The sequence below is a fragment of the Paenibacillus sp. N3.4 genome (assembly GCF_008017805.1).
Taxonomy (GTDB): domain Bacteria; phylum Bacillota; class Bacilli; order Paenibacillales; family NBRC-103111; genus Paenibacillus_E.
Genome location: NZ_VRTT01000048.1, coordinates 1 through 57,572 on the forward strand (window position 1 = coordinate 1; position 57,572 = coordinate 57,572).

Consider the following 57,572-nt stretch of genomic DNA (forward strand, 5'->3'; position numbering starts at 1 on the left):
AAGTCACTGTGTAAACTAAGGAACCGCCGTATACCGAACGGTACGTACGGTGGTGTGGGAGGTCGGCTACTCAACTAATGAGTAGCCTCCTACCCGATTAAATGGAAGATCCCCAAACTGATTTATAGTAGTCCCCGATGACAGGAATGCCTGAGACGCTAAACGAAGTTGTCGTTATCGTCCCTGGATGTAACCTCTATCTCTATGTTGTATGGACAATGTTACGCAGCCATTTCATTTATGAGTGACGTCCTAGGTGGTCAATTAGAGCATCTTTAAGAGAGCTTCGAATGTCTTGAAGATGCTTTTTACTTTTGGAATCTAAGCATTCCTAAGTGATAACTTTAATAATTCTTGCAAGGAAAATAACTATTTTTGCCGAATATTATATAACGGGAGTCCTTCCTTCACTCATAAGAGTCGCGTGAAAAGCGGCTTTTTTAATATAGCGTTCCAATTTAGTCAAGCAGGGACCAATATGGCTTTGCGGGATCAAGAAAATTTGATAGGGTAGAATTCGAGCTAAGAAGTTGGATGCTCATGCCCAGTCCATGTATGTAAGCAGGGGGTATTTAGATGAACGGTCAACCATTGAAGAAGTTATTCCAGACGAACAAATTATTTTCCAAAATATTGATGTACTTTCTTTCCTTATTGATTCCCATAGTAATCATTGGTCTGACCGTTTATTTCAATGTTAATCAAGTTGTAAAAAAGGATGCTTCGCAGAAACTGATGGATAACTTGAAGTTTTCTTCACAGACCGTTGATATTTATTTGCGCAGTGCGCAATTGAACAATAACAATTTATTTTCGAATCCAATTATCGAACAAAACGTTAAGCCATATATCCAGATGACCAACGAAGAAAAAGTGAATCTGCAATTAATTGTGAAAGCGCTTGCAGGTAATCGGAATGCGATCAGCTCTTTCATTGATCACATTTTTATGTACACAGATTCGGTGAAGATTTATACGAGCCAGGAGATGGCTGACTTCGATATGTTTTTCGATAAGTTTTACCGAATGGAAAGCTATGATAAAGAGTATTGGAAGCAAAAACTGAAAACGAGTGGATTATTTGAGTTGCTGCCCCCCACGAAAGTACAAAGCTACATCGAGAGCGATATTAGCCGGATGGTCATTCCGAGCGTCACTACGCAATATGTCAATGGCAGGTTAGTGACGATGGTGACGAGTCTTTCGCTTCCGGCAATTGCAGCTTCCCTGAAAAATAATGCTATTTTTCCATGTACAGCCTACCTCATTTTGGATAAAAAACATCAGGTAATTTTGAACGAGAGCGGCTTCAGTATGGAGATGATTGAGAAAATCAGCAAACGTTTTACTGAAGTCGAGAACACGGTATTCATGGAAGTCGGCGATGAGCAAGAATTGATCGTTCATATGCCTTCGGAAGCTTTTGGCTGGGACTATTATTCCATCACACCGACAAAAGCATTTGGTAAAGAGCCAGCAAGTATTTTGAGCCTTATATTTTGGATTTGTATCACGTTGATGATTATTGGCGTTTGTTTTTCTTTGATCTTCAGTATCAACTTGTACAATCCGATCAAAAACATCCGAAATATCCTCGTGCAAAGTGAAAAGGAAATTAATTTCACATATGAACAGAGAAGTAGGGATGAACTAAGTCTAATTGGCAGCCGAATTGATCAGTTGATTCAACAAAATCGAGACGCTGTGCTGAAAGTGAGCCTGTATTCCAATGGTCTGCTTGATCATTTTTTTGCCAGCTTATTTCGTGGTCAGCCCTGGGCACATCAGGAAACGCTGGATCAGGTCCTTAACGATATCGGATTTAAAGGTGACAGCTATTTGTGCTGCTGCTTTATGTTTCATTATAAGGAAAGGTTTTACCGGGATATAGAGGAAGCGGACCGACTGTTGATTCAGGAAAAAATGAAAAAGCTCCTATGGGGCATTATGCAGCAGCATGTGAATTGTTACTTGATGGAGTATGAGCACAATTTCTATGTTTGCATGGTTAATTTGAAGCAGGAAGCTGACAATCAACGGCTGGTTCTAGCACTCGATCATATTAAGAAAACCTTTGAGTACGATATGATTTACACAGAGTTGATTATCGGACTGGGCAAAACTTATTCCAAGGTTAGTGATATGGCTAAGTCCTACAGTGATGCGATTACAGCTATGGATCAGAGAAAAGATCATTCCGATATGGCGATTGCCGATGCAGTAGGATTGACCATAGAGCAAAATTATTTCTATTCATTCCTTGATGAAAAGAAAATAGTCAATGGCTTGAAGGCGGGTAATGTAGATGTCATTATAGCGGAAGTGGATAGTCTGATCCAGGCGAACAAGAGCCGTGGTGTATCGTATGCTTATCTTGGAGCTCTGCTTGTTGAATTATGGAATACCGGAATTCGTTACGTGAATGAACGGCAGCTTGATATCCATATTTTGCTTACTGAAGCGGAGTATGCGGTGCTAGCTAATAAAAATATAACACCCAACGAGTTTACGGATAGAGTCCATCGACTGATTAATTTTTATGAACGGATCGTTGCCGAAACCTTAACAAAGGGCGAGCGACGAACGGGTACGGTGACTTCGTTCATTACGACTTTTATTGAAAACAACTATGCCAAGGATATTTATTTGGAAAGCATCGCGAATGAAATCGGACTTTCGGCCAAGTATGTATCCCGATTGTTTAAGGAAACCACAGGGACGAGTATTACCGATTATATCAGTATAATCCGGATGGCTAAGGCTAAAGAGCTGCTGACCGAGACGGAACTGAAAATTAATGAAATCGCAGAGCGGATAGGGATGAACAGCAGGACTACCTTTCTGAGAATGTTTAAGAAGCATGAAGGCATTTCACCGGCTGATTATCGGCATATACACAGAAAAAAAGAATAAAATACTACCTTTTGTATCAGGGTAGAATAACGCATCATGGCCGCCCGAAGCGGAAAAACGTATCGTGGTGCGTTGTACCGGTTGTATTCAAACGAATAAGATAACGCTTACACTAGGGGGGCGTTAAGAGCAACATTACAATTTTACAAGGAGGAGAACGAATGAAATCAAAGGGGTATTTAGCCGCAGGCTGTTCTGTCGCTTTATTAGGTAGTCTCTTAGCTGGCTGCACAGGGGGGACACCAACAAAGAACGAAGGCGTAGGAAGCAAAGTAGTTGATACAGGAACCAAGGCAGCAGATGATACCAAAAAAGCTAATCCTTTAAACGTAACCTGGATGAGGTATGAACATCCGAGCCAACCGTTGGTAGCTAATTCGGTAGTCGTGCAGGAAATTCTGAAAAGAAAGAACATCAAGCTCGAAATTCAGAGCACACCGCAAAGCAATTACGATGATAAAAAGAAAACGTTGATCGCTACGAATACTCTTCCCGACGTGCTGCTAGTCAAACAGGATGATATTTCCAACTTTGCAGATACAGGCGTATTTCTGGATTTGACAAAGTACATGGATAAGATGCCTAACTTCAAAAAAATAATAGCGGATAATCCAGAAATTAATAAAAACAAGATAGACGGAAAACTGTACGGCTTTCCACTTACGCAAAGGTAGGAGCTTCACAATCAGGTCAAGTTCCTGTGATTCGAGTTGATTTGCTGAAAAAATTAAATTTGAAAACGCCTACCACCTTTGAAGAATTGTATCAGGTATTAAAAAAGCTTAAGGAAGCATACCCAGACACTTTTCCATATACAAGTCGCGCAGCCAATGGTCTGACGGGCACGGAAAATCTGATCAATCCAATTGCATTTGGTATGGGTAGCGGTTACACGAATGTAAGTGGAGCTAAAATATATTATGACCCTGCCTTGAAACAGTATAAATTTGGTCCCTTTATGCCGCAATTTAAAGATGCGCTGACCTATCTGAATAAGCTGTATAAAGAAAAACTTTTAGATCCCGACTACACAACAGCTACATCGCAAATTTGGCAGGAAAAATTAAGCTCCGGCAAATCGTTGTTTTACATGGACAATACCGGATTCGGTGTCACATTCAACAAAACACTACAGAAGAAGGACCCAGAGGCCCAATTTGATATGCTGCCGATACTGACAAGTGATAAGGGCGTGAAGCGTGGCCTTCTATATCAGCTTGACCATTTATCTGAATCGTATGTCATTAATGCAAATGTGAAAAATCCAGATAAAATCATTGAATTCATCGATTGGATTTACTCCGAGGAAGGAACTAAGTTGACTTCATGGGGGATTGAAAATGAGCATTATTCGATAGTTAACGGAATTCCAACTAGAAAAGAAGAGTTTTTCAGTAAGTATAAAGACAAAACCGATCCAAGTGCAGCCATGAGTTCGGAGCTTGGAACCGGTTATCTGGGGTGGGCCTTAAATGCGGACGATAGTTTAGGCATTCCGGGTCAAGATAAGTTAATGACGGAGTGGACCAATAAGAACCTAGCATATATTAAGGATGGTTCCGCATTCAGAATGTCGTATGACCCTGCATTTACCAAAGATGAACGTGAGAAATTGAAGCAGCTTCGAACACAGCTGGATGCATACCTGACACTAACGATGGATAAATTCATTATGACAGATGCTCTAACTAAAGATTGGGAATCTTTTATCCAGCAATGTAAAGAGAAGGGCGCAGAAGAAATTGAAAAAATTTACAATACGGCATTAGCCAGAGCTAAATAAGGATAGAGAGGGACCTGATCTGGTCGTGTGATGGATCGGTCCCTCCATTTTCTCCCAAAGGAGCGGGTTATTATATCGACAGTCATTAGCAACTCATCCATGTCGTCCAGCCCTTCGGTTAACAAGAAAACCAAATGGCATCATGTGAGAAAAAAACTGCGCAGAAGTCAATATTTGTACATGATGTTTGTGCTTCCTTTGGTTTATTTTCTTATTTTTCATTATGCTCCGATGTTCGGTAATTTGATGGCTTTTCAAGATTATTCAATTGTTAAAGGTGTATCTCATAGTCCGTGGGCAGGATTAAAATATTTTAAACAATTTTTATATGAGCCTTATTTCTGGAAGGTGCTGCGCAACACATTAACACTTAACTTGTATGCTTTGATTTTTTATTTTCCCGCTCCGATTGTTTTTGCGATCCTGTTGAACGAGCTTAGAAGCGGTAGATTCAAACGGATGATACAAACGGTAACGTATGTCCCTCATTTTTTGTCTACAGTCGTTGTAGCCGGTATGATCGTCAATTTCCTATCAATTTCCGGACTGTTTAATCAGCTAATCGTCCATCTGGGTGGAGAAGCTCAAACATTCTTATCCTTACCCGAATGGTTTCGAACCATCTATATCAGCTCCGAGATTTGGCAGGGTATGGGTTGGAATTCGATAATTTATTTAGCTGCTTTAACCTCGATTGACCCTGGATTGTATGAAGCAGCAACGATTGACGGTGCTAATAGATGGCATAAAATTCGCTATATCACGCTACCAGGATTAGCTACGGTGACGACCATTCTTTTGCTCTTAACGATTGGACACATGCTTTCCGTTGGATTCGAGAAAATTATTTTGCTCTACAGCGGTCCTACTTACGAAACAGCGGATGTCCTGCAAACTTATGTGTATCGCCGTGGACTCATTGATGCTGATTTCAGCTTTGCCGCAGCTGTTGGTGTTTTTCAATCCGTCATCTCGCTTATCTTAATTGTTGCAGCGAACCAGGCTGCCAAAAAGATACAAGGTGCCAGTTTATTCTAAGGAGGACAAACTCGGGATGAGAGGGAGCAAGATAAGTCCTTTTGACATTTTAAATGTGCTGCTCATGTTGATATTGATTTTTGTTACGATTTATCCCTTGTATTATATGGCTATTGTATCCGTGAGCTCAGGAGTTGCAGTGCAAAGCGGGGAAGTTTTTCTTTTCCCCATTGAGTTTACGGTGAAAGCCTACGCGATCGTCATGGATGACCATGCTATTCTTCGCTCATACATGAATACGCTGCTGTATACCTCACTCGGTGTGTGTGTGAATTTATTGATGACCACACTATGTGCGTATCCGCTCTCGAAAAAATATCTTTACGGGAGATCCTTGTTTGCATTTTTCATTGTATTTACGATGTTTTTCGATGGCGGTTTAATTCCAAGATATACCGTTGTCCATTCACTTGGCATGGTGAACACGATCTGGGCGCTACTCATCCCGACGGCGATCAATGTGTTTAACATGATTCTGATGCGGACTTTTTTCGAGGAAATACCGGAAGCGCTCTATGAGTCAGCGACAATGGATGGTGCGGGTGAGATCAGGGTTCTATGGAGGATCGTTCTTCCGTTATCGCTGCCAGTGATGGCGACGATGTTCATTTTTTATGCGGTAGCGCATTGGAATAGCTTTTTCCCGGCTTTGATTTATTTAAATGATAAAAAATTGTTCCCGCTTCAAATTCTTGTGCGCAATATCGTGATTCAAGGTGAGCTTGCTTCACAGGCTACGGAAACAGGCTCTACCGAAGGGATAACTATGATGGCTCAAAATATCAAATATGCCGTCGTTTTTGTCGTTATTTTACCGATTCTACTCGTTTATCCGTTCGTTCAAAAATATTTTATCCAGGGCGCTATGCTTGGTGCCGTAAAAGGATAGTGACTAATTTCTAGGGAGCTGTTTATATGACAAAAGATTCTAAGGTTCATCTTATAGGTAATGCCCATCTTGACCCGGTTTGGTTATGGCAATGGCAGGAGGGTTATGCAGAAATCAAGGCAACGTTTCGATCTGCTTTGGATCGTTTGAACGAATTTCCCGAGTTTGTGTTTACCTGCGCTTGCGCTGCTTATTATCAATGGGTGGAGGAAAATGCGCCCGAGATATTCGCCGAAATCCGTGAGCGGATTGCCGAAGGTCGCTGGGTCGTGACAGGGGGTTGGTGGATCCAACCGGATTGCAACTTGCCTTCAGGAGAATCATTTGCTCGTCAAAGCTTATATGGGCAGCGTTATTTTCTGGAGAAATTCGGAATCATGGCCACAGTTGGCTACAATGTCGATTCGTTCGGCCATCATGGGATGATGCCGCAAATTTTAAAGCGGAGTGGGATGGACTATTACTTGTTTATGCGACCGGAAGAGCACGAAAAGCATTTGGATAGTGATTTATTTTGGTGGGAGTCAGAGGATGGCAGCCGAGTGATGACATTTCGTTTATCAGACAGCTACGCTAATTTCACCAGACACGGCAAGGATGCCAAAATTCTGAAGCATCAGCGGCTTGCTAAAGAAAAAGGTCACGACTATATGTCGTTTTACGGAGTGGGCAATCATGGTGGTGGTCCGACTGTGGCTAATCTGCAGCTGATCGATGAAATTCGTGAGGAGCATGGACGGGATCAAATTATTCTAAGCTCACCCAATCAATATTTTTCAGATGTGGTGAAAGAAAATCCTACGATCCCTGTGGTAAAGGATGAAATGCAGAGACATGCGATCGGCTGTTACTCCGCCCATTCCGAGTCTAAAGCAAACAATCGTCGTGTCGAGCATCGGCTGCTTAGCGCAGAGAAATTCTCATCCTTGGCTAATTTGTGGTTAGGACTTCCATATCCAATGGCGCCGCTTCAGTTAGCATGGGAGAACGTTATGTTTAATCAGTTTCATGACATCATGGGAGGTTGCAGCATCAAGGAAGCTTTTGATGATGTGAGAGAATTTCATGGTGAAGCGTTGGCTATTGGAGCGAGGTCACTGAATGCAGCTTTGCAAAAAATATCGTGGGCGATCGACACGATGAAACCCGAGGTCAAGTCGTTGAGCAAGGATAAGGATTGGCAATCCTGGGAGCAGGATGATTTGGGAGCACCCATCGTTATCTTTAATCCTCTATCTTGGGAGGTCGAGACGCACGTTAAAGTGAATAAGAAACTGAAAAGTATTACAGACGAAGCTGGCACATCGACAGCGATCCAGATTGTACGTGCGTCACGAACAAATGCTAAGGATGACAAGTGGGACTCGTTAATCACGGCTCGTGTTCCGGCGTTTGGGTATCGTGTTTACTGGACCTACCGCGATAAGGACATCCCTGCTGAACCATTGGCCGGTGAGGTTCATGCGGCGGACAATATGCTGGAAAATGCTAAGATTCGTGTGCAATTGGATGCTCACACTGGGTATATCAGCAGCATTTTCGATAAAACGACGAATTCAGAGCTGTTAAACGGTAAAGGCGCCGTTCCGATTGTAATCGACGAGCATCACAGTGATACCTGGGGGCATGCTTTGGTGCAATATCGGATTGAAATAGGCCGCTTTGGTGATGCGCAAATAAAAATACTGGAGCAGGGTCCGCTTCGCGCCACAATTCGTGTGACGAGTTATTATAACAGCTCGGTACTTCGTCAGGACTTTAGCCTAAGCGAGCATTCGTCTGATGTACAGGTTCGTGTAAAGCTGGATTGGAGAGAAAAGCACAAGATGTTGAAGCTTTCTTTTCCCATACATGTCGATCAACCGCAGTCCGTCTCCGAAATTCCGTATGGCTTTATCGAGCGCCCTACGAACGGCAACGAAGTGCCGGGACAGCAGTGGGTGGATGTATACGGGATCGTACCGGGTCTTGCCTCCGGAGAAGATCAGCAGTTCAGAGGGATGGCCTTGCTGAATGATGCCAAATATGGCTATGACGTACTAGGAAGCGAAATCAGAATGACAGTTGTACGCAGTCCCATCTATGCGGATCATTTTGGTGTACGTGATGATCAGGTTGAATTCATGGATCAAGGTGTGCAGGAATTTGCTTACACGCTAACGCCTCACTCTGGCAGTTGGAAGGATGGCAGATTAGTCCAAAAGGCTAATGAGCTCAACGTTCCACCACTGCTAATATGGGAGACTTATCATGAAGGAACGCTGCCGCAATACGGCGAAGGTATTGTGATTTCTGCCGCTTCTGTAGTGGCAACAGCGTTTAAACGAGCAGAGGATGGGAACGGATGGATCGTTCGCTGTTACGAAACATTAGGGCAAGATACTCAATGTGAGTTTAAGCTGCAGGCGCTGCAGCGCGAATGGCGTACAACGTTCGGGAAATGCGAGATTAAGACATTTTTTATTCCAGACGATTCCGCTATAGCGGTTGGCGAGGTTAATTTCGTTGAAATAGCTGATCCGAAATAAGTGTAGTCAAGTAACTGAAATACAAGTAATGATATGACTTTAAGATGTAAAGGAGCCAATCGATGAAGGCTGTACTTGAAGTGATGTGTGACAAGTATCCGGAGTTGGTCGAATGTCTGCCTGATATTGAGAAAGCTGCTTCAATTCTCAAGCTCACGTTCCATGAAGGAGGTAAGCTGCTGCTGTGTGGTAATGGAGGGAGCGCTTCCGATAGCGAACATATGGTAGGAGAATTAATGAAAGGTTTTCGATCCAAGCGAATACTATCGGACGATGCAAGAAACTCATTTCTTAAGCAATTTCCAGATGGTGGAGATTTCCTTGCCGATCATTTGCAGGGAGCATTGCCAGCTATTTCTTTAGTAAGTCATTCGGCACTTATCACTGCTTTTGCCAACGATGTTTCAGCGGAGATGATTTTTGCCCAGCAGGTTTACGGCTACGGAAAGCCGGGTGATACGCTGCTAGGAATCAGTACCTCAGGCAATTCCGCCAACGTTGCACGTGCGATTCAGGTCGCCAAAGTGCAAGGTCTCCACACGATCGGACTTACAGGTGAACATGGCGGTCAAATGGTTGAACTTTGCGATGTAACCATTCGTGTCCCATGGGAATTGACTTCGGATATTCAAGAACGGCATTTGCCGATTTATCATGCCCTGTGCATCATTTTGGAGGAGGAATTCTTTCCATGATGAGTATGCTGGCCGGGATTGATATTGGAGGTACCAAGTGTGCAGTTAGCTTGGGTGTGATGGAAGGAGATCAAATTGAAATAATAGGCAAGCGCCGCTTTGAGACCTTGACGGAACCGATGGATAATGTCGCACGTTTGTTAAATGAACTGGAAGAGCTGTTGGCTGAAGCTGCCCAAGCAGGCCACGGACAGCTCACAGCCATAGGTATCAGCTGCGGTGGTCCGTTGGATTGCAGGGCTGGACTCATTCTGTCACCACCGAATTTACCGAACTGGTCCTGTGTCGATATCGTCAGCCCATTTCGCGAGTACTTCGCCGTTCCCGTCGGCTTACAGAATGATGCCAACGCTTGTGCATTGGCAGAATGGAAATGGGGGGCCGGTCAGGGTAGTCGTAATATGATCTTTCTGACCTTCGGCACCGGAATGGGAGCCGGGTTGATCCTGGATGGCAGGCTATATTCAGGAGCATCCGACATGGCTGGAGAAGTAGGACATATTCGTCTGGAGCCGATAGGTCCTGTCGGTTATGGGAAAGCGGGCTCCTTTGAGGGCTTTTGCAGTGGTGGCGGTATTGCTGATCTTGGGCGAATAACGGCGGAACGTATGTTTGCGGAAGGGAAGACACCTTCATTTTGCATGGAGCCTAAAGCGATTTCTACCATTACAGCCGAACGGATCGGTGAGGCGGCGAAACGGGGAGAAGCGGATGCCATTGCTATTTTTCAAACTGTTGCCTGTAAACTAGGTAAGGGCTTGGCTCTGCTTGTAGATATTCTGAACCCCGATTGTATCGTGATCGGCAGTATTTATGGCAGACAGCAGGCCTTGTTGGAACCGTTGATGCTGGCGGAGCTGCGACGCGAAGCGCTGCCTCATGCCTTATCGGTTTGTAGGATAGTTCCTGCTGGGCTTCAAGAGCGGGTCGGCGACTATGCCGGTTTATCGGTAGCGCTAAACCAGTTAACTATAAAAGTAAGCTGAAAAATCAATATTTGACTAAACGTAACCATTGAAAGGAGTGGATTTGGGATGAGTACCACCATGTCGAGCGGTGTATGGCCAACTATGCTCACGCTATTTACAGATAATAATCAATTGGATGAGCCTAATTTGGAGCGGTTGGTGGATTGGTATATCGAGCGGGGTGTACACGGTTTATTTGCGATGTGTAACTCCAGTGAGATGTTCAAGCTGAGCTTGGGGGAAAGAGTGCAGGCAATTCAGATCGTCGTGAGGCAGGCCGCAGGCCGAGTGCCAGTTATTGCTTCGGGCCATATCTCAGATCGGATCGAGGATCAGATTGAGGAGATTAAGCAGATATGGGATACTGGTATCGAAGCTTTCGTCATGCTGAGCAATCGGTTAGCAGAAGAACACGAATCTGATGAAGTGTGGAAGACCAATGCTGGGCGTATCCTAAATGCAGTGCCTGATGTTAAATTCGGGATTTATGAATGCCCATATCCCTATAAAAGACTGATGAATTCGGATTTGCTGCAATGGTGCGTATCGACCGGACGTTTTTTATTCCTTAAAGATACTTGCTGCGATATCGATGAAATAAGGCTTAGGCTGGAGGTTCTGAAGGAATCCGGGTTAAAGCTTTTCAATGCCAATTCAGCGACACTACTCGAATCTCTGAAGCTCGGAGCCGCCGGCTATAGCGGTATAATGGCCAACCATCATCCAGATTTATTTGTATGGTTAATAGAGAATTGGAACACGCGACCGGAGGAAGCAGATCACCTTCAAGACTATCTCGGTCTATCCTCGGCCATCGAGGGACATTACTATCCAGTAGATGCCAAATATAACATTCAACTTTCGGGTGTTCCTCTCACACTTACTACACGTGTCAAAGATGGAACAGGTCTTCAGCCGCACCAGCGTTTACTAGTGGAACAGTTAAAGCGTTATTCAGATCGATTGTTGGCTGAACTGAAAAGTTAAAGGTTAACCTTATACGCTGCTCTATCTGATGAAGGACTCGTTTATTGCGAGTCCTTTTTATGTGTGCCTCACAGTGGCGAGGATAACAAGTATGCTGTTTCTGGGGCTCAGCCCTACCAAGTATTCTTGGAGCTGCTGAACAAAATCTGGGCAGAAGAAAAAACATCGCCATGAAAAAGGATCATTTTTTGTCTGTAGAATGGCTTTTAACGGTTTTTTCGTTGTTTTCTGTCACATCATACTTAAAAATCATTGCTTCACAGAAAAAAATTTCATTGGTCTATGGGGCTAATGAATGTTGTTTTTAGTTCAGTGGTCCTCTTAAACTGTAAGAGTGCAGTTATTTTCGATTGTAATCGTTTTTTAGTAGGGAAATCTTGCAAATCTACAGGTATTCCGATTTTTTATTGTCCTAATTTGAGATAAGGTGAATGAAAAAATGTATTTTCGCATGAATAGTAGCTGCTGGATAAATCGCGATATTTAAAAATGTACAATTGCAGGTTTTCTTCAACGATAGTCCCTGCATCGCATTTCGCGAAAGCTAGTTCGTGTTTGCCTTCCGCGCCGGTCATTAGAAAAAACCAGCCCCTTACGCAGAGTAATTACGGTGTGAAGCCTTCATCCAGTACAGCAGGCAGCATTTTTACTGCAAGGCTTCCTGTTATATTGGCGAACCGTCCCCTATCGAGCAGACGAAGCTGGTCTACGAATCACTATTGAAAATAGAGTTTGACAACATTAAGAGATCCCAGACCGTTCATCTCTACAAGGGGATAATGGAAGAGCCGGCACGCTTTCGAGCCTTCGATCTATCCGCGTGGCCGTCCTTGATCGAACAAGGCGACGAGGCAGAACTGCGTCAGCGAATTTATCATTTGTTTGCGGCCTTCAAGTTTGAAGGCGGCAATGCAGAGTCACTTCTGATCTACTATCACAGCATTCTGCAAACGATCTACTCAGTGTTACATAAACGTGGGAAATATGTACAGGAAGTATTCGCGGAGACGGAAGCACTCGAGATGGCATTGATCCCCAAGACGATCCGACAGATGGAAGAATGGGCCGTTCGGGTAACCGGGGTGGTTAGTCGTTATGTGAAGACGGATGAAGACTCTATCGTAAGAAGGGTAAAGGACTACATTCACGCGCATCTGGATGATCGCATTGAGCGTAGGGAACTCGCAGAATTGGTGCACTTGAACCCCGCTTATTTATCGAGACTGTTCAAGAAGGAGACGGGCGAGTCTTTAACGGAATATATTTTAATCCAGAAGATGAAGCTGTCCCAGCAGCTTCTCCGCGGCAGCAGCAAGCCCATCAGCGAAATTGCGCAGGTGGCGGGATATAGCAACTTGTCCTACTTTTCGAAAGCTTTCAAAAAAATGTTCAACGTCAGCCCGATGACCTATCGCAAGGGGAGCCTTTAAACCTACGGTGACCTAATGACAACCCCTTGCTCAAAACGCGACCACTAATAGGGCCGCGTTTTAGTGTTCATGAACCTACCTTGGCTCCATGAGAAAGCGAGAACAGCACAGATTGCTCTCTATCTATTCTCAAACCTGTTATGGTGAATGTTTTGAAATCCACTCCCTCCATGTTAGCCCCTCTTACATCAGCCCCCTGCAACTTCGCTTTTGCCAGTAACGCCATAGTCAGATCACAATCTCTTAAATCGGCTTTTTCTAAATCAGCTCCTGACAAGTCTGCTTCATGAAATTTAACCTGGCGTAAGTCTTGTCTAACTAATCGGATATGTCTCAAATTTGTATATGACCAGTCGCCTTGAAAAATAGTGACTCCATCCATATTTGAGCCAGAAAAATCAGAACCCATCATTTTGCATTGCTCAAATTTCGAGACAAACAAATTAGCTCCGTTAAAAACACAATTTTCAAAAGCAGATTCTTTATGAATGGAGCTATTTAATAATGCTCCGCGAAAATCACACTCAATGAAACGGCAGTTGCTGGTTGTAATCTCCTCAAGTGATCCGTTAGCAAACGAGCAACGATTAAATGTACAACTAATTAGCTCACCACACCTTAAATCTTGAGTGCCAAAGTTAACGCCTGAATAGTTTTGATTGATATGCTGAAACATTGAATGCCTCCTATGTATGTTTGGTACGTGTGAATGGCTCCTTTATTAATATAGCAAAGGCTGTCAAGTACCCTTCTGATCACAATTAAAAGTCAAGCGGTATTTTTCTTATATAGTTGGGTTCTGATTACGTTGAATTCCTAAAACGAACATATTCGGATTTAATGACATTTGTTCGCTAAAATGCGGAAATGTTACGCGATTTACGATTTACGATCCTTGAAAGCGGGTGATAATCTAGGGGTGAGAGAGCGAGGGAGGATTTTGAATGAGAACTTTCACAAGAAACAGCGCTTTACTGCTTATGACATTACCCGGTTTGCTTCTATTGATTGCGTTCCATTACTTGCCCATTGGAGGCATACTGATCGCGTTCAAAAATTTCCGTTATTCGGGGGGAAGCTTCTTAACGAACTTCCAAAATAGCCCGTGGGTCGGCTTCAAAAATTTCGAGTTTTTTTTGAAAGCGCCGGATGCATTCCTCATTACACGCAATACCGTCGTCTATAACTTGATATTTATTGCATTGGGTTCTCTAATTGCCCTATTTCTTGCAATCGCATTAAACGAGTTAAGAAATCGACGATTAGCGAAGGTGTATCAGACCACGATCTTGCTGCCCTATTTTCTATCCTGGATTGCGGTCAGCTACCTGTTCTATGGATTCCTTAGCGTCGATAAAGGGATCATCAATCAATTGATTTTGCAGCCGCTTGGTGTGGATCCCGTGCAGTGGTACAGCGAAACTAAATATTGGCCTTATATCCTTATTTTTACGAATATATGGAAATATGCAGGTTATAATTGCATCGTTTACTTGGCCTCGATTACGGGGATAGCTCACGAATACTACGAAGCTGCTGCACTTGATGGCGCGTCCAAATGGCAACAAATTCGTCATATTACGATTCCATCCATCTCTACAGTCATAACTTTACTCGTGCTGTTAGGAATCGGTCGAATGTTTTTTGCAGATTTTGGTTTGTTCTATCAAGTTCCTATGAATTCCGGTGCCCTGTATGATGTCACCAATGTTATCGACACTTACGTGTTTCGGGCATTGATGAATAGTGGTGATATCGGAATGTCTTCAGCCGCAAGTACGTTCCAAGCGTTCGTAGGATTTATTTTCGTTCTTTTATCGAACTATGTGGTTCGAAAAATAGATAAAGATAAAGCAATTCTCTAAGGAGGGAGATGGATGAAATCTGCATTAAAAGTCAATTCGATATCGGCTCCAGCCAACTTGATCATTCACGTGTTGTTTATCTTAATGGGTTTGAGTTGTTTGGTACCGCTGCTCCTGGTAGTAGCAGTTTCCGTAACCGCCGAACAATCCGTTGTTATGGACGGATACAGGTTTTGGCCTCATCAATTTTCATTGGAGGCTTACAAGTATCTTTTGCAGGAAGGTAAAACCATCATTCAGGCTTATGGCGTAACAATCTTCGTAACCGTTGTTGGAACGATATTGAGCCTGCTCGTCATCTCGTCCTTTGCTTATCCATTGTCGAGAAAGGATTTTGCCTATCGCAAGCTATTTACCTTCCTGGTTGTCTTTACGTTGTTATTCTCAGGCGGCATGGTCTCTTGGTATATGGTGACGACGCAAATTTTTCTGCTCAAAAATAATGTGTGGGCTTTGATCGTTCCGTATTTATTTAATGGATGGTATGTAATGATTATGAGAACGTATTTCATGACATCAATACCTGACGGCATTGTTGAATCAGCGAAAATTGATGGAGCTGGTGAATATCGAATCTTCTTTTCTATCGTGTTACGACTGTCCTTGCCTGGTCTAGCGACGATCGGTCTGTTCAGCGCTATTGTGTATTGGAACGATTGGTGGCTGCCCCTTATGTTAATTCAAGACGACAAGATATTGAATATTCAATATTTGTTATATAAAGCGCAAAGCACAGCGGACTTCTTATCCTCCGTGAGTGGACAGAATTATGGGACCGTTATGCAAATTAAGCCACCCTCGCTGACCGTTCGAATGGCGCTTGCCGTGGTAGGAATAGGGCCAATTGTGCTCGCTTATCCGTTTTTCCAAAAGTATTTTGTCCAGGGCTTGACAGTAGGCGCAATTAAAGGCTAATTCCAATCATATTGGTTAGCATAGATACTCACAAATTGGGAGGTAATCAAGATGTTAAAGGGGAAAAAGCAGATGCAAGGATTGTCAGTAGCGATGTTGTCACTGTCCATCGTATTAGCAGGCTGCAGCAGCAACAGCAATCAGGCAAGTGGTACCACTACGCCAAGTTCAAATCCAAGTTCAAGTGTCAAACCGACTCAAAGTGAGTTACCGCCGTATCAAATCGATTGGTATATCATTGGATCAGGACCTCAAGCGGATAATGAGTTGGTAGAAGCGGAAATCAATAAGATTACTCAACCGGCAATCAATGCTACTGTCAAAATGCATATTATTTCCTTCGGGGATTATGACAGCAAGATGACCGCGTCGCTGGCAACCGGCGAGAAAGTAGATCTCATGTTTACCTCCAATGGGAATATGAATTATAATACGATGGTGGGGAAAGGGGCATTCGTCGATCTTACAGATAAGCTCGATAAATTAGCACCTGATGCGAAGAAGCTGTTGTCGGAAGGGTTCTTGCAAGCCAGCGCGATTAAAGGGCGCAATTACACGTTGGCAGCTTATAAGGAAAAAGGCTCCTGGCTCGGCATTATAGCTAGTAAAAATTTGATGGATAAGTATAAAATCGATATTTCTCAGATAAAAAGCATAGAAGATATGGAACCAGCTCTAAAAATCATCAAGGAGAATGAACCGTCCATTACGCCATTGCTAGCTACTGCCTTGTTATCCCGAGCTCCTAATTATAATAACCGGGAATTTTGGAATGTATCGCCCATTCAATCGCTTTTTATGAAAAAGGACGGAAGCGCTTATGCACTGGAATTGGATGAGCCGGCATACATGAGTACGTTAAAAACGATGAACAAATATTACAAGGCGGGATACATTCCGGCAGACGCGCCTGTTAAGAAAATTAATAATGATGACAAAGCTAAATCTGCCTTTATGCTCACTCAATTGAAACCGTATGTCGATGTTCAAGTGGGGAATTCACTCGGAATACCGATGGTGTATCAGAACTTTGGCAAGCCAATTACAACAACCAACGATTTGGTCGGCTCTATGATGGCAATTCCTACGAATTCCAAAAATCCCGACCGTGTATTGATGTTTTATAATATGATGTATGCTAATGAGAAGCTGATCAATTTGGTAGGGCGGGGAATTGAAGGCAAGCATTATGTCAAAAAAGGCGAAAAGCGGATCGACTACGCACCAGATACGGATAATGGGAAAAAGTCAGGATACAAGCCCAATACGACTTGGGCGTATGGTAACCAATTCCAGACCTATTTGATGCCTGGCGAACCGGACGATATATGGGCGCAATTCAAGAAATTCAATGACGAATCAGAAATTGTTCCGGATTTGGGCTTTAACTTTGACAGTTCGACTTTAACGTCAGAGGTCGCAGCCATCAAAAACGCGGAAAGCGAATTCAGGCCGATCTTGGAAACCGGTTCGGTTGATCCGGAAGTCTATGTGCCCAAATTCAAGGAAAAGCTGAAAGCGGCAGGCATCGATAAAGTGCTTCAGGAAATGAATAAGCAATATGAGAGCTGGAAGGCTTCAGGTAAAAAATAAATAGGGTTTGACAGGAGGAGAAGTAATGAAAGTTCCGTCTCGCATGCTGGAAAGTCGTTACTTCTCCAGCCTGTTCGTTTATTTATCGACTTTAATGGCGGTCGTTGTGCTCGCTGTAACTTTTATTTTGTATCTCCAGTTTGTGAAGATCGAGCAAAGAAAAATTTATACGTTTTCCGAGGAATCGTTGTCGCAGATTAGCTCGGCGGCGGATTCTGTGCTGGAGAACGCCAAAATGGCCATAGCCCAAATTCTGCTCGATAAGGATATGTCCAAAATTTTTTATCCAGCAGCTACGGATCCTGTCGACATGAAAAACATCACGGATAGGCTCAATCTGATTGCCTCGATGCCGTTCCTCCATTCCGTCTATCTGTACAATGGCAAGCTGGATGTTTATTATATCAGCAACTACGGTTTGCAAAAAAAATCTAATGTCGATGATCAGGAAATTGTGGATATTATCAAGGATTTTAAACCGGATATGAATTTGAAACCGATTACACGTACCATCAAAAGACAATCCAACTTCGTCGGAATCGAATACAATGTGTATACCTTTATTTATTATGAAGCAACGGGCTCAGAAGAAGGAAGCGCTATCGTCTTGAATGTCTCTGATTCCTGGATGAAGAAGGTCATTGAAGGCATGGACAAGAACCGCAATGGAAGCATCATCATGATGGACTCGCAGGGAGTTATGTTCAGCAGTATCTATAAGGATCGTATGCTAAGCACATTATCGGATCAGGAATTTGTGCAGGATATTTTGCATTCCAAGGAAAAATCCGGGCATTTCATCGGGAAAGTAGATGGCGTCAAGTCTTTAATCACGTTTGCCTCATCGGATTCCCTTGATTGGAAATTCGTTCGATATACGCCTTACGAAGTTGTCGTTAAGGATGTCAATGCGATGAGAACAAGAACGCTGGTAATTTGCCTGCTGCTAATCGTCGTGGGCTTTGCATTGTCTTATTTATCTTCCAAGAGATTGAACCGCCCCATGGCCGCTATGCTGAAGAGGGTGGGGATACAAGATCAAGCCTTAAGAGAAAATTCATACAAATTGAAGCAGGATTTCTTGCGACAATGGATGTTATCGGATGGCCAGGGCTCTCAGCCTATCCTGATGAAGCAACTGGAACATTTCGAGATTAGTCTGGATACCCATAGTCCCATTGTGATACTCCTTTTGAAGATCGATCACTTCAAGGAATTTTCCTTGCAGTATAGCTTCAAGGACAGAGGCTTGTTTCGTTTCGGGGTTATGAATATTGCTTCAGAGATTCTATCTAGCTATATTTCCTGCGAAGCGGTGGATCTAGGGGATGATCATGTGGTCTTCATGATGAATGAAATTAGAGGCGTAGATGTTGATAAACTGGTTCAGGACATTCAACAGGCGATCAAAAAACATCTTAAAATATCTGTGACGGCTGCTGTGAGTCGACCCGGTTTAGATATTTGGGATTGCCGTCAATGTTATGCGGATGCTCTTGAGGCCTCTCAATTCCGGGTCTTTTACGGTTGGGGCTCGCTAATTCACGCGGAGCTCACGGCTGAAAGAAACTGTCGAACGTTCCGCTACCCGATCCAACAGGAGGAACAGCTGACGGATGCTTTGATGTCAGGCCGGATGGAAGAGGTGAAGAGGCTTTGTTCTGTGATTCTGGAGTCGACGGACGGGTATGCGTACAAAGATCTTCAACTGACGGTATTCCGCTTGTTTTTTGCCATTAATATGGTCGTAGATACGCTCGAAAAGGCTTCTGGATACGGATTCTCTATCAATTTTGGGGAAGTGTTTGCACAGTTATCTGAATTAGAGCGGCTCTCGGATATTCAGAATCAATTTCTAGAATTGTTCCAACGTATTGAGGAGAAGTTGGGTGAGCGCAAAAACACAAGATATGATGAACTGATGCGGAGAATACGCGGTATCATTGAATTGCAGTATATGAAAGATGATTTAAGTATTGATAGTATCGCGGATATTCTGAATATGTCTTCCGTTTATTTGGGCAGGTTGATCAAGAAATATACATCCAAGACCATTAACGACTACATTATAGAAGTCAGGATCGAGAAATCAATGGAACTGTTAGCCGCTTCGAATAAGACGATTACGGAAATATCCAAGGATGCGGGCTTTGCCAGTATGAGCTATTTTGGCAGAGTGTTCAAAAAAGTCCATGGGATCACGCCAAACGAATATAGACAGAAAATGAGGGAAACGTCCTAGATGAACGGAAAAAGAATAAACACTAAATAGGCCTCAAGAGAAGTTCATGTCAAGGAATTAGTGCGGCAACTGAGCAGTAAGAACAATAACCGCAGCATGAAAAAAACAGATAAACAGCGCATGGTTTCTCATTTGAGGAGCATGCGCTGTTTTGGTTTTGCTTCAGGAAGCTGTTGCGTGGATCTCTCATATCCGATATGTTTTGCGGAACACGGAAGGGCTCAAGCTATAAGTATTTGAGAACACTCGGCTCAGATAAAATCCGTTTTGATATCCGCATAGCTGCGCGATCTCCTCTAAAGTAAGCTCGGTATTGAGCAGTAGATGACTTGCTTTGCGCATTCGAATAGCCGTTAAATACACAATAGGTGTAACTCCCATAGCTGCTTGAAAACGCCTAGAAAACTGTGATTGGCTTAGAGATGCCTGCTCAGCCAGCAGCATTAAGGAAAGCGGCTCGTAGGCATGCTTCTGGATATGAAGAACGGCAGTACGAATAATGGGGTCTGTCGTCGTGATATGGAAGGTTTTATCTCGGGTCTCTGCGGCATACACGTATAAAATGTCCATCAGCAAATGCTGCTTATAGGCGAACTGCTCATGAATATTCGAGTCAGATAATTCGCGTATGCATGCAAAAGTCGAAGAATAGCGATCGATTCGATGAAAGGAAATTTTCCCGAAAGGCACATCTGGACCTGGCTGTATAACTCGTCCCTCATTATCACACCAACTGAATTCGATAAATAGAAAAGAAAGACTCCCCACTGCTTTGCGATATAGGGTCATTCCAGGGGGACAGAGGATGAGCTCTCCGAATTTCGCACGTCCCTCATCTTCGTCTATCCGATAATCAAAACTGCCATCATCGGCAGTCAATATGACCCAATTACTGTAGGTATCCTCTGTCAACATAAATGAACGTTTGATCGAAGTGCTGTACCAGCGTATTAATTTCACATTGAAAGAATGCTCCAGCACAGTTGTCTCCTCCTCAAGATTCCACACAAAAAAGGATATGGAAAGTGAATATTTCATGCATGGAATACGGGTTATTCAAGTAGTAATATTATACCAAGGAATGAATAAAAACTATATAGAGGATGTGTTTCAAATGAAAATCACGAAATTTCTTACCTCTGAACAAGTAAAGGATTATAACGAGAATGGCTACCTTGTTCTGCGTAACGTATTTACCGCTCAGGAAGCCGCTGTTTGGCGACAAGAAAGTGAAAGGCTGCTTAGCTTGGAAGAATACCTGGATCCGAACAATTTGCGCGTTGGTTACCGCAAGGTCGAAGAACGTTTAATCATCGAGAAGATTGATCCTGTACAGGACCTTTCGGCCGTGTTTCATGATTTAGTGAACGATGAACGCATTTTGGCTCCGCTACGTGATATTTATATGGATGAGCCGATACTTTTCAAAGACAAGCTTATTTATAAGCTACCCGGTGTTTCGGGATATTCAATGCACCAAGATGCCGCCTGGTGGCAAGGATTTCCGATAGAAGGTCTGATTTCAGTCATGGTTGCCGTAGACGGCGCATCCACAGAAAACGGGGGATTGGAGCTATTCCCAGGCTATCATGAACGACTCCGTTCAACGGAAGGGGAGCTGCGCAATATGAACGCGAAGGAGATTGCTGAAATAGATTCGTCTAAAGGGCAAATCGTAGAGACGGAACCTGGCGATGTCATCCTATTCCATTCCTTCACTCCACATCAAAGCGGATCTAATACGGCAAACGTAAGTCGCCGCCAATTATATTTGACGTATTCGCCAGCGAAAAACGGACAGCTTTACCATGCTCACTACCAGCACTATTGCCGATATGTCATCGCAGCAAGAATCGAGCACGGGATGACGGAGATGTATTTTAAATAAGGAATAATGGCAATACTGACTGCCCCCTTTGCGCGAATCAGCACAATGCGGGGGCTTTTTATGTTGAGGACTTTCTTCTATATGTGCATGACTCACCTAATTAAGTATTGACTTGTTCATCAGAATCGTTGTACTTTGTACCAATGAGAGGGGGATACGTACATGAGAAAAAAGTGGAGAAATCGCCTTGTATTCGCCTATCTGCCCGTTTTCATGTTGGTTATTGTTGTATTGCTCTGGATATTCTTCCTTACCATGAGTGAGTTGTCCAAGCAGCAGGCGCTGAAAGCGAATGAGATCTACGCAGAAAACACCATGCAGTATATCGATTCCAAGCTGCGAACGGTTGAACAATATATCGTTCAAACATTTCTCGATGACCAGTCTGTCATCGATTTTTACAGTATTGCGCCATTATCTCAGAACCGCTATCTGAACGACCGAGATGTTTACAAGAAATTGATTCTGCTGCGAGACAGCTTCAGTGAGATCGATTCGGTTTATTTGTATCGTACCCGTGACCAAATTGTTTTAAGTGATACGTCGATGATAGGGCTCGATCAATTCTCCAACAGCCCTTACTTAAAAACGTTAATAGCCGCTCCACCCGCCACTCGCTGGAGCATAGGTCGTGAGTATGTCGACTATTCCGGTCTAACAACGCCGGTGGTTTCTTTAGTCATGCGAATGCCATTGCCGCTGGGAACGGAGGGAGTGCTGGTTGCATATCAGATTGGATACGCTCTCTAAGCTCGTCAACAATGTTTCCCGTTCTAAATTCAGTTATCTCCACCTTCTAGATGCCCATGGGGAATATATTATTGGGGAGGACGCGATAGACGGTAAAGCTGGCTTGAGTCGGGAAGATTTTACGGTAATGAAATCAGAGTACACAGGTTGGACGATCCGCAGCGGATTTGTGGACGGTGTCGTCTTTCGGTTTCTATCGAACGTTAATGCGTTCTGGATGGTGATCGGTATTATCACCGTTCTTGCTGGTGCCGTTTGGATTGTTTATGTAAGCCGGCAAAATTACAAACCGATTCAATCACTTCTAGATCGGCTCTCATCCGTTCCCCTGCAGAAGCCCCATATCCTGGGGCAAGTGAAGCATGATGAATTCAAAATTATTGATAATCTGCTCGATCATCTGCTGGAGCAATTTGGCAAGTATCGGCTGGAAAATGATGAGAATTTCAGCTACCGTCGGCGGTATTTGTTCGAAGAACTGCTGACGGGCACCCAACTCCAGCCGGATGAGGGCTGGGACAAGGAGTTATCGCGTTTCGGATTTCAAAAGACGTATGATCAATATAGAGTAGCTATTCTCGAGATCGACAGGTACTCGAATTTTACGGCCACTTACACGAATAAGGATCAATATTTAATTAAGTTCATCATTGATAACGTTGTTCAAGAACTGAATCAGCATGCAGGCATCCTGATCTGCCTCGAATGGATCGAAAAACATCGCTTATGCGTCGTTTGTCAACTCCCGAATGAGCTTGCAGCCAGTGATCCGTTCCGAGAGATCATGCGTAAAACGGCGGAGTGGGTCCAAACGAATGTCGCCATTACGATCACCTGTGGACTTGGAACGAAAGTGTCAGGCCTCCAACGGGTATCCAGCTCCTATGAAGAAGCCTTGGAAGCACTCAGCTATAAGACTACATTCGGTGTCAGCAGCGTAATAGAGTTCAAGGATATCAATAACAAATCTGGCGAGGACATATTTCGGTCGCTTCCTTCTATTCGTGAATTGGTCCATTTCTTTAGGATCGGTGATGCAGAATGGGAACGCCATTATCAATCATTATTTGCAGAAATTCGCATCCAGTTGTTTTCACGCGAACAAGTCGTTAACTTAATGAATTATTTATTATTTCACTTCTACAAGGAAATGTCAGGGTTGTCCCCTGAATATATGGAATGCTGGCGAGAATATGCGCTCAATCCAATTAACGAGTGGATGGCGACTTTTGACACCGTAGATGAATTGGAAAAAGAACTGCACGTTATTCTGGTGGATGCTTGCCGGAGGCTGGATATCCTGCGCGCACAGCGAAACCAGCACGATCTGATCGATCAAGTGAAAGCGTATATTGAAAACGAGTATAACAATCCTGACTTCTCCCTAGTTATGCTAAGTGAGAAATTTAAGTTGACACCGAATTATTTAAGCCGTTTATTTAAAGAGGAGTTTGGTGAGAAGTTTATTGATTATTTGGCTGAGCTGCGGATCGAACAGGCCAAACATTTATTGGTCACGACGCCTTCCGCGATCCAGGAAATCGCAGTAAAGGTTGGATATACGCATACCTTCTCATTCATCCGTGTCTTCAAGAAGCTAGTCGGCCGGACGCCTGGCGATTACCGCAAAGAGTTTCAGCAAGCTTAACCAGGAAATGACGAAAAACGATCGATTCAGGGATAAATCAACAGAGTCCCTGAAGGAGTCGTTTTTTATTTATATAAAAGCGTATATTGGTTTTACCTTATACTCCCAAATGCTGTAAATTGTGAAAACAGAGCCTCGTGTAAAAATTGTGCATAGGATGCGGACAAGCGTCGTACAGGAGCAGCCAACACCATTGGATACCTGCAAAACCCTTATCTACTGCGGAGTATTGAAGTTGTGCATCGGTTCTAAATGTGTGAATTGCCTTAAGAAGTGATTTCCGTGTAGTGTTGGGTTGTGAGCGGAATCGTAACGATCACAACAATGCGATATCACACACCGCAGGGCGACATAGGAGGTAAAGTCTCATGCAAGTATCTTCGAAGCATATAGCTTTGGACAGGGAAACAGAAACTTGGGGTCAAACCAAAGATACGAAAAAGAGGAGCCACAAGTATCTAAAGCAAAATATTCCGCTGTATATCATGCTAACTCCAGCCATTTTATGTTTTCTCCTATTCAAGTATGTGCCGATGGGCGGGGTCATCATCGCCTTTAAGGACTATAACTTTTGGGATGGCATTTGGGGCAGCCCATGGGTTGGATTCAAACATTTTGATTATTTGTTTACGAATCCGCAAGGCTGGAAAATCATCCGAAATACATTCATGCTGAGTTTGCTTAGTTTCATTGGATTTCCGGTGCCGATCTTGGTAGCTTTGCTGCTGAATGAGGTTCGGAAAATGTGGTTCAAGAAAGTTGTGCAAACACTGCTGTATTTGCCCCATTTCCTTTCTTGGGTCATTGTCGGTGGCATCTTTATTACCTTGTTTTCTCGGGACACTGGGATGGTGAACGACATTCTGGAGAAGCTTGGATTTGAGCGTTTCGCCTTTCTGTATCAACCGTTTTCATGGATTACCGTATTTGTGGGCTCAGGTATTTGGAAGGAAGCTGGCTTCTCTGCCATCATTTATTTAGCTGCGCTTACGACGATTGATCCAAGCTTGTACGAGTCGACTGCAATAGACGGTGCAGGCAAATGGCGTCAGATGTGGCATGTTTCGCTTCCAGGCATTCGACCCACGATCATTTTGATGCTGATTCTTGGTATCGGACGTGTCATGGATATTGGCTTCGACCACGTCTATGTCATGCAGAATCGGGTAGTTGCCGATATTTCGGAGATCATCAGCACGTACACGTTCAAAATCGGTATTCAAGGCGGAGAATTCGGCGTTCCTGCTGCGATGGGATTATTCGAGTCATTAGTAGGTTTCACACTTGTATTAACGGCAAACCAAATTGCTCGCAAATTCAACCAGAGTTTATGGTAATCGAGCTGGAAAGGTAGTGAGCATGTGAGAGAAAATACCGCAGGAAAATGGTTTCATGTTACCGTTCATTCCATTCTTCTGTTGGCAGCCATCAGTTGCCTGATACCGCTGATTAATATTATCGCTGTTTCATTCAGCGACTCAGCGGCTATTGATTCCGGGTACGTCTGGCTTTGGCCGATTCACTTCAATCTGGAAGCGTATAAAAAATTATTTATCGGTACCAGAGTTGTCCCCTCTTTTGTGAACAGTTTGACTATCACAGTAGTAGGAACGGGGTTAAGTTTGCTTTGTACGACGCTTGCCGCTTACGCCTTGTCCCGTAAATACTGCTATGGACGCAAATTTATTACGCTGGGTATGGTGTTTACGATGATGTTCACCGGTGGGCTGATTCCCTCTTTTCTATTGATGAAAAGCTTAGGCCTCATCAATACCTACTGGTCTTTATGGCTCCCTGGGTTGGTTGGTGCTTATAATTTACTGCTCATGCGAAGTTATTTCGAAGGAATTCCCCCAGAAATCGAAGAGTCTGCACGTATTGACGGCTGTGGGGAATGGCGGCTTCTTGCCCAAATATTTCTACCTTTATCTTTGCCTGTGATCGCGACGATTTGCTTATTTTTAGCGGTTGGCTATTGGAACTCCTTCCTGAACGTGCTTCTCTTCATCCATGATGCAGAAAAGATGAACTTAACCGTATTCGTTCAGCAGATGGTGCAGAGTCAAAGCATGCTGATACAGGCGATTGCCTTGCAGCCGGAAGATCTGGAGAATATGTCCCCTGAGGCTATGAAAGCAGGAGGCATTGTGATTATGACCTTGCCGATGCTGATCGTATATCCGCTTCTGCAAAAGTATTTTGTAAAAGGAGTGATGCTTGGCGCCATTAAAGGATAAAACGTAGAATGGTAAGAAGATGATGGGATTCGAAAGCAGTTAATGACTACTAAAGGGGATGAAAGATATGAGAGACAGCATGAAGAAAAGTACCGTATTGGCAGTGGTGACGGTGTTGGCAGCTGGAACCGTTCTTGCTGGTTGCAGCAAATCAAAGTAGAAGGCAGCGGGTCGACCGTTTCCCCAACCAAAGCGGGGGCATCGCCATCCGCACCAGAGAAACGGGGCAAGATCAAAATATCCCTTTATGACCGTGGCAATACGCCGGCGGCGGAAGGCTCGATTACGAACAACCGCTGGACCAAATGGATTAACGAAAACGGGCCGGCGGATGTCGAATTTGTCCCCGTCCCGAGATTCGAATCCAAGCAAAGTTTAATACGCTGTTTGCTTCCGGAGATGCCCCTGACGTAATAAATGAATTTGATACAAGTTACCGGGATCAACTGTACAGCCAGAAGCAGTTGCTTCCGCTGGATGATTTGGTCAAACAATATGCGCCGAATTACACCAAGATGCTGGAAAAGTATCCGATCTTGCGTAAAATCGGAACGAAGCCTGATGGCAAAATGTACGAAATCGGTCGGGTGATTCCTAGTACGATGCAGGTAGCCGTATTCATCCGCACCGACTGGCTGAAGAAACTTTCCCTGCCTATTCCACAGACGCCGGAAGATCTGCTTAAAGTAGCGAAAGCGTTCACAGAGCAAGATCCTGATGGCAATGGAAAGAAAGATACCTACGGCTATTCACTCGCTTATTTAGGCGATGAGGCCATTGATGCGATGCATGGCAATACGATGTTTATAAAGATGACAAGCTAGTCGAAGACGATGCGAGAATGAAAGCTGCTGTTGCCTTCAAGAAGGCGCTTGTTTGACGAAGGTGTTGTTGATCGTGATTATTTGACGGATAAAAACGGGGAGAAAGCCAAAAAAGACTTTTTGTCCGGCAAGCTCGGCATCTATGTCGCTGACAATGCCAACGTTGATTTTTTAACGACGCTCCGAAGCACCAACAAAGAGGCAACAATTGCCCCCATGCTGATGCCAAAAACAGAATTTGGGCAATACACGATCAGAATGTTAAACCCGCTTCAGATGACAACAGTGGTTTACGCAGGTTCTAAAGATCCGGCCGCCGCAGTAAAAGAGATTGATTTTATGATATCGGAGAAAACATGGAAAACGCTCAAGTTCGGCACGGAAAACGTACATTGGAAAAATGATGAGCTCGGCTGTCCGAGACCGATTAATCCTGATTTGCGTAAAATCGAAATGAACTATAACACGGATTTATACATGTCAGCGACAACGATTGATTCCAAAGATGTATGCAACATTCCTGTGGTCAACAAAGATATTCCATATGCCGAGGAATGGAGCAAAATCAAAAATGAAACTCGTGATCTGTACGAGAACCCTGCCGTCCCGCTGTATACGCTAACCCATAATGAGCATATGCCAACGCTTCCGGCTGATTTGTTAAAGATCAACAACGATTGGACGCAGCAAAGCAAGGATCTTATCGCCAAAACGGTCGTTAGCGGAGGCAGCTATACGGTTGATCAAGCGATGAACGATTTGAAAAGTCTGAAACAGAAGATTGGACAAAACCAAACGATGGATTGGTACGCGAAGTGGTATGAGCAAAATAAAAAGAATGCGTTCCTGACGAAGGATATCTACCAATTCCTTGCTAAAAAGTGAAAATGACAGATAAGGTGAGATGGAAATGGACTATATTCGATTGTCCGACGATGCAGAGCTTCTAGCATCGAATGCCATGGCTAGCCATGAGGATAGAAGCTCCTTTTTGCTCGATAGGCAAATTCAGCCAGATGTATCGAAAGATCTGTATGGAGGCACCGCTATTGCGAACTTGAGTAGAGCCATCTATGTAGAAGAAAGCAACCAGAGTCTGGTGAGAACGGCGAAGTGGTTTGTGCATCCTCATCTATATGGCCGTGATCCGCAAGGAGAATCGGATTTTGCGGCGATCAAGCTTATACGCGCTCTTTATCAGTTTGAAGCCACGGGGCTTTTGCAGGAAGAAACTATCCGTACCATTCGACAATTTTATCTGAATGATGAGTTTGAGAGTAAATACAAATCTGAGAATCATATGCTGCTTTTCCATACCTCCCGCTATCTGGCTGCGCAAAAGTATCCGCAAGAGGACTTCAGGGCGTATGGAAAGATGGCAGGGATCTCCTGGCGGAGGAAGGAAACTTCCTCCGGGAATACCTTGTTTTTCGCGCCAAGCGAGGATGGGCGGAGTTTGATTCCTCCAGCTATATGCCGGAAGTTATGGAATGTCTGCTGTGCCTCTATGACTTTGCCGATGATCCGGAACTGGTAAAGCTTGCACAGATGATGCTCGATTTGCTGCTGCTGGATATGGTATGCGATAGCCTCGACGGCTTATATGGAGGCGCCCACGGCCGCATCTATGCGCCAGTCGCACTGGATCACACCAGAAGCAGTACCTTTCCTCTTTATTATTTGTATTTCGGGCATGGTTATAGGGAGCAGATTCACGCTCCCTGCCTGATTGCCGCCCTTTGCTCTGGCTATCGGCCACAACAGCAAACGTATGAGATTGCGCTTGGGCGTGAGCAGTCCTATGTTCATCAAGAGAGCAAGCATTTACACTGCATCACTTGCGAAACGCCTCACAAACAGCTGCCGCAAGAGGACGGAAGCATCAATAAATATACGTATTATACGCCTCGCTACATCATCGGAGCCGTGAATTTTCAAGATGCCTATGCGCTGGAAAGTAAAGCAGGCTGGTACGCTCACCATCAGCAACACCAATGGGATCTGAGTTTGCCCAAAGCAACCACGTTGAAAATATTCAGTCATCATCCCGGGCATTACGGCACGGAGGGAAGCGAACATGGATATTGGACGGGCGATTTGGGCTGCGGCTGCGGACACTTTTTTGGCGAAAAAAATGTGGTGATGGCGATGTATGAAATTCCGGAAACGCAAGCGCTGCACTGGATTCATTGCCATGTGCCAAGAGATGCTTTTGATCAGGTTGAGGAAGAAGGGAACTACCTTTTTCTAAGGAAATCCGAGGTGTACATCTCCTTGTTTATTCAGAACGGCTATATATGGACAACTGAAGGCGAGTACGCTAGAAAAGAAATCATCAGCCATGGAAGGAGCAACGCGATCATTTGCGAAGTAGGAGATGAAATGACATTTGGAGATTTTGCATCGTTTCGTAGAACGATTAGGCAGAACCGTGTTGTTTTCGACCCTGGAAGGATGGAGTTATCGTATCATTCCTCCCTGGAGGGGGAACTCGTGATGGACAAATCAAAGCGCGTCGTAAGGGGAGAAGCTGTGTCTTTTCCCTATCCTACCTATCATGGACCCTATCTCGTTTCAGCTTTTAACAGTGGCGTGATTGAAGTCAGGACTAATGAAAAAAAAGCAACCTACGATTTTAACCAAATAACAGTCAGATATGCATAAGCGGAGGAATGTAAAGTGAAAGGAATACTGGAACAAGTGGCACGAACAACGATGCAGATGGATTTTAATGTCGACAAGAAAGGTGATTGGGACTGGGGAGCAGGCGTCGCCCTGTACGGATTGCGGAAAGTGTATGAGGCGACTGGAAGCCAAGAGATTTATAACTTCATCAAAACGTTCATTGATGCCAATATGACGCACAGCCAGAAGATTTCGTATAACATCAATACCACTGCACCGCTGCTCTCGGTGCTGCTGCTCTATCGTGAAACAGAGGATCCTAAGTATATTGATTTTGCCGAGAAATTTGCCAGTTGGCTGATGAATGAAGCTCCACGGTTATCCAATGGGGCTCTTGAGCATACGGTCATTAACGATAAGTTTGCCGGAGAGATGTGGGTGGATACGGTATTTATGGCCGGTGTGTTCTTAACAGAACTGGGACAGATCGTAAATAATACGGCTTACATCGAGGAAGGGCTGCTGCAGGCAAGGCTTCATATCGAATGCCTTCAAACCGGGGATAATGGCTTGCTTTACCATGGCTACAGTCTGGCAGACAACCATCATCTCAGCAGTTGTTTGTGGGCTAGAGGAAACAGCTGGGTCACGATCAGCATTCCGGAAATATTCGCACCCTTGATAGGTTACGCAAAGGAAAAGGCATGGTTTTTTGAAAGAATCCAGCGGCAAGTCAAAGCACTGGCAGCAGTTCAGAATGACAACGGCTTGTGGCCTACCATTCTAAATGACGCCTCCTCCTATGAGGAAACCTCAGCCACGGCGGGTTTTGTATATGGCATATCGAAAAGTGTACAGATGGGGTATTTGGATCCTCAATACTTGCGTTGTGCAGAGAAGGGCTATAAGGCTGTTCTTCGACAAATTACGGAGAGAGGGACGGTGCTGAGCGTGTCGGCCGGAACAGGCATTCAACATAGCGTACAGGACTATAATACGATTCCCCGGGATTCGATCATGCCATGGGGTCAAGGCATTACCTTGTTGATGTTATGCCAAGAGGCGTACGAAACATGTTAAATGTTGAAGGGGGCAACTGATATGGGAACAAGGCGCAGGTTATTCGCGATCCTTATGTTAGTATGCATGTTAGCCACGTTAACCGTAAATCCATGGGAAGATTCCACAGCTTATGCCGATACGATAAACTCTCCGGACAAAGCGGAATATCTTTTGGATGAAGATTTTTCTAACCTCGCCACTTCCTATGAACCTAATGACATTGTACCTAGTGGATGGGACGTGAAAAGAGCAGGAGGCTCCATTTCCTACAGCTTCAACAATTGGTTTAAAATCAGTGATACCAGTGATGTGCTTCCTGTATCCATGAATAAAAAAATCCGGTCCCAGAGTAGTGGGACCCTTACGCTGGAATACCGCTTTAAAATGCCATCTGTCGTAAACGGCGTAAAATGGCAACTTCGAAGCGGAGCAACCGAATGCGTCAGCCTTGGGGTACAGAATGGCAGCTTGGTTCTGGAGGCAGGTGATGCTATTCACAGTCTCCAGATGATCAATGCGAATACGGAATATGGCGTCAAAGTGATTGTTAATCTGGATGCTAAAAAAGTCCAGACTTATGTAAACGGTTTATTGAAGGCAGCGGACAAGAGCTTTACTCACGATGTGGCAGTTATCGATAACTTCCTCGTTACGACTGGTGATGTGACAACGGGAGAGCTGTTTTTTGCTCCGGTGAAAATTTATAAAGGGTATGCCGTTAATGAGAAGTTTAATGCTACGGTTCAAGGTCCCCTGCCTGAGGATTGGCAATCCCAGCTTAACGGTGGCGTCATTGCTGTGGAGAAAATGGATAACTCAAAGCCGCCGGATGTGTTTAGTCTGAAGATGAACGCGACGAATGCTGCTGGCGAGATGACCATAGAGAAACACGTGCCTTCGCAGGAAGGAAAACTGATTTACGAATTTAAAGTATTCATTCCTGTTAAAAAGGATGGTTTCTCAGCAGTTCTGAAAAATGAAGATTCAACAGTCTTTCAGTGGCTTACCAAAGACGGCAAATTCGCCTATAAAAACGCAAGCGGCCAAACGGTGGCTTTTTACGACTATATTCCAAACCTGTGGTACCACGTAAAACTCAAGTTGAACACGGTGACAGGAAAAGCAGATCTGTATCTGAATGGCAAATTGAAAGTCGAACAAATCGACATCCCGTTAAGCAGTGTGAACCGGGTTAACTTTTCAATCGAAGGCTCGAATGGAGGAACCATGTCTCTGGATGATATCCTCCTGTATCACGAGACGGCAGAGCCTATGGACTATGTACCTGCTCCTGTCTCAGTACCATCCAATGGCGAGTTAGTAGGGACACAAGCCTGTTCCTTATGGAGAGAGGGCAGCACTTAGGGTGGGACCGTATTAATCCGTATCCGGAAAGGGTACCTTATCTTGGATTTTACGATGAAGGCAATCCGGAAGTAGCCGACTGGGAAATCAAATGGATGGCTGAGCACGGTATTAACTTCCAAATGTATTGCTGGTACAGACCAACAGGCACAGAAGGAAAGCCGATTAAGGAACCTCGCTTGGGAGCGGCGCTTCATGAGGGTTATTTTAATGCCAAGTACAGCAATAAAGCCAATTTTATGATCATGTGGGAATCCTCATCCTCCAAAGTTAGCGGAAGCGTGGATTTCAGAAACAATGTTGTGCCATATTGGATGGAATACTATTTCAAAGATCCACGGTATGTCGTCATCGACAATAAGCCTGTCATTGGGATTTTTAGTTATTCAGGTTTGAAACGAAATTTTGGCGGCACAGCGGCAGGTGTTAAAGCTGAAGTTGACTATCTCAGACAGGCCTGCAAGGATGCCGGCTTCGATGATGTCATTATTCTGATATCCAATTCAAGTTCGGACCCCGCTATCATCCAGGAAATGAAGACGGAAGCGGGACTGGATGCGATGTTTTCTTATTCATGGGGAGCTTTTGCAGGGAAGGAAGAATTGCAAAAGACAAAGCTGGAGCAGCAAAGAGATGCGGGTTCCATGGATGTGGTTCCGGTTGTCAGCATGGGGAGGGATGATCGGGCATGGGATGGCCCTGCCGGATATTACGCTACACCTGAGGAGTTCCAGTCAACGGGTCAATGGGTGAAAGACACGTATGTACCCTCGCTGCCAGCAAACAGTATAGGACGAAAGATGGTTCTGCTGGACAACTGGAATGAATATGGTGAAGGCCACTTTATCATGCCTGCCGGACTAAATGGTTTCAAGTATTTGGATGCAATTCGTCATGTGTTCACAGCAGGCGGGGAACATACGGATCTTGTGCCTACAGCTGCGCAAAAGGAAAGACTTCGAGGTTTATATCCCGAGGGGCGGATTGTTCCTCCCAAAACCGTGGAAGTTCCACCGATAACGGATGCTAGCCCAATGACTTACAGCAAGCTATGGGACTTTAACACAGATGGGGACAGTCAGGGTTGGACGGTTGTGAAGCAAGTGTACCATGTAAGCATATCAGGAGGACATTATTCCGGTACATCAACAGGCAATGATCCCGGCATATATTCACCCACTGGCTTAGGCTTATCCGCCGAGGATAATCCTTATATTCACATTCGTATGAAAAATAGCTCCAGCGATACAGACGGACAAATTTATTTCATTACGGAATCCGATAAAACATGGAATGAAGCAAAAGTGATCAGTTTATTTGTAAAACCAAATGACAGCGGTTACACAGACTACTATGTTCCCATGTGGAGCAACAAGAAGTGGACGGGAAGCATCGAGGCCATCCGGTTCGATCCCCTTACAACTCCAGGTGATTTCAGCATTGACCAGATCGGGTTCGTGAAGGTTCCCATTGCGGGTTTGAAAATGCAGCTGAATGGACAACCGATGAAGACGGTGACTCCACTGGAAATGAGGGACGGCAGCGTTATGCTTCCGCTGGGAGAAGTTCTGGCGAAGGACGGGATTCCGACAGAACGAGATGACGCAGGCGCCCTGCTCGCTGTTAAGGACGGCAAAGTCATTCGGGTTGTGCCAGGCCAGCTTACTGCGTACAAAGGAACTGCGGCAATCAGCTTGCAGCATGTTCCTGTGACTTCGAGTTATGATCTGCTGGTTTCGCCTGATGCGTTAAAAGAATTGTTTGGTTACAATACGGCGTGGCAAGCGCTTGAGGGGACCTTGTATGTATCAGGCCCGTTCAAAATAGTCGGAGACAATCTATTAACAGACCCTGGGATGGAAATGAGCACGCTGATATATTCAGGTGAGAGAAGCGCAGCCGAGCTAACCACTGCGGAGTACCATTCCGGTCATCAGTCTGTGAAAGTTACCAAGGACTATGCGTACGGGAAAATGCTCTTCCCCGGTGTAGAGAATGGGAAAGAATATTATTACTCGGCTTGGGGCAAGCTGGCACCTGGCTCCACAGCGGGTGAGAAGCTCCGAATTTGTCTGCAGTACAAAGTAAATGGGGAGACGAAGCAAGTGGTGATGGTCACTGGGCCCGCGATGGATACCGCCACCTGGAAAAAAGCAGAAGGGTATTTTAAGCTGAATGAAACCGGCACTATCACGAATTTGACCATGTATGTGTATACGGATTTTCCGGCAGCCGCAGATAGTTATTATCTGGATGACGTGGAGATTCGGCCGGTGACATATGCCAATGATCCAATCCCAGCTAAAGTTTCGGGGATCAGTTTGAATAAACCGGCGATGGAGTTGAATCCAGGAGCGACAGGGAGGTTAAAGGCTAGGATAGAGCCTCTGAATGCCGTAGAAAGAGCAGTCACTTGGAGTTCGAGCAATCCCGAAGTAGCTATCGTAGACGTGAATGGAGCTGTTTACGGGAAAAAAGAGGGAGTCGCTCAAATCACGGTTACATCCGTGGATGGGGGCAAAACGGCTGCATCAACAGTAACCGTGCGAGAAGGAGCTTACGATACGAACACGTTAACGGTGAAGTCTGATGGAACCGGCGATTTTATCTCTCCCAAATTGGCTAATGACAGTATTCAGGACAGCAGCTCGACCAAGCCGTATGTCATTCTGATCTATCCGGGCGTATATACCGAGAAAAATTGGGTGGTGAAGCCTTATACTACGCTCCGAGGAACCGACAGGGATCAAGTGATCCTGAAGGGAGAGAATGCGGCTTCGGCCACGAGCAGTGAAATTACGAATCAATCTACACTTTGGTTGAAGGCATCAGCGAATTTGGAGAATCTTACGGTGACTGCCAAAAACATGAGATATCCGATACACAGTGAAGATACCGGCAATAATAAGGATGCGATTCATATCGTGAAAAATACCCATATCGAGCATTATGGCAATCTAGAAGCGGTCGATTATCGCAAAAACTGGATGGCTGCCCATCCAGGGGTGACTCCACCGGATGACCTAGATCCGTCAAAGGTATGGGGAGGCATCAGCGGAGTAGGTTCCCATGCCTGGGGCTACGGCTCCGCCAGCGGTGTAACGGAAATCGTGTACGGCAGCACCTTTGTGTCCAAAGCGGACGGCTGGTATGTGCATAATCGGGAGGACTTTACCAAACCGCAAATTAATATCATTAACGACAGCAAAATTGTTTCTACGGAAACGATGAAGCCTATTATGATCGAATCGTTAGGCAGTGGCACTAAAGATGAGGTTATCTTCAATAACACGGAAATTATAGGAACTTATATGGTTCAGGACGATTCGCCCTGGATAACGCAAAGCCGGAAAATCAATATGCCAACCATGCGGATTATAAGATTACTTTGAACAACAGTACTCCTATTGGCTACTCAGATGAGCACAGGGGAAGAGCGCTGGCCTTGTTCAGCAAGTCTACAGGAAGCAGTTCGACTGTGAGGGTCAGCGGCAGTGCGGTATCAGCTATACTGGGGCCGTATGAGACACGGGATGGAGGGGGCGGCCTTAGCGGTTATTTATACGGCTATTGGGATATTTCCGGGATCAAAGTAGGTTTGAATGCCAACATTGATGTCAATAATACACTTGGGAGAAGGCTGGGGGATTGCACCCTCCTGAACAAAACCCTTCAAGTGACCTTTGAGGACGGAACGACGAAAACGATCGTATTTAATGAAAATTATACCAACCAGCCCAATACGTATATCGTGGCACAAATGAATAGCGTTTTGGGAGCTTCAGGAAGAGCCGCGGAGTATAACGTCACAGGCTCTGAATACTATCCGCAGGTGTTGGATAAGCAGTTAACTTTACGGAATAATACTCAGGTGGGTATTCCCCGCTTTGCGGCAGTCCGTTTGGATAGCGACAATACGACGCTGCGACTCATGAGCGCTGCTGACTCTCCTGAAAGCTTTGTAGGCATCACGCTGGAGCGAATTATTCCTGGGAAATCAGGAAGAGTATTGACAGAAGGAATTATGAAAAAAAGCCAATTAAATGGTTTTACAGGTACGCTAACAAAGGGTACGCAGATTTCCATCAGCGCCCAAGCGGGAAGTTTCATGGAAAGTTCCAGTCAACCTGCGCTTGTGGTAGGAGTACAGACGGATTGGGCTTATTTTAAAGGAAGATCCGTTACAATCCAATAAAGAAACCTTCTATCCATAATCATTTACGTTATATGGAGCTAGCTCCCTAACGGGAATCGTAGTTGAATTGATTAGGAAAAGCTGCTGGTACGATCAGGCAGCTTTTTTGGATTAGCGTATTGGGTTCATGCCTTGGTTTATGTGTGCTCCTAGGGCCTTATGAACAGACTCCGTACATTTGAGCAGCTTTAAAATAGCTTATAACTGTCATATATATAGTAAATAAATATTTAAATCTATAAATAATAGTGATACACTATGATAGGGTTATAATTGATCCAGAAAAGTTGTGTGACTAGGTCGCACTCTGGCTTGCTTTAGCGCCTAAGTAGGAGCGCCTACATCATTTCTTCAAATATTAGCGTGTAAGGACGGTAAAAATGAGCGACAGACAAACTAAAACAGACGTTATCTTAATTGGTGCCGGAATCATGAGTGCGACTTTAGGGTCACTGCTGAAAGAATTAGTGCCGGATTGGAAAATTACAGTGTTTGAGAGGCTTGCAAGTGCAGGAGAGGAAAGCTCAAACGAATGGCATAATGCGGGAACGGGACATTCTTCACTGTGCGAGCTTAACTACACCGTCGAAAAACCGGACGGATCCATAGATATTAGTAAAGCTATAAAAACGAATGAAGAGTATCAGGTTTCAAAGCAGTTTTGGTCTTATCTTGTAAACACGAATCTGATTCGTAATCCGCGAGACTTTATCATGCCATTGCCTCATATGAGTTTAATACAAGGGAAACAAAATGTAGCGTTTCTAAAGAAACGATTTGAAGCGCTGTCTAACAATCCTCTATTTCAAGGGATGGAATTCTCCGATAACCCGGAAAAATTGATGGAATGGATTCCGCTTATTATGAAAGACCGGACATTGAATGAACCTATAGCAGCAACAAGAATCGAATCTGGTACGGATGTTAACTTTGGCGCTTTAACGCGCATGTTGTTTGACCACTTAAAAAGTAAAAACGTCGATTTAAAATTCAAACATAACGTTGATGATCTTAAACGTACTAGCGACGGCTCATGGCAATTGAAAGTGCGGAATGTCGACAACGGTATCGTCGAACGCCATACGGCCAAATTCGTCTTTATCGGCGGCGGAGGCGGAAGTCTGCATTTGCTGCAAAAATCCGGTATTCCTGAAGGAAAAGGTATTGGAGGATTCCCAGTAAGCGGAATATTTATGGTTTGTCAGAAACCAGATATTGTAGAGCAGCATCATGCAAAAGTATACGGAAAAGCTCCGGTTGGTGCACCTCCTATGTCTGTTCCACATCTGGACACAAGATTTATTGACAATAAAAAATCATTGTTCTTTGGACCGTTTGCCGGATTCTCTCCAAAGTTTTTAAAATTCGGTTCTATGTTTGATTTGTTAACTTCCGTAAAAACGGATAATCTCGTAACTATGCTCGCCGCGGGCGTAGGAAACGTTTCATTGACAAAGTACTTGATCAAGGAAGTTATGTTATCGAAAGAAAAACGCATGGAAGCTTTACGGGATTTTGTCCCGAACGCCAAAAGCGAGGATTGGGATTTGGTGGTAGCAGGTCAGCGTGTGCAAGTGATAAAAAATACCGCTGCCGGTAAAGGATCGCTTCAATTTGGTACGGAAGTTATCAGTGCCGCGGATGGATCCATTGCTGCCTTGCTTGGCGCTTCTCCGGGTGCTTCTACCGCTGTTTCCGTCATGCTCGAGTTAATAGAAAAATGCTTCCCGCAACATATAAAAGCGTGGGAATCGAAAATAAAAGAAATGATTCCTTCTTATGGCGAGGTACTTTTGAAAAATCCAGCGCTTATCGAAGAGATTCATGCTACAACAGCACGGACGCTTGGTCTAAACGAAAACTTGTCGTTACAGTTAGCAGGCGGAACCGTATCATAATTAACTCATAAACAACTAGAACAAGGCTTCCGGCATGATCGGTGGCCTTTTGTTCACCTTATGGATAGGATAAAAAGGGAGGATGATTCAGGTTATGAACAACCTTACGAAATTTATAATATTAAAGCCAGCTAATGAAGTATTCGAAGCTTTTGTAGACCCTTCAAAAATCGGGAATTTTTGGTTCTCATCGAGTTCTGAAAGATGGGAACAAGGGAAGACGGTTACTTTACGATACGATGAATACGATGCTCAAGTGAGAATAGAGGTATTGGAAGTTGAGGTAAATAAGAAAATCGTGTTTCAGTGGGGTGTGAATGGGGAAGGGCATATGGTTACGATTTCGCTTAAAGAGTCTGATAACACCGGTACAATAATTGAAGTCAACGAAGAAGGTTTTAATGAAAACGATGACCAGTTAATAAGTCAATTAATAGATAATAAAGAAGGTTGGGTTTATATGTTGACTTGTTTAAAGGGTTATTTGGAATTTGGTGTTAACAAATTGAGAGCAGGATTAGTTAAATAACGGAAAACACAATCATACTCCCAGACAAGGCTGCCGGCACGTTCGGCAGTCTTTTGCTTAATTAACGGAAAGAATAATTGAACAGGGCAGACTGCCGTAGAAGTTTATTCTTTGTATCTCTTTGAAATATGGGGACCGATTGGCTCATTGACGAGAGAGATGGATCAATGATCAATTATTGACTGCACGGTCAAAAAGTGTTATGTTTAACCCATGAGCAGACCAAGAGAATTTGATGTCGATCGTGCATTGCACCAGTCTATGGAAGTGTTCTGGACCAAAGGATTTAAGTCGACCTCCTATGAGGATCTAACTCGAACAACCGGGGTTAAAAAGCAAAGTTTGTATTGTGTATTTAACGATAAACGAGTTTTGTTCCTTAAGGCATTAGCACACTATCGCGAACAGAGTATAGCGCTACTGGAAGAGCTGGAAGCGCAGAACATGTCCCCACTTGAAAAGCTTGAGTCTTTAAGCAGGTCACTTCTAGAGAATGAAGCCATGTGCAAAGGATGCTTGATGGTAAATTCCGCACTGGAGTTCGGAACAGATGACGAGCAGGTCACCTGCGAAATAGAGCTGATGTTCGCTGAAGCCGAACATATACTAGAGAAGATCATCATAAGCGGTCAGAAGCAGAAGATGATTACGACCCGTTTTTCAAGCAAAGAGCTTGCAGCTTATCTGAACAACGCTATTCTCGGCGTTAGAATCCTAGAGAAATCAGGTGCGTCTAGGGAACAGATCGAGGCGGTATTGCGTACGTCTTTTGCGATGATTTCGCCTTGATCTTTTTTTGTTGAGATATTGACTGTGTAGTCAAGAATAGAAAATGGATGACCAACATGATATTAAAGGAGGTGGTGCTTTCGAAACTCCCCCTTTGGATGAATATCCAAATTTAATTATAGCTGATCTTTAACGCAGGCGACTGGCCTGAGATATATCTAAGCATTTTTACTAATACTAACTTTGGAGGCTATTATGAATTATTCTCAATCAGTAGAACCCCTATTTAAATCTTTTGAATTAGGCAATTTGAAATTATCTAATCGGATCGTAATGGCACCGATGACCCGTCAATTTTCTCCGAACGGCGTACCAGGTGCAGATGTAGCTTTCTACTACCGTCACAGAGCTGAGAATGGCGTGGGACTTATTGTGACAGAAGGAACGGTGATTAATCATCCGGATGCTTCCAATCAGGTCAACGTTCCGCACTTTTATGGTGAAGCTGCATTAAACGGCTGGGCAAACGTGGTGTCAGCGGTACATGAGGCAGGCGGACGGATCATACCACAAATTTGGCATATGGGAGCTCGAGGCCATGTTGGTGATTATTCGGAAGCGGAAATTGCTGAGATCGTCCAAGCTTTCGCACAGGCAGCATCGGAAGCCAAGCGACTTGGGTTCGATGGCATTGAGCTGCACGGCGCGCATGGATATCTAATCGATCAATTCCTTTGGGAAAAGACCAACCCGCGCACCGATCGCTATGGTGGTAACATGCTTGCGCGCACACGCTTTGCCGTGGAGGTCATCGAAGCCTGTCGTCAGGCAGTCGGACCAGAATTCCCGATTGTACTTCGTTTATCGCAATGGAAAGCGAGTGATTACACAGCGAAATTGGCTGAAACTCCGGCACAGTTGGAGCAGTTCCTGACACCACTTGTTGATGCGGGCGTGGATATTTTCCACTGTTCCACTCGCCGCTTCTGGGAGCCAGAGTTCGAGGGCTCTGACCTGAATTTTGCCGGATGGACCAAAAAGTTGACGGGCAAACCGACGATTTCAGTTGGATCCGTTGGCCTTGATGGTGATTTTACGAGTCTTTTCACCGAAGGAAAGGGAGCAAATAATGTCGGGATTGATGATTTGATCCAAAAACTCGAACGTGAAGAATTTGACTTGGTTGCCATCGGCCGTGCACTATTGGCAGATCCAGCTTGGGCAACGAAAATTCGCGAAGGTCGGACAGATGAATGGATTCCTTTTACAACAGAGGCATTAAAGACACTTAATTAAGTGTTGATATAACGTCGCATGCATGTTAAAAAGCAGTGTCGGACCTTGGTCTGCCACTGCTTTTTTCTAATGAGTCTGCTAAGCTTTTATCCTATGCTCAGACACTACCACTTGTATGTTTGCGCATAGTTGCAAAAACTTCAATCGGAGTATCCTTATTTGCAGTTATGAATTTATCGAACAAGGTCAATAAACTTTTTTGCTGAACTGGAAAGAGGCATATTGCGCATCGTCATAATCCCTACTTGAGAGGGCGGCAGTTGTACGTCTAATTGAATCTCGAAGAGGGAGCCCTCTTCGAGCTCTCTCGAAATAAATTCTCTGGTTATGTAAGAGATTCCGTGTCCTTTCCGCGCAAACTCGATGAGAAGATCTACGCTCCCGACCTCGATTTCAGGCTTGAGTTTATAGCCGTAGCTTTGAAATAATTCCGTAATGGCCATTCGTGCCCGGCTATTTCGTGAGAAAAGGATCACAGGATACTGCAGAAGCATATCCAATGAAAGAATCACGTCCTTTAGTTCGGCATAACGGGCCCCTGCCACAAAACAATCCTTTAGCTGGATACTCTCCCTCACTTCAAGCTGAGCATCTACAATAGGCATACGAACCACGCCTAAATCAATTCTACCTTCTTTTAAAAAGGATATAATCTCCGGCGTGGTTCCATGATTCAGCTGAAGTCTGATGCCGGGTTTCTTCTGATGAAAGTCTTCCAAGTACGGAAGCAGATAGTGCTTGAACAGCGAGTCGCTTCCGCCAATCCGCAGTTCTCCGCTCTCCAGATTTTTAAGCGCGGCCATTTTTTCCTCGGCTCGCGATATGAAGTTCTGAGACTGCTCAATATAGGGAATAAAGTATGGTGCCCTCTTGTGTCAGTGCAACACCTTTCGAACTCCTGTAAAACAAAGCAATGCCAAAGCTGTCTTCTAGCTGTTTGATGGCGTGGCTCACACTAGGTTGGGTGATATAAAGGGCCTTGGCAGCCTGAGTTAAACTGCCTGTCTTGGCAGCCCAATAAAAAACCTTATACAATTCGTAATTATTGTTCATAGACATGATCTATAGCTCCTGTGAAATATAGTAATTTCTCTTATAGATGATATGTGTATTATAGTGGAATTACGAAAAAGAAACCAGAGCTTGCGGATTAGAAAGCGATCATCGTGCTGTTGCAGCCGCTGTCGCCAATGCCGGATGATCAAGAGTGTTCTGTTGGAAGGAGTAAGGAATTAATGGAACCAACCACATTTATCTTATTTGGAGCAACAGGGGATTTAGCCAAAAGAAAAATTTACCCTGCCTTGTATAATTTGTTTGTCGATCAGAAGCTGCCGCAATCATTCTCCTTGATTGGTCTTGGAAGAAAAGAAGTGTCTGATGAATCATTTCAGGCAAATGTCGAGAAATCAATCCGTATGTTTTCAAGACGCGAAGCACAAGATCCTGAATTAATGAAAAATTTCTCGCGTTCATTTAGCTATAGTGTACTAGATACAGGCCGTAAAGCAGATTACCAGAAGCTGCTGCAGCAGATAGAACAACGGGAAGAAGAGCTTCACATTTCACCGAATCGTATGTTTTATTTATCTGTCGGACCTGAACATTTTGAAACGATTGCAGCCAACATCGAGGAAAGCGGTCTTGGTTCCGCTAGTGGCTGGAAGCGATTGTTGATCGAGAAGCCTTTTGGCTATGATTTGCAATCCGCTCGACTTTTAAATCAAAATTTGACCAAAGCTTTCTCCGAACATGAAATATTCCGAATTGATCACTATCTTGGCAAGCCGATGGTACAGAAACTTGAGATACTGCAACAAAATCCGGTACTTCAGGCATTATGGACCAATCATTACATTGCTAACGTACAGATAACGGCAAACGAAACTGTCGGCGTAGAAGAAAGAGCTGGTTATTACGATCATGTAGGCGCAGTAAGAGACATGTTCCAAAACCATATGTTGCAATTGCTTATGATGCTGACTAGCCACCTTCCGAATAACAGCAACTCCGAAATGGTGCGCTTTAAGAAGAAAATGGTGATGGAATCCCTCGAGCCGTTTCAAAAACAGGAGGTTAGCGCAAGTGTAATCCGCGGGCAGTACAAAGAAGGAGTCATTCAAGGAAAGTGGGTAGCCGCTTATACTTCTGAGCCAGGTATTGCCGCTACATCCATGAACGATACTTTTATTGCCGCTAGATTGCAGATTGATGATTTCTTTTGGCGGGGAGTTCCTTTTTATATTCGTACAGGAAAACGAATGAAGGAGAAGTCAACGAGGATTGTACTTGAGTTCAAAGATCCACTTAAGCAGTTGTCTCATGTAAATGATGATAATAAAGCACCTAATCTTCTGGTATTTGAAATTAGTCCTAACGAAGGCATTACACTGCAATTGAATACGAGGGATCCGCAGCATAAAGGGGAATTCAAGCCCCTTCAAATCAACTTTCATGAGAGTGGAGACGATGTTCCTGAGGCTTACGAAAATTTGATTTATGACGCACTACATGGAGACCCCACGTTCTTTGCACATTGGGACGAAGTGGAATTGTCTTGGAAATGGGTTCAGCCTATTTTAGAAGCATTTCAAGAGAATCTGGTTCCGCTTTATCCGTATTCTGCGGGCACTTACGGACCTATCGAGTCCGATGCATTATTGGCAGAGGACGGCTATCATTGGTGGTTCGATACCAAACCTGAATAAGAATATAAAGTGTTTATTCGCTAAAGGAAAGAATGACAGGGAGGTAATTTACAATGAAAAAACAGCAAATTGGCGTAGTCGGCTTGGCCGTAATGGGTAAAAATATAGCCTTAAATATTGAAAGCAAAGGGTTCTCGGTTGCTATATATAATCGTTCACCAGAGAAAACGAATGAACTTCTGGCGGAAGCACATGAAAAGAACCTTGTTGGCACTTACAGCGCCGAAGAATTCGTCCAATCGCTTGAATCGCCGCGTAAAATATTAATTATGGTAAAAGCGGGACAACCTACAGATGATACCATTAATCAGCTTGTGCCTTACTTAAGTCAAGGGGATATTCTAATCGACGGCGGTAACGCCTATTTCCATGATACACAAAGAAGAAATAAAGAACTTCAAGCTAAAGGATTACACTTTATCGGCGCGGGCGTTTCGGGCGGCGAAGAGGGGGCGCTTAATGGCCCTGCGATTATGCCAGGTGGGCAAAAAGACGCATATGAACTGGTAGAGCCAATCTTGACCGCTATTTCGGCCAAAGTGAATGGCGATCCTTGCTCGACCTATATCGGAGAAGACGGCGCTGGTCATTATGTTAAAATGGTACACAACGGCATTGAATACGGTGATATGCAGCTTATTGGCGAAGCGTATCACTTGTTGAAGGATGTATTGAACTTAAATACAAATGAACTGAAAGACATTTTCTCCGAATGGAATAATGGTGAACTGGATAGTTATTTGATCGAAATCACGGCTCATATTTTCGGGAAGACTGATCCAGATACAGGCAAACCGATGGTAGATGTCATACTCGATTCGGCAGGACAAAAAGGAACCGGAAAATGGACAAGCCAAAGCGCGTTGGATTTGGGTGTTCCATTGTCCATTATTACCGAATCCGTGTTGCGCGGTTTATCTCGGCGATGAAAGAAGAACGAGTGGCCGCAAGCAAGTGTTTGAATGGGCCTACGACATCAAGCTATGTCGGCAATCCTAAAGATTTCATCGAGGCTGTTCGTAAAGCTTTGTATACCAGTAAAATCGCTTCGTATGCGCAAGGATTTGCACAAATGAGAGCTGCTTCTGACGCGTATAATTGGCATTTAAACTATGGCAACATTGCGATGATATTCCGCGGTGGATGTATTATCCGAGCAAGGTTTTTACAAAATATTAAGGATGCTTATGACCGTGAGCCAGCTCTGAAAAACTTGTTTTTGGACGAATATTTCAGAGGGATTATAGAAAACTACCAGGAAGCTTGGAGAAATGTCATATCGATTGCCGTAACTAGGGGCATCCCGGTCCCTGCTTTCACTTCCGCATTATCCTATTATGACAGCTATCGTACAGAGAGGCTGCCGGCTAACTTACTGCAAGCACAAAGGGATTACTTTGGGGCGCATACGTTTGAGCGGCTTGATCAAAAGGGAAGCTTTCATTTTCAATGGATGGAAAATAACGAGTAACATTTTTAGTGCAATCTTTAAAGTTTAACCAAAACAGCAAAATGGGCACTCCTACGGATGGTCATGAAATTCAAACTTCATGATTCTAGTCATAGGAGTGCTTTTCATTTGTCGATTTTCCGTATCTAATCAATGAACTGTTCTTTTCAAAACCAAATGTCATGAACTTTATCCAATTCCCGATTTTGGCTTTACCGACAGGTATCTTTGAGGTGAAAGAAGAGGAAACACTTCGGCCTATGGATTAAGCTAGAAGGGCAGATTCTCTGAGTGTAAAGAGCAGTTGGTTGTCCTAGCGGAGACGAAATTGCTAGATGACTAATAGAATCCAAATTCTATCGTTGGCTCGATTGCCGGTATTCAGATGGTAGAAGTGGCCTGTGGTCTGAATGAAGCGAATTGTCTAGCAAACATAGGAGGTAAGGAATATATACGTATAAAAACTTGGATGGGGGACAAATGGATCGAGGATGACAATAAGATTACGGCTGGCGACTATTGGGAAATAGAGCGGGATATTACAATTATCAAAGAAATGAGGTTATATGACCAACCAGATGTTGAATATTACCAAACCGAACCACCTCAAGATATGCTTACGCCTCAAAAAGTCCATGTAACAGCAAAGTATTTTTCTTTATATAAAGGGGCCCATACTGGTAGAGCATTCGTCATGGCTCCAATCTGGTATCGAATATCTACAAAGCAGGGGCAGAAGTGGGTTGTTGACCCGTTTATTCCTGAAGATATACAGAAGAATGAGATACCAAGTGACAGAATTATAAAACTAAATGGGAACGAATTGCTTTACGATTATCCATATGAAGTAGCGGGAAAAGGAGTAAAAGCGACTCCGGGTGTAGTTCAAGTGGTTGCGCACTCTACTTTCAACATAAAGGATCAAATTTACGGATTTTACAAGCTTCAATTACAGGATGGAACGTTCAAGTGGGTTAATGCGTATCCACTATTTGAAACAGAACGTGGACCGTTAATGCAGTTCGACTTATCTAATGAAAATATTACATTGAGATCCGCCACACGTTACTTCGACATTGATGGTGATGCAAGCCTTAGCCTGCAAAATTGGTTACAGCCGGGAACATATGTAGCCAATAAAATAAACAACGGATGGGCATGCCTGCAAACTCCATTCGGTTGGAAAGTAGTCAACCTTGATAGGGCACCGCTTGAACGGCCTCAGGGCATTACTGAAACTCAAGAAAAAGTGAAATTGACCTCAGAAACAAAAACCTACTATTTCCCGCTGACAGGGGAAGTTTGCCATATAGCAGGCACCTTCAACGATCAGCAAGCACTATCTTTTGAAAAGTGGATCTCCCCACAGGGGGTCAATTGGTATCATATCTCAACTTACAGCGGCATCGTGTGGGTACCAGAAAAACCGTTACAGGAATAATTTACGCAGAGTAAAACGAAAAGGCCCTGATGCGATTCTTTCGAAAACAGGACCCTTTTCGAGTTAATGGGTAAAAAATCACACAACTCTTCCGATGGTGCCCTCGACAAGGGACGGATCGAATGTATTGGTACTACTGTTCGCGTTAATCGCTAAGCTTCCGAAGGCATCGCCCGGCGAAAACGAGGCTGAACCCGAATTGATCTTGTCGCTGCTGGACAAGACGATAATAGCACAATCTCCATTATTGACATTGGAACTGGGACCAACGTTATTGATTTTAAAACTCCCGACAAATGAAGGCAATCGTCGCCACTCCTTCCAAATAACAATAGTCATTTATATGTTGATTTTACCCAAGTGTGACCCAATAAAAGAAGGAGAAACGAAAAACCAGCATCTATTACTGATCACGCATCAAATGCGCCTAGGTATTTTTCTGTTGTCTTTTTTTTTCTCTTATTGCTTTAATAATAAAAGAAGACGGTGAACGAACACCTGTTAGTGACCGACAGATGGATTTTCGTATGAGTAAGGTAGACATTCAATAACTTTTTCTAATAACATGTATTAATAAAAGAATTAAACCGAATGTATCACCTGAATGGAGATGGAGTTCGGTTGTCACGTTGAATGGGTACGTTGGATTTTGTGGTGTTGTCGATTAGCCCTTGTGTTTGCAAGGGGAAAGTTTACTGCTGTCTCCCCGACAAAAGCAAAGGGCTGCCATTCGGCAGCCCTTTTAACAGAGAAATCATTTATCGTTCAACGAATGAGTTCGACCGAGGAATCCCTGGAGGTTTGGAGTAAAATCCCATCGTCGGTCGTGAGTACGCGCGAGATCGGATCCGCCACGCTCAGCAGCAGGTGGCCTGAACCGTCCAGCAGTACGACGCCATAGTCATCGTTTTCGCCAAACCGGCAGACGAGCCGATCGTTCAACACTTGAACGCCGGCGACTGGCGTTTTCCATACGAGCGTTTCTTTCCCGTTCGGATCAACCTGGTACAGCTCGAAACGATTCGCTTCCTTCTTTGTTGTGTAAAATACGTTGCCGTCGATGCTGTCAAACCATGACACGGCATGGTCAGACAGTTTTATTTCGCCCGTCCCGTCCAGTGCGGACGAATATAACGTGTTGTTCTCGTCTTTTACATAGTATAGCTTGTTACCGATAATCCGGAACCAGTTAACGCTCGAGCTGACGATCTTCTCGGTCTTATCCGTTTTCAGGTTGATTTTATAAATTGAATTCGGGTCATTTAGTTGTGGTGAGCACAGCACGTAGACATCATCTCCGACAACTGAGGTGGCCGTAGCAGGAACGCCACTGTGCGCAACATGTTGGGCGAACTTCAGATCGAGGTCACCTACACGCTTGCGGTTCGTCCCTTCCTGTCCCGGTTGAGACAAATATAGGTTTCCGCTATCATTATCAGCACCAAGATTGACGATTAATGTTCCGTACGGCGTATCGCGGAAATCGAGATACCCTTGATGTAACAGCTCCGCTTTCCCGTCGCCACCGATTTTCACGAAGTAGTTGCCACCCATAATACCTCCCCCGAGATGATAGGTGAACCACAGCATGTTATCACGGATTTGAAAAGATAAATCCTTTTGCAGCCCATATGCGACGCTTTTGATGTTATAAGAATAAATCTCCTCCTTGTCCGACGGCTGCTTCACAGGAGCACGGTATACATGGTTCGTCGTGTCCGTCGTTTCGACGAAATAATAATACCCCTTGAAAAGAGCGACATCGTTCTCCTTGGCATATGCAGGAAGACCAACCTTTTGCAACTGCAGGTTATGGGAGGTGATGCTAAGGCCGCCGGTATCGTTCCACTGGTAATCCCATCCGAATTCGTCGTGCGCGAAGCGCCAGGTCAGCGGGAAATACCTGACATCCCGGAAACTTAACAACGGATATTCTTCATTAGAATTGTCGATCGTCTTGCCGTTGATCTTGACGGCCGATGCGGGAACCTCCGCCGCGTAGGATGCCGCGTTTCGACGCTCGGACTTGTTTGGCACATACGAGGAGGCCACACGACTTTGCTTAATGATCAAGCCGTCGTCCGGCGACCAAGTCGTCTCCAAACCGAGCAGCCTGGTATCGTACCACGTCATCGGAAAATAGGTGATATCGTGATAAACCAGCAGCGGGTATTCGCGGTACTGATTTTCCACCGTATGACCGTTCAGGTTCACCGAAAAATCCGGCAGCGTAACCCTCACACTCACATCTTTGGCTCGAATGTGCCCCGCAGGCACCAACAAGCTCATGCATAATGAAAAAACGACCGTATACCCAGCCCATTTGTTTCTCATCGTTGCGTCATCTCCTCTCATTGATTTAAACGCAGAATCATGGTAAAAGTTACTGAGAGTTTTCGCAAGATCGTGAAGTACTCGTACTTGATGAGGTAGCACAATTACAGAATACCGCATACCATCTGTCTACCCTTCTCCATACAGTAAAGACCCTAATTTGGGACCTTTGAGCAATCGGAAACTTTTAATAATGAGTGCTTACGACTTATGGATATTATTCTAAGTTGTCGGCCTACGTAGACACCTTAACAGACTTAAGAGTATTTTCTGTCCAATCGAAGGCGCGGGAGTGTGCTCTATTTTTGGGGTTAACTACCGAACAAAAATTAAAATTCATATTAAATTACAGGATACATGATGGAATCTTTTATTATAAAAAAATAATATCTTGATCACATTTTCCCTTGGCAATAAACTTAACGGTAACCTTAATAGAAAGCGAGTGGTTTGGATGATTGCCCAAATTAATGCTTTGAAAACCTTTATGAGAGGTACGGAAGGATAATTAATTCTTCGTATTAATGACCTTCCGTGCAAAGAGACAAACATACGACACGGAGGAAAAAAGTTGAATACTAATAATACATTAAACCCATTTTTAAACATTAAAACTCCTAAAGCTTGGGGACCAGGTTCGTTTGAAATGGCTTTACCATTAGTGAAGGCTACAAATATTAGACCTAGTATGCGAATTTTAGAAGTCGGTGGTGGATCAGGTCAAATTGCTACCACCATTGCGAAGCATTGGAATGTTTCGGTGGTTACTCTTGAACCATGGGCTAATACCAATGAAATCCAAGCTTATGCGGCTGACGAGGGCGTTGAAAACCAGGTGTTGCAGTTGAAGATAAAAGCACAATCATTGCCTTTTGCTGAAAACACTTTTGACGCTATCATTAGTATAGGCTCGTTTGAGATGATTGGGGATGAACGACCTATAGCATTAGCTGAGATGACTCGGGTAGCCAAAACGGGTGCACGTATTGGAATTGCTGAGCCCATGTGCTTATCTGGAGCAATGCCTGATGAGTTGGTTGAATTAGATATACAATGCAGTCTAGGGTTTCAAAAATGCTTTTCAGATTTAGATTGTAATCGTAACTTGTTTACAGAACAAGGATTAGCTATTACCGAAAGCTATTATTTTGGAGAAGCCTATCAATGGTGGCTAAATTATCGCGACCAACGACGTATTTCGGAAGCTGAACAAGAACTTATTACACGTGATAATGGTCGGTGGATTTCGTTAGGTCTAGTTGTAGGAGAAAAACTATAATTTCGTTAGAAAAATTTGCTAATATTATATTAGTATCGGTTAACCCCTGAGTCTAATGTGGAGCCGAAGACTTCTATAAAGTATTTGTGGTAACTGGTACGATATTTAGCAGGATTTGGCCACGAATAGGCGTATATATACTTTATGCAGTGACCTCTCAGGGAACAACCGCCCAGAATAGGTTTGGAGCCGGCAGGAGATTTCCTCCTGGATTTCTTTAATAGAAATGAGGCGCCAATATTTTTGGCACTGCACACACACTTTACGATAATTTAACCTGTCGAAATGGCAGGTTTTTTTTGCGCAGAAAAACAAAGAACTTGACAGAAAGGAGGGATTTTTTTCAAGACGTCGAAAGCGAATAGGTGATTTTAAAATGAATAGCATTGAGTTAAGTGGTTATTCGATTAAAGATACGATATTGGTTCAGACTTCTATGTTGAAAGTTCATTCATGCTCTAGAAGATATTCAAACTCAATTTGGGTATAAACCTAAGGATTGTTTATATTGCTGGAGCCTACTGGTGGGCATTATTCATATTTAATCATTAGGCTTCTACTAGATCGAGGCTATTCGATATACCAGGTTGAAAATAAGGCAGTAAAAGATTTTCGTGAACAGTTGTACTTATAGCCCTTCTCATTAGAAAATGGATGTTACGTATACTTCCAAATTACGGTGATGGGCTCTTTTGCTTTTACCAAAGCACTGTACTACATTAGACTCACGCGACGGCGTTGACCGGGCAGAATAGTCGATTGACTTGAAACTTATTTCCACTTTTTGGCGTCTCATTAAAGTAAGCCAATATATGATTAGGGGGCACTATTTTGTCAAATAAGTTAATGGGTGCAGCAGCAATTACGAAGGTAAGAGGAGAATAATTTGGATAAAAGAAAACTAACGTTGTTTGCCCTTATTATTTTTATTGTTTTGCTAAATGTGATTGCAAGCTTTCGATGGAGTTATAACAACTCTGAAGGTGACATGAAATACAAAACTGATCGTTGGACTAATAAAGTTTGGGTTGAATATTATCCGCCCCTTGCTATCACAAATGGAATAGAGGTTCCACTGCTAAATACTACAAAGTTTGATTCAGATACTCAATTAGAAGCACATATAAAGAAAAATGCTGTTTCTGGTTATTTGGTGAGCGAATGGCTTGAGAGAATGAAATTAACTTACTTGTATTATGGGAGCAATGCATTTTTAATATTTAATATACTACTATTATTAGCAATGATAATAAGAACAAGAAAGAGTACCACTAGGAATACTGTATAAATAAACGGCTTCTACTACGATAAGAACGAAAGAAAGCTACACCATACATTCCATCGGACCCGGCAGCAAGCTGCATTAATCCAATGAGGGCTTATAGATCCAAGAACGTTATACGACAGAACGAAGATATTTTTATAAACCATTTATGTCTGGGGTAATTACATTGAAGCTATTCAAAAAAACATTATTTGTAACTTTGAGCGTCGTAGTTGCTGGTATAGTATCTTTATTTACTATCGACTATCATGTAAAGACATTTGCTAATAAATACATTATGAACATAAATGAATTACCAAATGCGGATGCAGTATTAGTATTGGGTGCGTATGTATACCCCGATGGACATGTTTCTACTATTCTTCATGATAGACTTGAAACAGCAATTGAAGTTTACAAAGAAGATAAATCTTCAAAAATTATTGTAAGCGGGGACCATGGCAGAAAGGACTATGATGAAGTGAATACCATGAAACAATACTTGTTGAAACAAGATTTCAAGAATGAAGATGTATTCATGGATCATGCTGGTTTTAACACTTATCAGAGTATGTATAGAGCCCGAGATATTTTTAAAGTAAATAAACTAATTATTGTAACTCAAGACTATCATTTAAGTAGAGCAGTTTATTTGGCAAGAAAGATGGGGATTGAAGCGTATGGTGTAGCTGCGGATAAAAATTCTTACGGTGATATCCTTAAAGTGTACAAAGCTAGAGAAATATTAGCCAGAAACAAAGATTTCATTAACGTGAATATTACTAAACCAAAGCCAAGATATTTAGGAGATGTAATCCCAATAACGGCGAGTGGAAGCTTAACAAATGACATGTAAATATTTTGTAAGTAGCTCAAAGCTCCGTCGTATACTCGTATTTACGCTACGGAGGACAAGCCCCTTTGGTTTGCCCGAGACATTTCGGAGATTTGGAACAGAAAGACATCCCTGAGAGCCTAAGTACTGACGAACCCAGTCGCTTCGCTCCTTTAACCCTATCGGATTCGTGATTCTTATAAGATTGATTCAAAAGACAAAAGTAACATTATAAATTTCACTATTCTTCTATTTGATGCCATTCAGCCGTCCACAAAATGAATCTTTGGAGAGAAGTAATTGGGGTGGCCTAAAATACGGGGAATAAGACGGCATTACCGAAGATTAAAGAGGAAGATTGTGGAGTTCAATCAGCATTTATCTGAAGAAAATAGTAGGTGCAATATGTGGCATTTCTAGTATTATCTTTAGATAGAGTGATTTGCGAATTTCATATAAATGAAATTAACTGAAATCAATTAAAAATAATTTATAACAGAATAATTAAGCGAGGGATCTTAAATGACTCAGTACACTATCAATGACATGATGGCGGCTTATTCGGAGGACGCTGTTGAATTAGCGGGCAAGATGGGGCTTCAGTTGGATTTTAGTGAAGAGAGTCTAAAAATTATAGATGAAATATTAGAGAGATATCATCAAGGAATACCCAAGGGAATTAAAAAAATATTTTCTAAAGGTCCATCTGAAGATCAAATTATACAAATGAGCAAGATTTGGGGTGGTTATGTAGGAGAGGTGTTTAGGAGGAATTTGGGTGGATATTGGGAAATGAGTAAGAAAATCGATAACGCAATAGTTTTAAGAATTAATTCTACCGAACTTTTTCCACCTGCAAAGGTAAACAAACGAATAGTTAACGGCAAAGAAGATGGAATCTATTTTTACTATCAAGTGCTCAAAAACAATATGTAGGTAGTGGATTTAGACGTTACTTTAAGCTCTTACGGGAAGTAATGTTAAATTTCAGAATGCGTTACTGCAACGGGGCACAGCTTGTAGACCTATCGCAGGTCCATGGCTGGACACGATCGTATGTGATATGATTCAGGAGTTTGAGCTTCAGATGGAGGACCTTAAATCAGGATCTCTTTTTCCAAGTATTCAATCAATAATTTAATAAACTTACTTTTATCGTAATCACTGTAATCCATGATAATTGAATAAACATTAACCATTAAACAAGAACATCAGTCTATAAGAATGATAGTTTCTAGCAACCTTTTTACTCTTCTGCACGTTTAATAGAGTCGATGTCACAGAAAAGGAGAGAAACATGTACAAAAAAATTATAGGATTTGCCGTTGTATTCCTATTCGCGACAGCCGGAAACACTTATGCTTACAATGTACCTATGTTTACATATAAGGATGTGACGGACCAAGCTTGGGAAAAAGACTACGTGTACACTTTATCAGCGCTCGGTATTATTGAGGGATATCCTGATTTCCGTTATCATTCCGAAGAATTGTTGTCTCGGGAAGCCTTTATCAAGCTCTTGGTCGCTACGGCAAAGGTGGATATTTCTCATGCTTTGGGGATCGTACCTACGGACGCTACCGGCCGTTGGTCAGCTCCATACATTGCTGCCGCTTCGGAGCGGCACTGGATCGATTTTATGGTGAACGAAGCCGGCGAATTGAAGCCGGAACAGCCGATTACACGAGAAGAAGTCGCCGCTGTCGTCGGTAACTATCTATTAGACAAGGTGGGAACGGCCGGATCACAGTGGACATCAGGAGATTGGTCAAAGGAACGGGATGAACGAGCGTTTGCCGACAGCTCGAAAATTAATGCTAATATCGCTCCGTACGTGTTTTACACGGTAAACCGGAACGTCATGGAAGGTGATAACCAGGGTTTCCGTCCGAAAAGCGGATTGATCCGCAGCGAAGCAGCCGCCGTGATCAATCGCCTGGTTGATATCGAAGCCGCCGTGAAGAAATTGGAAGTGACTGGGTTTTATGCGATTAAATCGAGCCCTGCCATCGGCCGTATGCCGCTCATCGACAACGTCGCTATGGGCTGGTCCCATCTCGAATACGATACGGAGGGTACTGCAAAACTGGGTACGGATACAACCACCTACAAAGTTCCGGATGGGTACGCAGACGTGGTGAAGTCGGCCGATCAGGCGCATGTCCATAAAGACTTGATGGTTTTTTACAACGATGGCAAGAAGCTGTCGGTATTTTTGCGAGACGTGCCAGCACAGAGGGCGTTTGTTGTCCAACTGGTCTCCAAACTCGGCGATCCGGAATTTGGGTTTTCCGGTGTTTCCTTGGATTTTGAAGGGTTGATGGATGCATCAGACGCGCCGAATTACTTGCAATTTGTCCGGGACGTGAAAGCGGCCATAGGGAGTAAAACCCTCTCCATTTCCGTACCAACGGATTATTACTATAAAGGCTACGATTTAAAAGGGCTCAGTGAAACGGCCGACACCCTTAACCTCATGGCGTACGATTTTACGCATGATGACTCGAAACTTCCTTCTGCGCCGCTGCCGCTAGTCAGGGACGGAGTGGAGAGAGTGCTCAGGCAGGGCGTGCCTGCCAGCAAGCTAGTGCTAGGCATTTCCAAGCAGGCTAACCAATGGATCACAACGAATGGCAAAACGACGACCGCTTCGCCGAGCATTGATCTAGTTGAAAAACGTCTCGCTGATCAGAATGCTTCCAAAACTTGGAGCCTGCCATATTTCCTGAAGCTGATTCATTACCAAGATGGCAGCGCTGCGAACGACATTTATTATGAAGACACGCAAAGCATCGCCAAAAAAATCTGGCTCGCCAAAGTCTATAACCTTAAAGGCATTTCGCTCTGGCATATGGGCAATTTCACCGCATCTGACTGGGATACGATCGCCAAAAGATAACGCGATATAAAGCATCATTCAACGCTTAAACTTTAGTTCAATAAATGTAATGAGATTGAAATCTTATTTTCATTTGAAATTAATAAAACAATCTTATAATAAAAGTCGACCCCCTTTAAAATATAAAACTTAGACCCACAGCTCTTCGCTGTGGGTCTCTTTTTGACAAAGGTATGAATGAATGCAATTTGCTTATTAATTCGTAAGACGGTACAAGCAAGGTTGCAGGTTATAGTTTGGGTTGTTCTAATTTCATTGACACATCTCCTTAACATTTATACGATGAAAAGAGTTTGCCAATGGTTTTCTGAGCTATAATCCAAAGGTCATAGATCAAGAGGAGGAAATGCTAAGATGTTTTACGACTTACACGGTGAAGCAAATATGTCGCCAATTGTGGGAATTTTATATTCTGCTGTGAAAGAAAACAGCCAACGACTACAATTAATCACAGATGGCATGTCACAAGAAGAAATAGATTATAAGGGTCTAGATAACAACTTTAATAGTACCGCTCAGTTAATCAAACACATCCTGTATGTGGATGTTAATTGGGTATATAGAATGAAAGGACAACCACTTCCTCACTCTTTAAAAGAGCAATATGGTCCCATGATAGATGCAAATAATAGGCTTCCGATGATCAAAGGGAAGTCTTTGAACACATTCATGTCCGAATATGAAAGTGTATTATCCATGTTGAAAGATGCATGTACACAATTAACGGATGCTGATCTTGATAAAATTGTCACTTTTGGACATGAAAACGAAAAGCAGGCAACCATTCGCTGGGGATTATGGCATATGGCTGACCATAGCCGCTATCATCAGGCTAATATCAATCAGCTTAGAAAGTGGTATAAAGAAAATTCTTTCTCATGAGAAGCGTTAGATAAATTATGAAAAAAGAGGTATCCACCTGTTCCATAAAAAGAACCAGGAGATCTACAAGGACTTTGAGTACACAGGTCGCAATGAACTTGTTCTTCTTGCTAAAATGAAATTTTAGAATATAGTTGGCTTCTGGAACGAGGGAGGGGGAGAATGATGGAGATGGAAGTCAAGATAAGAAATATTATTGATAATGTAGTTACACATGCCGACTTTAGAAGACAGGGTTATGGATCAAGTTTTGAAAAAGGCATTGGATATTGCATGGGGGCAAGCTTGTTACAAAGTCATGTTGCTTACCGGTTCGAAAGAAGAGGGAACGCTTTTATTTTATGAAAACTCGTGCTTTAAGAATGGGATTAAAACTGGATTAATTGCCAAACCCTAACAAATACTGGGGTGATGCAGATAAACGTATATTAGGATTCAGCCTACATATTTAATTGGTTGTCGGAATCCGTAAAGTTGTGTTAGGATGAAAAACAGACTCCCTGCTTCGAAATGTACAAGCCGACTTCCGGATCTTGTGCTTCGAAAGCGACAAATAGAGATTAAGAGTCTTGGATATGGAATGAAGAATAGGAGATTATCTGTATTATGAGCAACAAGAACAATCAGCATATGTTTAGACTAGCTTTACTGCTCGGTTTATTTTCGACTCTCGGGCCTTTTACGATCGATATGTATTTACCGGCTTTCCCCGAGATTGTGAAGCAATTCGATACGACAGCTTCGCTGGTGCAACTCAGCCTAACCGCTTGTTTACTCGGACTCGGCATCGGCCAGATTGTCATGGGATCGCTGAGCGACGTCTACGGTAGACGCAATCCGCTGCTTATCTCCATGGCTGTTTATGTCGCCGCCTCGTTAGCTTGTGCATTTTCGCCCAATATCGGGCTGTTAATTGCATTCCGGTTCGTACAGGGTTTTGCCGCTTCGGCGGGCATTGTCATTTCCCGTGCGATCGCACGCGACATGTACAGCGGAACCGAACTCACAAAATTTTTCTCGCTGCTCTTGCTTGTCGGTAATTTGGGTCCGCTCGTGGCACCGGTTACCGGTAGTGGAATTCTTTCTTTCACGACTTGGATCGGCGTATTTATAGCGCTGGCAGTGCTGGGAATCTACCTGTTGGCGATGACAAAATGGAGCCTACAGGAGACTCTGCCATCTGATCGCCGCAGACCGAGCAATTTCGTGGAGCAGTTGCGGAATTACGGATTGCTCTTGCGAGATCGCCAGTTTGTCGGCTACATGTTGGCACAGGGCATAATGATCGCTGGGGTCTTCGCGTATGTTTCGGGAACGCCATTTATCTATCAAAATATTTATGGGGCCTCGCCGACCGTATTCGCGCTTTTATTCGGATCGAACGGTATCAGCCTGATCATTGGCTCCCAAGTGGTAGGGCGGATGTCGCATCGCGTATCCGAACACGCCTTTCTGTTGTTCGGCCTATGGCTTGCCTGTTTGGCAAGTGTCGCTGTGTTAGTGGTGGCCATCGTTCATGGACCGCTTTTCGCGTTGGTGATTCCACTGTTTTTCTTCGTAGCATCAATCGGCATTACATCTACGGCAG

Annotated in this window: 46 protein-coding genes and 2 pseudogenes; 43 read left to right on the forward strand and 5 right to left on the reverse strand. The window is 43.7% G+C overall.

Going from position 1 to position 57,572, the window contains the following annotated elements; genetic code table 11:
* Positions 1-576: 576 nt before the first annotated feature.
* From FU659_RS22085 to FU659_RS22130, 10 genes are all read left to right on the forward strand, one after another.
* On the forward strand, positions 577-2,913 hold the full coding sequence (locus FU659_RS22085) for a helix-turn-helix domain-containing protein (RefSeq protein ID WP_147949531.1): 2,337 nt from the start codon (positions 577-579) through the stop codon (positions 2,911-2,913).
* 161 nt (positions 2,914-3,074) lie between these two features.
* Positions 3,075-3,587: an extracellular solute-binding protein gene (locus FU659_RS22090; RefSeq protein WP_147949532.1), complete on the forward strand. Its 513-nt coding sequence runs from the start codon at positions 3,075-3,077 to the stop codon at positions 3,585-3,587.
* Positions 3,588-3,613: 26 nt separating this feature from the next.
* Positions 3,614-4,696, forward strand: coding sequence for an extracellular solute-binding protein (locus FU659_RS22095; RefSeq protein WP_147949533.1), 1,083 nt, complete (start codon positions 3,614-3,616; stop codon positions 4,694-4,696).
* Between the two features lie 99 nt (positions 4,697-4,795).
* Complete coding sequence (locus tag FU659_RS22100) at positions 4,796-5,734, forward strand: ABC transporter permease (protein WP_147949534.1); 939 nt, start codon at positions 4,796-4,798, stop codon at positions 5,732-5,734.
* A gap of 16 nt (positions 5,735-5,750) precedes the next feature.
* Positions 5,751-6,623, forward strand: a complete 873-nt coding sequence (locus FU659_RS22105) for a carbohydrate ABC transporter permease (RefSeq protein ID WP_147949535.1) — start codon at positions 5,751-5,753, stop codon at positions 6,621-6,623.
* Between the two features lie 26 nt (positions 6,624-6,649).
* Positions 6,650-9,151 carry an alpha-mannosidase gene (locus FU659_RS22110; RefSeq protein WP_147949536.1) on the forward strand — a complete coding sequence of 834 codons (2,502 nt, stop codon included), beginning with the start codon at positions 6,650-6,652 and terminating at the stop codon, positions 9,149-9,151.
* 62 nt (positions 9,152-9,213) lie between these two features.
* A complete protein-coding gene (locus FU659_RS22115) occupies positions 9,214-9,846 on the forward strand; it encodes a D-sedoheptulose-7-phosphate isomerase (protein ID WP_147949537.1) in 633 nt (210 codons plus the stop codon).
* Positions 9,843-10,832: an ROK family protein gene (locus FU659_RS22120; protein WP_261807967.1), complete on the forward strand. Its 990-nt coding sequence runs from the start codon at positions 9,843-9,845 to the stop codon at positions 10,830-10,832. The genes FU659_RS22115 and FU659_RS22120 overlap by 4 nt, the downstream gene beginning before the upstream one ends.
* Positions 10,833-10,880: 48 nt before the next feature.
* Complete coding sequence (locus tag FU659_RS22125; protein WP_147949538.1) at positions 10,881-11,801, forward strand: dihydrodipicolinate synthase family protein; 921 nt, start codon at positions 10,881-10,883, stop codon at positions 11,799-11,801.
* A gap of 719 nt (positions 11,802-12,520) precedes the next feature.
* On the forward strand, positions 12,521-13,231 hold the full coding sequence (locus tag FU659_RS22130; RefSeq protein WP_187274306.1) for a helix-turn-helix domain-containing protein: 711 nt from the start codon (positions 12,521-12,523) through the stop codon (positions 13,229-13,231).
* Between the two features lie 67 nt (positions 13,232-13,298).
* Here the strand turns inward: FU659_RS22130 and FU659_RS22135 are convergent, their stop codons facing one another.
* Entirely contained in the window at positions 13,299-13,907 is a 609-nt protein-coding gene (locus FU659_RS22135; RefSeq protein ID WP_147949540.1) for a pentapeptide repeat-containing protein, read from the reverse strand.
* A gap of 268 nt (positions 13,908-14,175) precedes the next feature.
* On the opposite strand from FU659_RS22135, the gene FU659_RS22140 reads away from it, so the two are divergent.
* From FU659_RS22140 to FU659_RS22155, 4 genes are read left to right on the forward strand one after another with little or no spacing between them, the layout of a single operon-like run.
* A complete protein-coding gene (locus FU659_RS22140) occupies positions 14,176-15,096 on the forward strand; it encodes an ABC transporter permease (RefSeq protein ID WP_147949541.1) in 921 nt (306 codons plus the stop codon).
* A gap of 12 nt (positions 15,097-15,108) precedes the next feature.
* Positions 15,109-16,011, forward strand: a complete 903-nt coding sequence (locus tag FU659_RS22145; protein ID WP_147949542.1) for a carbohydrate ABC transporter permease — start codon at positions 15,109-15,111, stop codon at positions 16,009-16,011.
* 51 nt (positions 16,012-16,062) lie between these two features.
* Positions 16,063-17,604: an ABC transporter substrate-binding protein gene (locus FU659_RS22150; RefSeq protein WP_147949543.1), complete on the forward strand. Its 1,542-nt coding sequence runs from the start codon at positions 16,063-16,065 to the stop codon at positions 17,602-17,604.
* A 25-nt stretch (positions 17,605-17,629) separates the two neighbouring features.
* The gene (locus tag FU659_RS22155; RefSeq protein WP_147949544.1) at positions 17,630-19,846 is read left to right on the forward strand and encodes a helix-turn-helix domain-containing protein; all 2,217 of its coding nucleotides are present in this window, start codon (positions 17,630-17,632) and stop codon (positions 19,844-19,846) included.
* 186 nt (positions 19,847-20,032) lie between these two features.
* Here FU659_RS22155 and FU659_RS22160 read toward each other — a convergent pair whose 3' ends face one another.
* Entirely contained in the window at positions 20,033-20,827 is a 795-nt protein-coding gene (locus FU659_RS22160; RefSeq protein WP_187274307.1) for an AraC family transcriptional regulator, read from the reverse strand.
* 133 nt (positions 20,828-20,960) lie between these two features.
* Here FU659_RS22160 and FU659_RS22165 point away from each other — a divergent pair, with 133 nt between their 5' ends.
* The 18 genes from FU659_RS22165 (at position 20,961) to FU659_RS22250 (ending at position 40,892) form a co-directional block, all read left to right on the forward strand.
* Complete coding sequence (locus FU659_RS22165; RefSeq protein WP_187274308.1) at positions 20,961-21,734, forward strand: phytanoyl-CoA dioxygenase family protein; 774 nt, start codon at positions 20,961-20,963, stop codon at positions 21,732-21,734.
* Positions 21,735-21,896: 162 nt separating this feature from the next.
* Positions 21,897-22,484, forward strand: a complete 588-nt coding sequence (locus tag FU659_RS22170) for a cache domain-containing protein (protein ID WP_147949547.1) — start codon at positions 21,897-21,899, stop codon at positions 22,482-22,484.
* Positions 22,456-24,132, forward strand: coding sequence for a helix-turn-helix domain-containing protein (locus tag FU659_RS22175; RefSeq protein ID WP_147949548.1), 1,677 nt, complete (start codon positions 22,456-22,458; stop codon positions 24,130-24,132). Before FU659_RS22170 ends, FU659_RS22175 begins: the two co-directional genes overlap by 29 nt.
* 368 nt (positions 24,133-24,500) lie before the next feature.
* Positions 24,501-25,469 carry an ABC transporter permease gene (locus tag FU659_RS22180; protein ID WP_147949549.1) on the forward strand — a complete coding sequence of 323 codons (969 nt, stop codon included), beginning with the start codon at positions 24,501-24,503 and terminating at the stop codon, positions 25,467-25,469.
* A 24-nt stretch (positions 25,470-25,493) separates the two neighbouring features.
* The gene (locus FU659_RS22185) at positions 25,494-26,369 is read left to right on the forward strand and encodes a carbohydrate ABC transporter permease (protein ID WP_147949550.1); all 876 of its coding nucleotides are present in this window, start codon (positions 25,494-25,496) and stop codon (positions 26,367-26,369) included.
* 42 nt (positions 26,370-26,411) lie between these two features.
* Positions 26,412-26,783 (forward strand): hypothetical protein, encoded by a 372-nt coding sequence (locus tag FU659_RS22190; RefSeq protein ID WP_147949551.1) that lies wholly within the window; start codon positions 26,412-26,414, stop codon positions 26,781-26,783.
* Complete coding sequence (locus tag FU659_RS22195; protein ID WP_261807971.1) at positions 26,783-27,193, forward strand: extracellular solute-binding protein; 411 nt, start codon at positions 26,783-26,785, stop codon at positions 27,191-27,193. The genes FU659_RS22190 and FU659_RS22195 overlap by 1 nt, the downstream gene beginning before the upstream one ends.
* 48 nt (positions 27,194-27,241) lie before the next feature.
* Positions 27,242-28,078: a type 2 periplasmic-binding domain-containing protein gene (locus FU659_RS22200; RefSeq protein ID WP_222708602.1), complete on the forward strand. Its 837-nt coding sequence runs from the start codon at positions 27,242-27,244 to the stop codon at positions 28,076-28,078.
* A gap of 25 nt (positions 28,079-28,103) precedes the next feature.
* Positions 28,104-28,730: a hypothetical protein gene (locus FU659_RS22205; RefSeq protein WP_147949554.1), complete on the forward strand. Its 627-nt coding sequence runs from the start codon at positions 28,104-28,106 to the stop codon at positions 28,728-28,730.
* A complete protein-coding gene (locus tag FU659_RS22210; RefSeq protein WP_187274310.1) occupies positions 28,667-29,857 on the forward strand; it encodes a hypothetical protein in 1,191 nt (396 codons plus the stop codon). The genes FU659_RS22205 and FU659_RS22210 overlap by 64 nt, the downstream gene beginning before the upstream one ends.
* A gap of 15 nt (positions 29,858-29,872) precedes the next feature.
* Positions 29,873-30,898: a glycoside hydrolase family 88/105 protein gene (locus tag FU659_RS22215; protein WP_147949556.1), complete on the forward strand. Its 1,026-nt coding sequence runs from the start codon at positions 29,873-29,875 to the stop codon at positions 30,896-30,898.
* A 21-nt stretch (positions 30,899-30,919) separates the two neighbouring features.
* Complete coding sequence (locus FU659_RS22220) at positions 30,920-32,245, forward strand: hypothetical protein (RefSeq protein ID WP_147949557.1); 1,326 nt, start codon at positions 30,920-30,922, stop codon at positions 32,243-32,245.
* Positions 32,224-35,637, forward strand: coding sequence for a glycoside hydrolase family 99-like domain-containing protein (locus FU659_RS22225; RefSeq protein ID WP_147949558.1), 3,414 nt, complete (start codon positions 32,224-32,226; stop codon positions 35,635-35,637). Before FU659_RS22220 ends, FU659_RS22225 begins: the two co-directional genes overlap by 22 nt.
* On the forward strand, positions 35,634-36,440 hold the full coding sequence (locus FU659_RS22230; protein ID WP_147949559.1) for a hypothetical protein: 807 nt from the start codon (positions 35,634-35,636) through the stop codon (positions 36,438-36,440). The genes FU659_RS22225 and FU659_RS22230 overlap by 4 nt, the downstream gene beginning before the upstream one ends.
* A gap of 380 nt (positions 36,441-36,820) precedes the next feature.
* On the forward strand, positions 36,821-38,338 hold the full coding sequence (locus FU659_RS22235; protein ID WP_147949560.1) for a malate:quinone oxidoreductase: 1,518 nt from the start codon (positions 36,821-36,823) through the stop codon (positions 38,336-38,338).
* Between the two features lie 94 nt (positions 38,339-38,432).
* Entirely contained in the window at positions 38,433-38,867 is a 435-nt protein-coding gene (locus tag FU659_RS22240) for an SRPBCC family protein (RefSeq protein ID WP_147949561.1), read from the forward strand.
* A gap of 213 nt (positions 38,868-39,080) precedes the next feature.
* Positions 39,081-39,656, forward strand: a complete 576-nt coding sequence (locus tag FU659_RS22245) for a TetR/AcrR family transcriptional regulator (RefSeq protein WP_147949562.1) — start codon at positions 39,081-39,083, stop codon at positions 39,654-39,656.
* A gap of 195 nt (positions 39,657-39,851) precedes the next feature.
* Complete coding sequence (locus FU659_RS22250) at positions 39,852-40,892, forward strand: NADH:flavin oxidoreductase (protein WP_187274311.1); 1,041 nt, start codon at positions 39,852-39,854, stop codon at positions 40,890-40,892.
* 173 nt (positions 40,893-41,065) lie between these two features.
* Here FU659_RS22250 and FU659_RS22255 read toward each other — a convergent pair.
* Positions 41,066-41,945: pseudogene (locus FU659_RS22255) on the reverse strand (LysR family transcriptional regulator).
* Between the two features lie 182 nt (positions 41,946-42,127).
* On the opposite strand from FU659_RS22255, the gene zwf reads away from it, so the two are divergent.
* From zwf to FU659_RS22270, 3 genes and pseudogenes are all read left to right on the forward strand, one after another.
* Positions 42,128-43,600 carry a glucose-6-phosphate dehydrogenase gene (gene zwf, locus FU659_RS22260; protein ID WP_147949563.1) on the forward strand — a complete coding sequence of 491 codons (1,473 nt, stop codon included), beginning with the start codon at positions 42,128-42,130 and terminating at the stop codon, positions 43,598-43,600.
* Between the two features lie 53 nt (positions 43,601-43,653).
* Positions 43,654-45,071 (forward strand): annotated as a pseudogene (gene gndA, locus FU659_RS22265) (NADP-dependent phosphogluconate dehydrogenase).
* A 364-nt stretch (positions 45,072-45,435) separates the two neighbouring features.
* On the forward strand, positions 45,436-46,491 hold the full coding sequence (locus FU659_RS22270; protein ID WP_147949564.1) for a hypothetical protein: 1,056 nt from the start codon (positions 45,436-45,438) through the stop codon (positions 46,489-46,491).
* 78 nt (positions 46,492-46,569) lie between these two features.
* Here FU659_RS22270 and FU659_RS22275 read toward each other — a convergent pair whose 3' ends face one another.
* Together FU659_RS22275 and FU659_RS22280 are read right to left on the reverse strand one after the other, a co-directional pair.
* On the reverse strand, positions 46,570-46,797 hold the full coding sequence (locus FU659_RS22275) for a spore germination protein (protein WP_261807968.1): 228 nt from the start codon (positions 46,795-46,797) through the stop codon (positions 46,570-46,572).
* A gap of 459 nt (positions 46,798-47,256) precedes the next feature.
* Positions 47,257-48,825, reverse strand: a complete 1,569-nt coding sequence (locus FU659_RS22280) for a DUF5050 domain-containing protein (protein WP_187274312.1) — start codon at positions 48,823-48,825, stop codon at positions 47,257-47,259.
* 571 nt (positions 48,826-49,396) lie between these two features.
* Here FU659_RS22280 and FU659_RS22285 point away from each other — a divergent pair.
* The 8 genes from FU659_RS22285 to FU659_RS22320 form a co-directional block, all read left to right on the forward strand.
* Complete coding sequence (locus tag FU659_RS22285) at positions 49,397-50,104, forward strand: SAM-dependent methyltransferase (protein WP_147949567.1); 708 nt, start codon at positions 49,397-49,399, stop codon at positions 50,102-50,104.
* A gap of 886 nt (positions 50,105-50,990) precedes the next feature.
* Positions 50,991-51,392 carry a hypothetical protein gene (locus FU659_RS22290; RefSeq protein WP_147949568.1) on the forward strand — a complete coding sequence of 134 codons (402 nt, stop codon included), beginning with the start codon at positions 50,991-50,993 and terminating at the stop codon, positions 51,390-51,392.
* 163 nt (positions 51,393-51,555) lie between these two features.
* On the forward strand, positions 51,556-52,224 hold the full coding sequence (locus FU659_RS22295; RefSeq protein WP_261807969.1) for a SanA/YdcF family protein: 669 nt from the start codon (positions 51,556-51,558) through the stop codon (positions 52,222-52,224).
* 525 nt (positions 52,225-52,749) lie between these two features.
* The gene (locus FU659_RS22300) at positions 52,750-53,139 is read left to right on the forward strand and encodes a hypothetical protein (protein WP_222708603.1); all 390 of its coding nucleotides are present in this window, start codon (positions 52,750-52,752) and stop codon (positions 53,137-53,139) included.
* Positions 53,140-53,500: 361 nt separating this feature from the next.
* The gene (locus tag FU659_RS22305; protein WP_147949571.1) at positions 53,501-55,102 is read left to right on the forward strand and encodes a glycosyl hydrolase family 18 protein; all 1,602 of its coding nucleotides are present in this window, start codon (positions 53,501-53,503) and stop codon (positions 55,100-55,102) included.
* A gap of 354 nt (positions 55,103-55,456) precedes the next feature.
* Positions 55,457-55,984 (forward strand): DinB family protein, encoded by a 528-nt coding sequence (locus FU659_RS22310; RefSeq protein WP_147949572.1) that lies wholly within the window; start codon positions 55,457-55,459, stop codon positions 55,982-55,984.
* A gap of 162 nt (positions 55,985-56,146) precedes the next feature.
* Entirely contained in the window at positions 56,147-56,329 is a 183-nt protein-coding gene (locus tag FU659_RS22315; protein ID WP_187274313.1) for a hypothetical protein, read from the forward strand.
* Positions 56,330-56,590: 261 nt separating this feature from the next.
* Positions 56,591-57,572: multidrug effflux MFS transporter (locus FU659_RS22320; RefSeq protein ID WP_147949573.1), on the forward strand; the 982-nt coding region annotated here is incomplete at its 3' end.

Coding starts and splice junctions, on each gene's coding strand:
- FU659_RS22085 (WP_147949531.1), top strand. CDS start 577: ATGAACGGTCAACCATTGAAGAAGTTATTCCAGACGAACAAATTATTT.
- FU659_RS22090 (WP_147949532.1), top strand. CDS start 3,075: ATGAAATCAAAGGGGTATTTAGCCGCAGGCTGTTCTGTCGCTTTATTA.
- FU659_RS22100 (WP_147949534.1), top strand. CDS start 4,796: ATGTCGTCCAGCCCTTCGGTTAACAAGAAAACCAAATGGCATCATGTG.
- FU659_RS22105 (WP_147949535.1), top strand. CDS start 5,751: ATGAGAGGGAGCAAGATAAGTCCTTTTGACATTTTAAATGTGCTGCTC.
- FU659_RS22110 (WP_147949536.1), top strand. CDS start 6,650: ATGACAAAAGATTCTAAGGTTCATCTTATAGGTAATGCCCATCTTGAC.
- FU659_RS22115 (WP_147949537.1), top strand. CDS start 9,214: ATGAAGGCTGTACTTGAAGTGATGTGTGACAAGTATCCGGAGTTGGTC.
- FU659_RS22120 (WP_261807967.1), top strand. CDS start 9,843: ATGATGAGTATGCTGGCCGGGATTGATATTGGAGGTACCAAGTGTGCA.
- FU659_RS22125 (WP_147949538.1), top strand. CDS start 10,881: ATGAGTACCACCATGTCGAGCGGTGTATGGCCAACTATGCTCACGCTA.
- FU659_RS22135 (WP_147949540.1), bottom strand. CDS start 13,907: ATGTTTCAGCATATCAATCAAAACTATTCAGGCGTTAACTTTGGCACT.
- FU659_RS22140 (WP_147949541.1), top strand. CDS start 14,176: ATGAGAACTTTCACAAGAAACAGCGCTTTACTGCTTATGACATTACCC.
- FU659_RS22145 (WP_147949542.1), top strand. CDS start 15,109: ATGAAATCTGCATTAAAAGTCAATTCGATATCGGCTCCAGCCAACTTG.
- FU659_RS22150 (WP_147949543.1), top strand. CDS start 16,063: ATGTTAAAGGGGAAAAAGCAGATGCAAGGATTGTCAGTAGCGATGTTG.
- FU659_RS22155 (WP_147949544.1), top strand. CDS start 17,630: ATGAAAGTTCCGTCTCGCATGCTGGAAAGTCGTTACTTCTCCAGCCTG.
- FU659_RS22165 (WP_187274308.1), top strand. CDS start 20,961: ATGAAAATCACGAAATTTCTTACCTCTGAACAAGTAAAGGATTATAAC.
- FU659_RS22170 (WP_147949547.1), top strand. CDS start 21,897: ATGAGAAAAAAGTGGAGAAATCGCCTTGTATTCGCCTATCTGCCCGTT.
- FU659_RS22180 (WP_147949549.1), top strand. CDS start 24,501: ATGCAAGTATCTTCGAAGCATATAGCTTTGGACAGGGAAACAGAAACT.
- FU659_RS22190 (WP_147949551.1), top strand. CDS start 26,412: ATGACTACTAAAGGGGATGAAAGATATGAGAGACAGCATGAAGAAAAG.
- FU659_RS22205 (WP_147949554.1), top strand. CDS start 28,104: ATGGACTATATTCGATTGTCCGACGATGCAGAGCTTCTAGCATCGAAT.
- FU659_RS22210 (WP_187274310.1), top strand. CDS start 28,667: ATGCCGGAAGTTATGGAATGTCTGCTGTGCCTCTATGACTTTGCCGAT.
- FU659_RS22220 (WP_147949557.1), top strand. CDS start 30,920: ATGGGAACAAGGCGCAGGTTATTCGCGATCCTTATGTTAGTATGCATG.
- FU659_RS22225 (WP_147949558.1), top strand. CDS start 32,224: ATGGAGAGAGGGCAGCACTTAGGGTGGGACCGTATTAATCCGTATCCG.
- FU659_RS22235 (WP_147949560.1), top strand. CDS start 36,821: ATGAGCGACAGACAAACTAAAACAGACGTTATCTTAATTGGTGCCGGA.
- FU659_RS22240 (WP_147949561.1), top strand. CDS start 38,433: ATGAACAACCTTACGAAATTTATAATATTAAAGCCAGCTAATGAAGTA.
- FU659_RS22245 (WP_147949562.1), top strand. CDS start 39,081: ATGAGCAGACCAAGAGAATTTGATGTCGATCGTGCATTGCACCAGTCT.
- FU659_RS22250 (WP_187274311.1), top strand. CDS start 39,852: ATGAATTATTCTCAATCAGTAGAACCCCTATTTAAATCTTTTGAATTA.
- zwf (WP_147949563.1), top strand. CDS start 42,128: ATGGAACCAACCACATTTATCTTATTTGGAGCAACAGGGGATTTAGCC.
- FU659_RS22270 (WP_147949564.1), top strand. CDS start 45,436: ATGGTAGAAGTGGCCTGTGGTCTGAATGAAGCGAATTGTCTAGCAAAC.
- FU659_RS22280 (WP_187274312.1), bottom strand. CDS start 48,825: ATGAGAAACAAATGGGCTGGGTATACGGTCGTTTTTTCATTATGCATG.
- FU659_RS22300 (WP_222708603.1), top strand. CDS start 52,750: ATGATGGCGGCTTATTCGGAGGACGCTGTTGAATTAGCGGGCAAGATG.
- FU659_RS22305 (WP_147949571.1), top strand. CDS start 53,501: ATGTACAAAAAAATTATAGGATTTGCCGTTGTATTCCTATTCGCGACA.
- FU659_RS22310 (WP_147949572.1), top strand. CDS start 55,457: ATGTTTTACGACTTACACGGTGAAGCAAATATGTCGCCAATTGTGGGA.
- FU659_RS22315 (WP_187274313.1), top strand. CDS start 56,147: ATGATGGAGATGGAAGTCAAGATAAGAAATATTATTGATAATGTAGTT.